General features: G+C 61.6%; 47 protein-coding genes and 1 pseudogene (1 of these 48 only partly in view). 17 read left to right on the top strand and 31 right to left on the bottom strand.

The annotated features are described in order from the left end of the window. Nucleotides 1-3 precede the first annotated feature (3 nt). Entirely contained in the window at nucleotides 4-456 is a 453-nt protein-coding gene (locus tag P3R38_RS24150; RefSeq protein WP_023382972.1) for an EVE domain-containing protein, read from the top strand. A 273-nt stretch (nucleotides 457-729) separates the two neighbouring features. Here the strand turns inward: P3R38_RS24150 and P3R38_RS24155 are convergent, their stop codons facing one another. Then, a complete protein-coding gene (locus P3R38_RS24155; RefSeq protein WP_023382973.1) occupies nucleotides 730-1,134 on the bottom strand; it encodes a flagellar basal body-associated protein FliL in 405 nt (134 codons plus the stop codon). A gap of 157 nt (nucleotides 1,135-1,291) precedes the next feature. On the opposite strand from P3R38_RS24155, the gene P3R38_RS24160 reads away from it, so the two are divergent. Continuing rightward, entirely contained in the window at nucleotides 1,292-2,269 is a 978-nt protein-coding gene (locus P3R38_RS24160) for an NADPH:quinone oxidoreductase family protein (RefSeq protein ID WP_277686673.1), read from the top strand. Between the two features lie 91 nt (nucleotides 2,270-2,360). Here the strand turns inward: P3R38_RS24160 and P3R38_RS24165 are convergent, their stop codons facing one another. From P3R38_RS24165 to trxA, 5 genes are all read right to left on the bottom strand, one after another. Further along, nucleotides 2,361-3,011, bottom strand: coding sequence for a gamma-glutamylcyclotransferase (locus P3R38_RS24165; protein WP_027907207.1), 651 nt, complete (start codon nucleotides 3,009-3,011; stop codon nucleotides 2,361-2,363). 279 nt (nucleotides 3,012-3,290) lie between these two features. Next, on the bottom strand, nucleotides 3,291-4,259 hold the full coding sequence (locus P3R38_RS24170) for a CDP-6-deoxy-delta-3,4-glucoseen reductase (protein ID WP_023382976.1): 969 nt from the start codon (nucleotides 4,257-4,259) through the stop codon (nucleotides 3,291-3,293). Then, complete coding sequence (gene ubiD, locus P3R38_RS24175; RefSeq protein ID WP_023382977.1) at nucleotides 4,259-5,725, bottom strand: 4-hydroxy-3-polyprenylbenzoate decarboxylase; 1,467 nt, start codon at nucleotides 5,723-5,725, stop codon at nucleotides 4,259-4,261. The genes P3R38_RS24170 and ubiD overlap by 1 nt, the downstream gene beginning before the upstream one ends. 204 nt (nucleotides 5,726-5,929) lie before the next feature. Next, a complete protein-coding gene (gene rho / locus P3R38_RS24180; RefSeq protein WP_023382978.1) occupies nucleotides 5,930-7,189 on the bottom strand; it encodes a transcription termination factor Rho in 1,260 nt (419 codons plus the stop codon). A gap of 328 nt (nucleotides 7,190-7,517) precedes the next feature. Continuing rightward, nucleotides 7,518-7,847, bottom strand: coding sequence for a thioredoxin TrxA (gene trxA, locus P3R38_RS24185; protein WP_016392405.1), 330 nt, complete (start codon nucleotides 7,845-7,847; stop codon nucleotides 7,518-7,520). 243 nt (nucleotides 7,848-8,090) lie between these two features. Here trxA and ppx point away from each other — a divergent pair, with 243 nt between their 5' ends. Then, entirely contained in the window at nucleotides 8,091-9,593 is a 1,503-nt protein-coding gene (gene ppx, locus P3R38_RS24190; RefSeq protein WP_023382979.1) for an exopolyphosphatase, read from the top strand. Here the strand turns inward: ppx and ppk1 are convergent. Beyond that, nucleotides 9,580-11,814, bottom strand: a complete 2,235-nt coding sequence (ppk1, locus tag P3R38_RS24195; protein WP_104883128.1) for a polyphosphate kinase 1 — start codon at nucleotides 11,812-11,814, stop codon at nucleotides 9,580-9,582. The genes ppx and ppk1 overlap by 14 nt on opposite strands. A 214-nt stretch (nucleotides 11,815-12,028) precedes the next feature. Between ppk1 and P3R38_RS24200 the strand changes: the two genes are divergently transcribed. Further along, nucleotides 12,029-12,673: a DedA family protein gene (locus tag P3R38_RS24200; protein WP_162144444.1), complete on the top strand. Its 645-nt coding sequence runs from the start codon at nucleotides 12,029-12,031 to the stop codon at nucleotides 12,671-12,673. Between the two features lie 549 nt (nucleotides 12,674-13,222). Here P3R38_RS24200 and P3R38_RS24205 read toward each other — a convergent pair. Further along, a pseudogene (locus P3R38_RS24205) lies at nucleotides 13,223-13,819 on the bottom strand (sterol desaturase family protein); the annotation flags it as partial. A 94-nt stretch (nucleotides 13,820-13,913) separates the two neighbouring features. On the opposite strand from P3R38_RS24205, the gene elbB reads away from it, so the two are divergent. Then, on the top strand, nucleotides 13,914-14,582 hold the full coding sequence (elbB, locus tag P3R38_RS24210) for an isoprenoid biosynthesis glyoxalase ElbB (RefSeq protein ID WP_023382983.1): 669 nt from the start codon (nucleotides 13,914-13,916) through the stop codon (nucleotides 14,580-14,582). Between the two features lie 94 nt (nucleotides 14,583-14,676). On the opposite strand, the gene P3R38_RS24215 is transcribed toward elbB, so the two are convergent. Both P3R38_RS24215 and P3R38_RS24220 read right to left on the bottom strand, forming a co-directional pair. Then, a complete protein-coding gene (locus P3R38_RS24215) occupies nucleotides 14,677-15,129 on the bottom strand; it encodes a YaiI/YqxD family protein (RefSeq protein ID WP_023382984.1) in 453 nt (150 codons plus the stop codon). A gap of 86 nt (nucleotides 15,130-15,215) precedes the next feature. Then, nucleotides 15,216-17,144, bottom strand: coding sequence for a cytochrome c/FTR1 family iron permease (locus P3R38_RS24220; protein WP_104883126.1), 1,929 nt, complete (start codon nucleotides 17,142-17,144; stop codon nucleotides 15,216-15,218). Between the two features lie 686 nt (nucleotides 17,145-17,830). On the opposite strand from P3R38_RS24220, the gene P3R38_RS24225 reads away from it, so the two are divergent. Next, the gene (locus tag P3R38_RS24225) at nucleotides 17,831-18,787 is read left to right on the top strand and encodes an RHS repeat-associated core domain-containing protein (protein ID WP_277686674.1); all 957 of its coding nucleotides are present in this window, start codon (nucleotides 17,831-17,833) and stop codon (nucleotides 18,785-18,787) included. A 350-nt stretch (nucleotides 18,788-19,137) separates the two neighbouring features. Here the strand turns inward: P3R38_RS24225 and P3R38_RS24230 are convergent, their stop codons facing one another. The 6 genes from P3R38_RS24230 to P3R38_RS24255 form a co-directional block, all read right to left on the bottom strand. Further along, the gene (locus P3R38_RS24230) at nucleotides 19,138-20,559 is read right to left on the bottom strand and encodes an efflux transporter outer membrane subunit (protein ID WP_104883124.1); all 1,422 of its coding nucleotides are present in this window, start codon (nucleotides 20,557-20,559) and stop codon (nucleotides 19,138-19,140) included. After that, nucleotides 20,556-21,431 carry an HlyD family secretion protein gene (locus P3R38_RS24235; protein ID WP_023382987.1) on the bottom strand — a complete coding sequence of 292 codons (876 nt, stop codon included), beginning with the start codon at nucleotides 21,429-21,431 and terminating at the stop codon, nucleotides 20,556-20,558. Before P3R38_RS24235 ends, P3R38_RS24230 begins: the two co-directional genes overlap by 4 nt. After that, nucleotides 21,428-21,640 (bottom strand): DUF1656 domain-containing protein, encoded by a 213-nt coding sequence (locus P3R38_RS24240; RefSeq protein ID WP_023382988.1) that lies wholly within the window; start codon nucleotides 21,638-21,640, stop codon nucleotides 21,428-21,430. Before P3R38_RS24240 ends, P3R38_RS24235 begins: the two co-directional genes overlap by 4 nt. Continuing rightward, nucleotides 21,637-23,724 carry an FUSC family protein gene (locus P3R38_RS24245; RefSeq protein ID WP_104883123.1) on the bottom strand — a complete coding sequence of 696 codons (2,088 nt, stop codon included), beginning with the start codon at nucleotides 23,722-23,724 and terminating at the stop codon, nucleotides 21,637-21,639. The genes P3R38_RS24240 and P3R38_RS24245 overlap by 4 nt, the downstream gene beginning before the upstream one ends. Beyond that, on the bottom strand, nucleotides 23,721-24,173 hold the full coding sequence (locus P3R38_RS24250) for a MarR family transcriptional regulator (protein ID WP_023382990.1): 453 nt from the start codon (nucleotides 24,171-24,173) through the stop codon (nucleotides 23,721-23,723). Before P3R38_RS24250 ends, P3R38_RS24245 begins: the two co-directional genes overlap by 4 nt. 155 nt (nucleotides 24,174-24,328) lie before the next feature. After that, nucleotides 24,329-25,123: a tetratricopeptide repeat protein gene (locus P3R38_RS24255; protein WP_041925567.1), complete on the bottom strand. Its 795-nt coding sequence runs from the start codon at nucleotides 25,121-25,123 to the stop codon at nucleotides 24,329-24,331. A gap of 206 nt (nucleotides 25,124-25,329) precedes the next feature. On the opposite strand from P3R38_RS24255, the gene P3R38_RS24260 reads away from it, so the two are divergent. After that, a complete protein-coding gene (locus P3R38_RS24260) occupies nucleotides 25,330-25,887 on the top strand; it encodes a WYL domain-containing protein (protein ID WP_023382992.1) in 558 nt (185 codons plus the stop codon). A gap of 56 nt (nucleotides 25,888-25,943) precedes the next feature. Here P3R38_RS24260 and ycaC (P3R38_RS24265) read toward each other — a convergent pair whose 3' ends face one another. Then, complete coding sequence (gene ycaC / locus P3R38_RS24265; protein WP_023382993.1) at nucleotides 25,944-26,573, bottom strand: isochorismate family cysteine hydrolase YcaC; 630 nt, start codon at nucleotides 26,571-26,573, stop codon at nucleotides 25,944-25,946. Nucleotides 26,574-26,706: 133 nt separating this feature from the next. On the opposite strand from ycaC (P3R38_RS24265), the gene P3R38_RS24270 reads away from it, so the two are divergent. Next, a complete protein-coding gene (locus P3R38_RS24270; RefSeq protein ID WP_023382994.1) occupies nucleotides 26,707-27,618 on the top strand; it encodes a LysR substrate-binding domain-containing protein in 912 nt (303 codons plus the stop codon). Nucleotides 27,619-27,745: 127 nt separating this feature from the next. Next, nucleotides 27,746-29,008, top strand: coding sequence for an OprD family porin (locus P3R38_RS24275; protein ID WP_027907843.1), 1,263 nt, complete (start codon nucleotides 27,746-27,748; stop codon nucleotides 29,006-29,008). Nucleotides 29,009-29,093: 85 nt separating this feature from the next. Here the strand turns inward: P3R38_RS24275 and P3R38_RS24280 are convergent, their stop codons facing one another. The 4 genes from P3R38_RS24280 to ycaC (P3R38_RS24295) form a co-directional block, all read right to left on the bottom strand. Then, entirely contained in the window at nucleotides 29,094-30,932 is a 1,839-nt protein-coding gene (locus tag P3R38_RS24280) for an amidohydrolase (RefSeq protein ID WP_104882325.1), read from the bottom strand. 370 nt (nucleotides 30,933-31,302) lie between these two features. Then, a complete protein-coding gene (locus P3R38_RS24285; RefSeq protein ID WP_023382997.1) occupies nucleotides 31,303-32,121 on the bottom strand; it encodes an alpha/beta hydrolase in 819 nt (272 codons plus the stop codon). 38 nt (nucleotides 32,122-32,159) lie between these two features. Then, nucleotides 32,160-32,726, bottom strand: coding sequence for an antibiotic biosynthesis monooxygenase (locus P3R38_RS24290; protein WP_023382998.1), 567 nt, complete (start codon nucleotides 32,724-32,726; stop codon nucleotides 32,160-32,162). 116 nt (nucleotides 32,727-32,842) lie between these two features. Further along, on the bottom strand, nucleotides 32,843-33,472 hold the full coding sequence (gene ycaC, locus P3R38_RS24295; RefSeq protein WP_023382993.1) for an isochorismate family cysteine hydrolase YcaC: 630 nt from the start codon (nucleotides 33,470-33,472) through the stop codon (nucleotides 32,843-32,845). Between the two features lie 333 nt (nucleotides 33,473-33,805). Here ycaC (P3R38_RS24295) and P3R38_RS24300 point away from each other — a divergent pair, with 333 nt between their 5' ends. From P3R38_RS24300 to P3R38_RS24310, 3 genes are all read left to right on the top strand, one after another. Further along, nucleotides 33,806-35,209 (top strand): PAAR domain-containing protein, encoded by a 1,404-nt coding sequence (locus P3R38_RS24300; RefSeq protein ID WP_277686675.1) that lies wholly within the window; start codon nucleotides 33,806-33,808, stop codon nucleotides 35,207-35,209. Nucleotides 35,210-35,599: 390 nt separating this feature from the next. Further along, complete coding sequence (locus tag P3R38_RS24305) at nucleotides 35,600-36,202, top strand: hypothetical protein (RefSeq protein ID WP_277686676.1); 603 nt, start codon at nucleotides 35,600-35,602, stop codon at nucleotides 36,200-36,202. Between the two features lie 152 nt (nucleotides 36,203-36,354). Beyond that, nucleotides 36,355-37,782, top strand: coding sequence for a mechanosensitive ion channel family protein (locus tag P3R38_RS24310; protein WP_277686677.1), 1,428 nt, complete (start codon nucleotides 36,355-36,357; stop codon nucleotides 37,780-37,782). A gap of 52 nt (nucleotides 37,783-37,834) precedes the next feature. On the opposite strand, the gene P3R38_RS24315 is transcribed toward P3R38_RS24310, so the two are convergent. Continuing rightward, nucleotides 37,835-39,121 carry an FAD-binding oxidoreductase gene (locus P3R38_RS24315; protein ID WP_277686678.1) on the bottom strand — a complete coding sequence of 429 codons (1,287 nt, stop codon included), beginning with the start codon at nucleotides 39,119-39,121 and terminating at the stop codon, nucleotides 37,835-37,837. Between the two features lie 196 nt (nucleotides 39,122-39,317). Next, entirely contained in the window at nucleotides 39,318-40,808 is a 1,491-nt protein-coding gene (locus P3R38_RS24320; protein WP_023383003.1) for an aldehyde dehydrogenase family protein, read from the bottom strand. Between the two features lie 136 nt (nucleotides 40,809-40,944). On the opposite strand from P3R38_RS24320, the gene P3R38_RS24325 reads away from it, so the two are divergent. Then, nucleotides 40,945-41,835 carry a LysR family transcriptional regulator gene (locus P3R38_RS24325; protein ID WP_023383004.1) on the top strand — a complete coding sequence of 297 codons (891 nt, stop codon included), beginning with the start codon at nucleotides 40,945-40,947 and terminating at the stop codon, nucleotides 41,833-41,835. 161 nt (nucleotides 41,836-41,996) lie between these two features. Next, a complete protein-coding gene (locus tag P3R38_RS24330; RefSeq protein ID WP_202675753.1) occupies nucleotides 41,997-43,391 on the top strand; it encodes a VOC family protein in 1,395 nt (464 codons plus the stop codon). A gap of 55 nt (nucleotides 43,392-43,446) precedes the next feature. On the opposite strand, the gene P3R38_RS24335 is transcribed toward P3R38_RS24330, so the two are convergent. Together P3R38_RS24335 and P3R38_RS24340 are read right to left on the bottom strand one after the other, a co-directional pair. Then, nucleotides 43,447-45,354: a methyl-accepting chemotaxis protein gene (locus P3R38_RS24335; RefSeq protein ID WP_104881070.1), complete on the bottom strand. Its 1,908-nt coding sequence runs from the start codon at nucleotides 45,352-45,354 to the stop codon at nucleotides 43,447-43,449. Between the two features lie 212 nt (nucleotides 45,355-45,566). Next, nucleotides 45,567-46,493 (bottom strand): LysR substrate-binding domain-containing protein, encoded by a 927-nt coding sequence (locus tag P3R38_RS24340; protein ID WP_023383007.1) that lies wholly within the window; start codon nucleotides 46,491-46,493, stop codon nucleotides 45,567-45,569. Between the two features lie 155 nt (nucleotides 46,494-46,648). On the opposite strand from P3R38_RS24340, the gene P3R38_RS24345 reads away from it, so the two are divergent. Then, nucleotides 46,649-48,046, top strand: a complete 1,398-nt coding sequence (locus P3R38_RS24345; RefSeq protein ID WP_023383008.1) for a NorM family multidrug efflux MATE transporter — start codon at nucleotides 46,649-46,651, stop codon at nucleotides 48,044-48,046. Between the two features lie 24 nt (nucleotides 48,047-48,070). Here P3R38_RS24345 and P3R38_RS24350 read toward each other — a convergent pair whose 3' ends face one another. After that, the gene (locus P3R38_RS24350; RefSeq protein ID WP_023383009.1) at nucleotides 48,071-49,729 is read right to left on the bottom strand and encodes a bifunctional diguanylate cyclase/phosphodiesterase; all 1,659 of its coding nucleotides are present in this window, start codon (nucleotides 49,727-49,729) and stop codon (nucleotides 48,071-48,073) included. A gap of 298 nt (nucleotides 49,730-50,027) precedes the next feature. Between P3R38_RS24350 and rep the strand changes: the two genes are divergently transcribed. Together rep and P3R38_RS24360 are read left to right on the top strand one after the other, a co-directional pair. Continuing rightward, entirely contained in the window at nucleotides 50,028-52,037 is a 2,010-nt protein-coding gene (gene rep / locus P3R38_RS24355; protein ID WP_027906674.1) for a DNA helicase Rep, read from the top strand. Nucleotides 52,038-52,101: 64 nt separating this feature from the next. Next, complete coding sequence (locus tag P3R38_RS24360) at nucleotides 52,102-52,674, top strand: xanthine phosphoribosyltransferase (RefSeq protein ID WP_023383011.1); 573 nt, start codon at nucleotides 52,102-52,104, stop codon at nucleotides 52,672-52,674. A 111-nt stretch (nucleotides 52,675-52,785) separates the two neighbouring features. Here P3R38_RS24360 and P3R38_RS24365 read toward each other — a convergent pair whose 3' ends face one another. The 5 genes from P3R38_RS24365 to alr all read right to left on the bottom strand — a co-directional run. Continuing rightward, the gene (locus P3R38_RS24365; protein ID WP_104883118.1) at nucleotides 52,786-54,645 is read right to left on the bottom strand and encodes an acetyl-CoA hydrolase/transferase C-terminal domain-containing protein; all 1,860 of its coding nucleotides are present in this window, start codon (nucleotides 54,643-54,645) and stop codon (nucleotides 52,786-52,788) included. Between the two features lie 117 nt (nucleotides 54,646-54,762). Then, a complete protein-coding gene (locus P3R38_RS24370) occupies nucleotides 54,763-55,623 on the bottom strand; it encodes an RHS repeat-associated core domain-containing protein (protein ID WP_256583401.1) in 861 nt (286 codons plus the stop codon). Between the two features lie 231 nt (nucleotides 55,624-55,854). Then, nucleotides 55,855-56,259: a c-type cytochrome gene (locus tag P3R38_RS24375; RefSeq protein ID WP_041925773.1), complete on the bottom strand. Its 405-nt coding sequence runs from the start codon at nucleotides 56,257-56,259 to the stop codon at nucleotides 55,855-55,857. A 153-nt stretch (nucleotides 56,260-56,412) separates the two neighbouring features. After that, on the bottom strand, nucleotides 56,413-56,961 hold the full coding sequence (locus tag P3R38_RS24380; RefSeq protein WP_023383015.1) for a cupin domain-containing protein: 549 nt from the start codon (nucleotides 56,959-56,961) through the stop codon (nucleotides 56,413-56,415). 108 nt (nucleotides 56,962-57,069) lie between these two features. After that, nucleotides 57,070-57,671, bottom strand: the 3' portion of a protein-coding gene (gene alr / locus P3R38_RS24385; RefSeq protein WP_023383016.1) for an alanine racemase. The gene runs 472 nt beyond the window's last position; the window shows 602 of its 1,074 coding nt (coding positions 473-1,074); the start codon falls outside the window, past its right edge; the stop codon is at nucleotides 57,070-57,072.

A 57,671-nucleotide genomic window follows, 5' to 3' on the forward strand; every position in this document is an offset into this window, starting at 1 on the left:
TCCATGGCCTATTGGCTGATGAAATCCGAGCCCGACGAGCTCTCGATCGAAGGCCTGGGCCGGCTGGGGGAAGCGCGCTGGGATGGTGTGCGCAACTACCAGGCACGTAATTTCATGCGCGCCATGAGTGTCGGAGACGAGTTCTTTTTCTACCATTCCAGCTGCCCGCAGCCGGGAATCGCCGGCATTGCCAGAGTCGTCAACGCAGCTTACCCGGACCCGACTGCGCTGGATCCGCTAAGCCACTATTTCGACGCAAAGGCCACTACCGATAAGAACCCCTGGAGCGCAGTGGACGTGGCGCACGTAAAAACGTTCAGCCAGGTGCTGGGGCTGGGCTTGCTCAAGCAGCAGAGTGCATTGGAGGCGTTGCCGTTGGTGCAGAAGGGCACGCGGCTGTCGGTGATGCCCGTGACCGATGAGCAGTGGGCGGCGATTATTGCCTTGGCCCGGTGAATTCGAGTGGTCCGTCTGGCGTTGTTCAGCGCCGTCACCATCGAGCGCCGCCCGCGCGGCGCATCGCGAGCAAGGCTCGCTCCTACGTCTATTCCGGGCCAATTATTCCTGTGGGAAATGCGCGCGAGTGCACACAAGGCGTTCGCGTGCGTTGGCACAGACATGACTGGCCAGAAACAAACGTAGGAGCGAGCCTTGCTCGCGATGCGCCGCGCGGGCGGCGCGCGATCTCAACCGCACCACACAATTACCGGCGAGCCTATCGAGGCAGCATCACTGCACGATCAAATTGTTGAACAGCAGGTCCTCGACGATCGGCTTGCCTTCCTCGGCCTCCATTACCTGCTGCACCTGTTTCAGCGCTTCCTGGCGCAGCTTTTCCTTGGCCTCTACATTGCTCATGTTATCCACACCCTGCTGGGTGAACAGCGCCACCAGCTGATTGCGAATCAACGGCTCATGGTGTTTGACCGCAGCAGCGGCGGCATCGCCCGTCACACGCAGGGCCACATCGGCTTTGTACACGCGCAGCTTAGGGCCACCATCGAGGGCATAGTTGCCGACGAAGGGCGGGCTCAGGCTGATGTAGGAGACCTTGGGCTCTCCTTCCTTGGCTTCTTCGGCCATGGCCGCCGCTGGCAGCATCAGGGCCAGTACCATCAAGATCCACGCTTTCACGAATTAGCTCCTCAATACAGTTGGCGCCAGCTTACCCAGCACGCCGCTCAAACCCAAGCTCCGGCTTATGCCAGCCCATCAGGCCGGGGCATGCTCGTTGACCGGGCAGGCGGCACTCCTACACTTATCGGCCACCACACGCAAAGGAATAGCCCCGATGAAAGCTGTGTTGTGCAAAACCCTGGGCCCTGCCAGCAACCTGGTAGTGGAGGAAGTGGCCAGCCCGGTGCCGAAGAAGAACGAGATCCTGCTCGACGTACACGCTGCCGGGGTCAATTTCCCTGACACCCTGATCATCGAAGGCAAATACCAGTTCCAACCACCACTGCCCTTCTCTCCCGGTGGTGAGGCGGCTGGTGTGGTGGCGGCGGTAGGCGAGAAGGCCGGCGCTTTCAAGGTCGGTGACCGGGTCATGGCGCTGACCGGCTGGGGCGCCTTCGCCGAACACGTGGCGGTGCCCTTCTACAACGTGATGCCGATCCCGCAGGGTATGGATTTCGCCACCGCCGCTGCCTTCGGCATGACCTACGGCACTTCGATGCATGCGCTCAAACAGCGCGGCCAACTGAAGCCTGGCGAAACCCTGCTGGTACTGGGTGCATCCGGGGGCGTCGGCCTGGCGGCTGTGGAAATTGGCAAGGCCATGGGCGCCAAGGTCATCGCTGCAGCCAGCAGCGCGGAAAAACTCGCCGTGGCCAAGGCTGCGGGTGCCGATGAAGTGATCGATTACAGCAAGGCCAGCCTGAAAGATGAGATCAAGCGACTGACCGGCGGCCAGGGCGTGGATGTGATCTACGACCCAGTGGGAGGCGAGCTGTTCGAACAGGCAGTGCGCGGGCTGGCCTGGAATGGTCGGTTACTGGTGGTGGGGTTTGCCAGCGGCACCATCCCTCAGCTGGCGGCGAACCTGGTGCTGCTCAAGGGCGCAGCGGTGCTCGGGGTGTTTTGGGGAGCATTCGCCCAGCGCCAGCCAGAGGACAATGCCGCCAACTTCCAACAGCTGTTCGTCTGGCATGGCCAGGGCAAGCTGAAACCGCTGGTCTCGCAGACTTATCCACTGGCCGAAGCTGGGGTGGCTATCGATCGACTGGGGCAGCGGCAAGCTGTGGGTAAGTTGGTGGTGCTGGCCAAGTAGGGCTGGAAGCGTTCATTGCCTGTACCCGCCCTATCGCTGGCCAGGCGTCTGCTGAAGGGGGATGCTTGGGAAGGTACAGGCAGTGGGGAACTCAAACCTCGCGCAGGTTATGGCAGCGCCTGAAACGCGCCTCGAGGTTGCGATCCGGCATCTGGTGGCTGCGCAAGGCATTCAAGGTCTGCTCGACATAATCGCGCGTAGTGCCATAGCGCCCCTTGGCACTGGCCAGGATCTGGCTGAGCAAGGTATCCGGCAGGTTCCCTGCGTAACAGGGCAAATGCCGCTCCAACACGAACCCCAGGGCCTGGACCTTGCTCCCATCGCTGAGCCGGCAGCTCAGCCAGTGCGGCCGATACGCCGGGTAAGGCATTTCGCGCTGCCACAGGGCCATCAGCGAGTCGTCCAGGTTGCTTTCATCAAGCCGGTAGGCAAAACCGCTGCAAGAGCCACCCCGATCCAGGCCAAACACCAGGCCGGGCGTTTCAGGCGTGCCACGGTGCTCATGCGACCACAAGTACAACCCACGGTGGTAACCATGCACCCGCGCGCGTTGGCGCTCCACGGAGTTGCATTCCGGGCGCCAGATCAAGGAACCATAGGCGAACAGCCAGACCGGGCCGCCCTGGTGCCGTGACATGGTCGTCTGCATGGAGTTGTACAGTTGCTCACGGGTCAGTTGTTGCCCGAAGTCAAGCGAGGGTGGATATGAAACTTTCCAGGATGAACTTTCAAGTGCCGACATAAGCTGCCGCCATGATTCCCTGTGAATAGCGCTTGTAGCGGAAAAGACGATTCAAGGCAGATCTTACTCTGCTGCCCATGCCAGCCAAATCGCCGGCTGGCCGGCTCCCGTGGAGGCGTCATGTCTAACTTAAGACAGCCACCGCCTTAGCTCAAGTATATGTCGAAATTTTCATGGGGCCTTCCGACGATTGGGAATTATTATTCCGAAAAACGCGAAAGTTATTAACCAAGGCGGTAATAGTTACCGCCTTATACCGACGCTTTCAAACTTCGGTTATTAACTGCGGGGGGCGTAGGCAAACACATCGGCACGCATACGGTGCGCGTCCATACCAGCCTCGACCAACGCATCGAGCGTGGCATAGACCATGTTGGGCGAGCCACTGGCGTAAACATGCACTGCATTCAGGTCGTCCATGTCTTCGCAGACCGCTTCATGCAGCATGCCGCAGCGCCCTTCCCAATCGCACAGGTCGCTGACGACCTTGTGCAAGTACAGATTGGGCAGGCGCTCCCACTCGTCCCAATGCTCGATGGCATAGAAATCTTCGGGGCGCCGCACTCCCCAGTACAGGTGGACCGGGTGCTTGAAACCTTGAGCGCGGCAATGTTCGACCAGGCTGTGCATCTGCCCCATACCCGTGCCCGCAGCGATCAATACCAACGGCCCGTCGGGCAGCTCGGCCAGGTGGGCATCGCCAAATGGCATTTCGATGCGCGCCACGCCATCACGCTGCAGTTGCTCGATCAATTGTCGGGCGCTGTCTTCGCGGACCAACACATGCAGCTCCAGGTCCCGCCCGCAATGGGGGGCTGAAGCCAGCGAGAAGGCCGCCTGCTTGCCACCCTTGCGCTCGATCATCAGGTACTGCCCGGCGTGGTAGCGCGGCGGCTTTCCGGCCGGCGCACGCAGACGCACGCGCCAGACATCGCCACCTACCTCGGCGCATTCGCTCACGGTGCAAGCCAGTTTACGCACCGGCAGCTCGCCCAACGCCAGCACACCATCCCACAGCAAGACACAGTCCTCCAGTGGCTCGGCAATGCAGGTGAACAGCTCGCCATGGTCACGGACTTCGCCGTCCTGGCGCACCCGCCCCTCCACCAACAACGCGGCGCAGACATGGCAATTGCCATTGCGGCAGCTGTTCGGGCAGTCATAGCCCAGTCGCCGCGCCCCATCCAGGATCCGTTCCCCGGGTTCGAGCGCCAGCACTGCCCCGGACGGCTGCAACGTTACCTGCATCAATCTATTCCCAACTGATCCCACAGCTCATCGATACGGCGGGTGACCGCCTCGTCCTTGACGATGGCACGGCCCCATTCCCGCGTGGTCTCGCCTGGCCACTTGTGGGTGGCATCCAGGCCCATCTTCGACCCAAGCCCCGATACCGGCGACGCGAAATCCAGGTAGTCAATCGGCGTATTGTCGATCATCACCGTATCACGCTTGGGGTCCATGCGCGTGGTGATCGCCCAGATCACATCGTTCCAGTCGCGGGCGTTGATGTCATCGTCGGTAACGATAACGAACTTGGTGTACATGAACTGTCGCAGGAACGACCACACGCCCAGCATTACGCGCTTGGCGTGCCCTGGATACTGCTTCTTCATGGTCACCACCGCCATGCGGTACGAGCAACCTTCCGGAGGCAGGTAGAAGTCCACGATTTCCGGGAACTGCTTCTGCAGGATCGGCACGAACACTTCATTCAGCGCCACACCGAGGATCGCCGGCTCATCCGGTGGACGGCCGGTGTAGGTGCTGTGGTAGATCGGCTTCTGGCGGTGGGTGATGCGCTCCACGGTGAACACCGGGAAGCTGTCGACCTCGTTGTAGTAGCCGGTGTGGTCGCCATAGGGGCCTTCCGGGGCCATTTCACCCGGATGGATCACACCTTCGAGAATGATCTCGGCGGTTGCCGGGACCTGCAGGTCGCTGCCACGGCATTTGACCAGCTCGGTACGGTTGCCGCGCAGCAGGCCGGCGAAGGCATACTCGGACAAGGTGTCAGGCACAGGCGTGACCGCGCCAAGGATGGTCGCCGGGTCCGCCCCAAGCGCCACTGCGACCGGGAAAGGCTGGCCTGGGTGCTTCTCGCACCACTCACGGTAGTCCAGCGCACCACCACGGTGGCTCAACCAACGCATGATGACCTTGTTGCGACCAATCAGCTGCTGGCGGTAGATGCCCAGGTTCTGGCGGTCCTTGTTGGGGCCGCGGGTGACGGTCAGCCCCCAGGTGATCAGCGGAGCCACGTCGCCCGGCCAGCAATGCTGGATCGGCAGCTGGGTAAGGTCGACATCCTCGCCCTCGACCACCACTTCCTGACAGACCGCGTCCTTGACCACTTTCGGCGCCATGGACACGACTTTCTTGAAGATCGGCAGCTTGGACCAGGCGTCCTTCAAGCCCTTGGGCGGCTCGGGTTCCTTGAGGAAGGCCAACAGCTTGCCGATTTCGCGCAGTTCGTCGACCGACTCGGCGCCCATGCCCATGGCCACCCGCTCCGGGGTGCCGAACAGGTTGCCCAGCACCGGCATATCGAAGCCGGTGGGCTTTTCGAACAGCAAAGCTGGGCCCTTGGCGCGCAGGGTACGGTCACAGACCTCGGTCATTTCCAGGACTGGGGAGATCGGAACCTGGATGCGCTTGAGTTCACCGCGCTGCTCCAGGCCACGGATGAAGTCGCGCAAGTCGCGATACTGCATGCATGAGCCTCGTATTGGCCGTATCGGTCGGGGTGCAGAGTGTAGCGCCGTTCAGGCCTTTATTGGGGGCAAAAATGATGTGGGGCCGCTTCGCGCCCCTTTCGCGAGCAAGCCCGCTCCCACAAGCATCACACTGACCCTGTGGAAGCGGGCTTGCCCGCGAAGAGGCGCGAAGCGGCCCCAATCAATTCCAGCTTGAAGTGCTTACTTGCGCTTCATCGACAGGAAGAACTCATCGTTGGTCTTGGTCTGCTTGAGCTTGTCGACCAGGAACTCGATGGCAGCGACTTCGTCCATCGGGTGCAGCAGCTTGCGCAGAATCCACATGCGCTGCAACTCGTCGTCGGCGGTCAGCAGCTCTTCGCGACGGGTACCGGAGCGGTTGATGTTGATGGCAGGGAACACACGTTTCTCGGCGATACGACGGTCCAGGGGCAGCTCCATGTTGCCGGTACCCTTGAACTCTTCGTAGATCACCTCGTCCATCTTCGAGCCGGTTTCTACCAGCGCGGTGGCGATGATGGTCAGCGAACCACCTTCCTCGATGTTACGGGCGGCACCGAAGAAGCGCTTCGGCTTCTCAAGGGCATGTGCGTCGACACCACCGGTCAGCACCTTGCCGGAGCTCGGGATCACGGTGTTGTAGGCACGGGCCAGACGGGTGATGGAGTCGAGCAGAATGACCACGTCCTTCTTGTGCTCGACCAGGCGCTTGGCCTTCTCGATGACCATCTCGGCCACCTGCACGTGACGGGTTGGCGGCTCGTCGAAGGTCGAGGCGACCACTTCGCCGCGCACGGTGCGCTGCATCTCGGTCACTTCTTCCGGGCGCTCGTCGATCAGCAGGACGATCAGGTGGCACTCGGGGTTGTTACGGGTGATGTTGGCCGCGATGTTCTGCAGCATGATCGTCTTACCCGCTTTCGGCGGAGCGACGATCAGGCCACGCTGGCCTTTACCGATCGGGGCGCACAGGTCGATGACACGGCCGGTGAGGTCTTCGGTGGAACCGTTGCCGGCTTCCATCTTAAGGCGCTCGTTGGGGAACAGCGGCGTCAGGTTCTCGAACAGAATCTTGTTCTTCGCGTTTTCCGGACGGTCGAAGTTGATGGTATCGACCTTCAGCAGCGCGAAGTAACGCTCCCCTTCCTTCGGTGGACGGATCTTGCCGACGATGGTGTCGCCGGTACGCAGGTTGAAACGGCGGATCTGGCTAGGCGAGACGTAGATGTCATCGGGGCCGGCCAGGTAGGACGCATCAGCCGAACGCAGGAAACCGAAACCATCCTGGAGAATCTCCAGCACGCCGTCACCCGAGATCTCTTCGCCGCTTTTCGCGTGCTTTTTCAGCAGGGCGAAAATCACGTCCTGTTTGCGCGAACGGGCCATGTTTTCGATGCCCATCTGTTCGGCCATTTCCAAAAGATCGGTAATCGGCTTTTGCTTGAGTTCAGTCAGGTTCATAAGGGGAGTGACGTAATCATGTAAGAAGGGAGAATTAAGCTTTGGCTTAATGAGGCCGCGCCGCTAGATGGCGACAGGATCGCGTACTGATTCGAATTAGGGATGCTTCGGCGACGGCGTGCAGAGGGCACTGAAGAAGCAGTGCGAGGCCGAATGTAACACTTGCATTTTTCGACGTCTAGTGGTTTTGACGAGGGAAATCGAACCTTTTGGGACCGGATTTAGCTGCGAAGGCATCGACCGGCTGAACCTTGGATTCGCGGGGGATCCCGCTCCCACAGGGTCGTCGAGCAAAAGAAAAGCCCCGCATTCGCGGGGCTTTTTCACATCACAGATGGGCGTCGAGGAACGCAGCCAGCTGGGATTTGGACAGAGCGCCGACCTTGGTAGCTTCGACGTTGCCGTTCTTGAACAGCATCAGGGTCGGGATGCCACGCACGCCATGCTTGGCCGGGGTTTCCTGGTTGTCGTCGATGTTCAGCTTGGCGACGGTCAGTTTACCTTCGTAGGTGGCGGCGATGTCGTCCAGAACCGGAGCGATCATCTTGCATGGACCGCACCATTCAGCCCAGTAGTCGACCAGCACCGGGCCTTGAGCCTGCAGGACTTCGGCTTCGAAGGTGGCGTCGGTGACGTGTTTGATCAGATCGCTGCTCATGGATATCTCCAGGGTCGTAAGCAAAAAACGTGGCCCATCATAGCCGCACAGGCTGCCTACAGGAAGTCACGGACGATTGAGTGTAACTATAGTTGTGCAAGACGCCGCGAATCGAAACCGTCACATAAGTGTCATAGCATCGAATGGCACATTGCCTTGCATCAAACCTTGGCGTGCCCCGCGTTGGCGACAGCCACGTATCGTGGCACGATTGCCAGGTTAACGACCGAGAACACTCAGATCATGCCGCAAACAACCGCGAAGAACCTGTCTCTGATCGCCGCCATCGACCTTGGCTCCAACAGTTTTCACATGGTCGTGGCCAAGGCTCACCACACCGAGATCCGTATTCTTGAACGGCTTGGCGAGAAGGTTCAGCTGGCCGCCGGCATCGGCGAGGATCGTCTGCTGAGCGAAGAAGCCATGCAACGGGGGCTCGAATGCCTCAAGCGCTTCGCTCAACTGATCAACGGTATGCCTTCCGGCGCCGTGCGCATCGTCGGCACCAACGCCCTGCGCGAAGCGCGCAACCGCAATGAGTTCATCCAGCGCGCGGAGGCCATTCTGGGCCACCCAGTGGAGGTGATCTCCGGCCGCGAAGAGGCTCGCCTCATCTACCTCGGTGTCTCCCATACCCTGGCCGACACCCCCGGCAAACGCCTGGTGGCCGACATTGGCGGCGGCAGCACCGAGTTCATCATTGGCCAGCGATTCGAACCGCTACTGCGCGAAAGCCTGCAAATGGGCTGCGTGAGCTTCACCCAGCGCTATTTCCGCGATGGTAAGATCACCCCGGCGCGCTATGCACAGGCCTACACGGCGGCGCGCCTGGAGCTGATGAGCATCGAGAATGCCCTGCACCGACTGACCTGGGATGAAGCCATCGGCTCGTCCGGCACCATTCGCGCCATCGGCGCCGCGATCAAGGCCAGCAACCTGGGCAACGGCGAAGTCAACGCCGAAGGCCTGGCCTGGGTCAAACGCAAACTGTTCAAGCTCGGCGACGTCGACAAGATCGACTTTGAAGGGGTCAAACCGGACCGCCGCGCCATCTTCCCGGCCGGCCTTGCGATTCTCGAAGCCATCTTCGACGCCCTGGAACTGCAACGCATGGACCATTGCGACGGTGCCCTGCGTGAAGGCGTGCTGTTCGACCTGCTCGGCCGCCATCACCACGAAGATGTGCGCGAGCGCACACTCAATTCGTTGATGGAGCGTTACCACGTCGACCAGGGCCAAGCTGCTCGCGTGGAGCGCAAGGCACTGCATGCCTTCGACCAAGTGGCCAAGGCGTGGGACCTGGAAGACGGTAACTGGCGCGATCTACTGGGATGGGCAGCCAAAATCCATGAAATTGGCCTGGATATCGCTCACTACCATTACCACAAGCATGGCGCCTACCTGGTCGAGCACTCCGACCTTGCCGGCTTCTCGCGCGAAGACCAGCAGATGATGGCCCTGCTGGTGCGTGGCCATCGGCGCAACATCCCCAAGGACAAGTTCGCCGAACTGGGCGAGGAAGGTGTGAAGCTGCTGCGTCTGTGCGTGCTGCTGCGTTTCGCCATTCTGTTCCACCACATCCGTGGCACCCAACAGATGCCCACCGTGTCACTGCAGGCTGGCGAGCAATCGCTGGATGTGGCCTTCCCCAATGGTTGGCTGGAGCAAAACCAGCTGACCCAGGCCGACTTCGCCAACGAAGCGGAGTGGCTGGCCCGGGTCGGCTTCGTCCTCAGCGTACGTTGAGGACCGGGTTGCTCAGGCGCTCCAGCAGAGCGGCCTGGGCACTGCGAGGGTTCTGGTTACCGGTCGGGGCGGTGCGCACGTAGCGGCCGTCCGATTGCAGGACCCAGGCATGGGTGTTGTCGGTCAGGTAACCTTCCAGCTCCTTCTTAACCCGCAGCAGCAACTTCTTGCCTTCTACCGGGAAGCAGGTCTCCACACGCTTGTCGAGGTTTCGCTCCATCCAGTCGGCACTGGACAGGTAGATCTGCTCTTCGCCTCCATTGAGGAAGTAGAACACCCGGGTGTGCTCCAGGAAGCGGCCGATGATCGAACGTACCTGGATGTTGTGCGACACCCCGGGAATGCCCGGCCGCAGGCAGCACATGCCACGCACCACCAGGTCGATTTTCACGCCAGACTGGCTGGCCTTGTACAGCGCCTTGATGACCTTCGCATCGGTCAGCGAGTTGAACTTGGCGATGATGTGCGCCGGCTTGCCTTCGAGGGCGAACTGCGTCTCGCGGGCAATCATGTCGAGCATGCCCTTCTTCAACGTGAACGGCGCATGCAGCAGCTTTTTCATGCGCAGTGTCTTGCCCATGCCAATCAGCTGGCTGAACAGCTTGCCCACGTCCTCGGTCAGGGCATCGTCGGAGGTGAGCAGGCTGTAGTCGGTGTACAACCGGGCGTTGCCGGCATGGTAGTTACCAGTACCCAGATGTGCATAACGGACGATCTCTCCCTGCTCGCGGCGCAGGATCAGCATCATCTTGGCGTGGGTCTTGAAGCCCACCACGCCATAGATCACCACCGCGCCAGCTGCCTGCAGACGGCTGGCCATTTGCAGGTTGGACTCTTCATCGAAGCGCGCACGCAACTCGATCACCGCGGTGACCTCCTTGCCGTTGCGCGCTGCGTCCACCAACGCATCGACGATCTCCGAGTTGGCGCCGGAGCGGTACAGCGTCTGGCGCACGGCAAGCACATGCGGGTCCTTGGCAGCCTGGCGCAGCAGGTCGATCACCGGGGTGAACGACTCGAACGGGTGCATCAGCAGTACATCCTGCTTGCCGATCACGCTGAAGATGTTGTCGGCGTTCTGCAGCAGCTTGGGAATCGCCGGGGTGAACGGGGTGTACTGCAGTTCAGGATGGCTATCAAGGCCTGTGATGCTGAACAGGCGGGTCAGGTTGACCGGACCATTGACTTGATACAGCTCGCTCTCGCTGAGGCTGAACTGCTTGAGCAGGTAGTCGGACAGGTGCTTCGGGCAGGTGTCGGCCACTTCCAGACGCACGGCGTCGCCGTAACGACGCGAAAACAGTTCACCGCGCAAAGCACGGGCCAGGTCGTCGACCTCTTCGGAGTCCAGCGCGAGGTCAGCGTTTCGCGTCAGGCGGAACTGGTAGCAGCCCTTGACCTTCATGCCCTGGAACAAGTCGTCGGCGTGAGCGTGGATCATCGACGACAGGAACACATAGTTGTCGCCTGCCCCCCCCACGTCCTCAGGTACGCGAATGACCCGTGGCAGCAACCGCGGGGCCGGGATGATCGCCAGGCCCGAGTCGCGGCCGAAGGCGTCGACACCTTCGAGCTCGACGATGAAGTTGAGGCTCTTGTTCACCAGCAACGGGAACGGGTGCGTCGGGTCGAGGCCAATGGGGGTGATGATCGGCGCGATCTCGTCGCGGAAGTAACGACGCACCCAGGTCTTGAGCTTGGGCGTCCAGTAACGGCGGCGGATGAAGCGGATCTGGTGTTTTTCCAGCTCCGGCAACAGCACATCGTTGAGGATCGCGTATTGACGGTCCACCTCGCCGTGCACCAGCTCGCTGATCCGTGCCAGCGCCTGGTGCGGCTGCAGGCCATCGGCACCGGCTTGTTCCCGGGCAAAGTTGATCTGCTTCTTCAGGCCGGCAACACGGATTTCGAAGAATTCGTCCAGGTTGCTGGAGAAGATCAGCAAGAACTTGAGGCGTTCGAGCAGCGGATAGGACTCATCCAGCGCCTGCTCCAGCACTCGGATATTGAATTGCAGCTGCGAAAGCTCGCGATGAATGTACAGGCTGCTGTCGTCCAGGCTCGGAATGGCGATTGCCGGTGCTGGCGCGGGGGCTGGCGTGGCAGCGGCCTCGACCACAGGTTCCGGTGCCTCTGGCAGGTCCGGCGGGGTCTGCACCATTTCTTCGGGAAGAGCCTGGGCGTCCTTGATCGCGACAGGGGTTAGCACTTCATTATTCATCTGGCGTTCCTGGAGGACGTTAACGCCCTATCATCAATTGAGCGGCACGATAAGCGGCCATTATGACGCCTGTGTTACATACCAAGGCAAGTCGCGACTTATGGCCGCAGGCATTGTCCGCACAGGGATTGTTCACGTCGAGACACATTTGGACACTTTCACGAATGCGCGCGAAGGGGTAGGCTGCGCGTTCATTTCGCCAGCACCTCAGAAAATGCTTCAACAATTCCTGCAGGATTTCGGCTACTTCGCCCTCTTTCTTGGCACCTTCTTCGAAGGCGAGACCATCCTGGTGCTTGCGGGATTCCTTGCGTTCCGCGGTTACATGGACATCAACCTAGTCGTGCTGACCGCGTTCTTCGGCAGCTACGCTGGCGACCAGCTGTGGTACTTCATGGGCCGTCGCCACGGCCGCAAGATTCTGGCGCGCAAGCCCCGCTGGCAGGCCATGGGCGACCGAGCGCTGGACCACATTCGCCGACATCCCGACATCTGGGTGCTGAGCTTCCGCTTCGTGTATGGCCTGCGTACGGTCATGCCTGTAGCGATCGGGCTGTCCGGCTACCCGCCGCGCCGCTACTTGCTGCTCAACGGCATCGGTGCTGCGGTCTGGGCCCTGGCATTGGGCGCGGCCGCCTATCACTTCGGCGCCATCCTCGAAGGCCTGCTGGGCAATGTGAAGAAGTACGAGCTATGGGTGCTTGGCGGCCTGCTGGTGCTGGGCGGCCTGTTGTGGCTGCGCCGACGGTTCCGCACCCTGCGTGCCGAGCGCAAGGCGGCGGCAAATGGCCAGGGCCCAGAGGCAGGCCAAGCTGTAGGCCAGGAGCAGGCCCCAGACCAGCACCGTGACCGGCGCTAAGCCCAGCACGCCAGCCAGGTAAAGCGCCGGTACGTTGCAGACCAGGCGCGCCAGTTCCAGACGCGGCGCCCAGCGGCGGTTTTCCAGCATCGCGCCCAGCACGAACAAACCAAACGCCATTACCAACCAGCCCAGCACCAGGGCGCCAGTCGTCACCTGCTCTGCCACCCCCATCAAGTAACTGCCCAACGCGACGTGCACCGCAAACTGCGCCACCACGTAGCGCTGTTGCGCACGCCCGATGACCACGTCGAACTTGCGAAACGACGCCAGGTCCTGCTTGGCCTGTGGATAACCAGCCGCGACATCGGCCGGCCGCCAGCCAGTGGGCATGAACCAGATGCGCAGCTTGTCCCAAAAGCGATGGGTGCGACATGCATCGTGCCAAAGCTGGGCGTAGAACTGCAGGTTGGCCCACAACGGATTCCAGCTGGCCAGTGGCGTGGTCACGCCGAACACCACGGGCTCGGCCGGGTCTTCCTCCTTGAAGGTACCGAACAAGCGGTCCCAGAGAATGAACACGCCGCCATAGTTACGATCCAAGTAAGCAGGATTCTGCGCATGGTGGACGCGATGGTTGGATGGCGTGATCAGCACCCACTCGAGCCAACCCAGTTTAGGTATGTGCCGGGTGTGCACCCAGAACTGGTACAGCAAATTCAGCGACGCTACGGTGATGAACACCACCGGCGGGACGCCGACCAAGGCCAGAGGCAGGTAGAAGACCCACGAAAAAATGAAACCGCTGCTGGTCTGGCGCAGGGCGGTGGTGAGGTTGTATTCCTCACTCTGGTGATGCACCGAATGGGCCGCCCACAGCACGTTGCGCTCGTGCCCCAGGCGGTGCAGCCAGTAGTAGCACAGGTCATACAGCACGAATGCCAGCAGCCATACCCACCCGGCCTGCTCTGGCAAACGCAGCAACGCCAGGTGCTCCCAGGCCACGGCGTAGGTCACCAGCCCAACCCCTTTGGTCAGCAGCCCGGTGCTGGTCGACAGCACCCCCGTGCTCAGGCTGTTGATCGAGTCGGCCACGGTGAAATTGCGTTGGCCACGCACCAGGTCAGCCACCAGTTCGACAGCGATCAGCACAAAGAAGAACGGCACGGCCAGCAGAATCAGGTCCATGGGCAACGGCTCCGGCATGATCTGAAGAGATTAGGCCGCGGCCACAGGAAACCCTATGGCGACATCTGCCAAACTAGAGGACATTTAGCGCCTCGACACTGGAGTAATGAGCATGACGAAAAAAGTAGCGGTGATTCTTTCCGGCTGTGGCGTTTACGACGGCGCCGAAATCCATGAAAGCGTGATCACCCTGCTGCGCCTCGACCAGCGCGGAGCGCAGGTGCAGTGCTTCGCGCCGAACATTGCGCAGATGCATGTGATCAACCACCTGACTGGCGAGGCAATGCCCGAGTCACGCAATGTGCTGGTTGAGTCGGCGCGCATCGCACGTGGTGAGGTGAAGGACATCCGCGAAGCCAAGGTCGAAGACTTCGACGCGCTGATCGTACCGGGCGGTTTCGGCGCGGCGAAGAACCTCTCGAACTTTGCCGTCGAGGGCGCCAACTGCTCCGTCAATCCGGACGTGCTGGCCCTGGCCGAAGCCTTTGCCGACGCCTGCAAACCGGTTGGCCTGATCTGCATTTCGCCCGCCCTGGCGGCCAAGATCTATGGCCCTGGCGTGGTCTGCACCATTGGCAACGATGCCGGCACCGCTGCGGCGGTGGCGAAGATGGGCGGGACCCATGAAGAGTGCGATGTGCACGACATCGTCGAAGACACCCAGCGCAAGCTGGTGACCACCCCGGCCTACATGCTGGCCCAATCGATCAGCGAAGCGGCGGGCGGTATCTACAAGCTGGTGGACCGGGTGCTGGAGCTGACCCACGAAGGCGAGCAGTAAGCGCCTTGCGCCTGCTTCAAAGGCGATCGCCAGTGCGCCGGCCCCTCCACCGTTGCGGTGACTGCAGGGGCCGGCTCGCCGGCCATTGGCCCCACTACCCTTTCGACAAACGCGTCAAAATCCGGTCCAGCGCATTGGCGAATGCCTGCTTTTCCTTCTCGCCGTAGGGCGCTTGCCCGCCCCCTACCTGTCCTTGCTCACGCAATTCGGTAAACAGGTTGCGCACTGCCAGCCGCTCGCCCATGTTGCGCTCATCGAACTCGCGCCCCCTGGGGTCGAGCGCGGCCACGCCCTTCTTGATCAAGCGGTCGGCCAACGGCACATCACTGCAGATGACCAGTTCGCCGGGCACGGCATTCTCGACCAGATAGTCGTCCGCCGCATCCATACCGCTTGGCACCACGATCAGCCGCACCAGGGCGAAGGCCGGCTTGGCCACGGCCTGGCCAGCCACCATCACCACCTCGATCTTGCGCTTGAGGGCGAATTTGACGATCAGGTCCTTGGCTGCCTTGGGGCAGGCGTCGGCATCGATCCATACACGCATGCAACTTGTCCCATCTTCTGTGAGGTCGGCATTGTGTCAGGTCCGGCCCTTTCCTGGGTAAACCCGCGAAGCGGCCCACACTGTAGTCAGCTCGCCGCGGCCCGGCGCTTCTCGGCCAGGCGACTGCGCCCATACAACACAACGATAGCCATCAACGCCACCACCTGCGCCGCCAGCGAATAGGCATCGGCATGAATCCCCAGCCAATCGAACTCGAAGAACGACACTGGCCGTGTGCCCAGCACGCCAGCCTCTTGCAGCGCCTTCACGCCATGCCCGGCGAACACCACCGACAGCGCGCACAACAGCGCGGCGTTGATACTGAAGAACAGCGACAGCGGCAGCTTCGCCGAACCTCGCAGAATCACCCAGGCCAACCCCATCAGCAACACCAGTGCCGTGGCGCCACCGGCCAGCACTGCCTGGTGACCCGCCGGGCCTGCCTGCAACCACAGGGTTTCATAGAACAGGATCACTTCGAACAGCTCGCGGTACACCGAGAAGAACGCCAGCACCGCGAAACCAAACCGCCCACCGCCACTGACCAGCGAGCTCTTGATGTAGTTCTGCCATGCGGCGGCGTGGCGGCGGTCATGCATCCACACACCAAGCCACAACACCATGACACTGGCGAACAGCGCCGTACTGCCTTCGAGCAGCTCGCGCTGTGCGCCGCCTACGTCGATCACATACGCTGCCAACGCCCAGGTCGCGAAGCCCGCGGCCAACGCCAGGCCCCAACCGACGTTGACGCTGCGCACCGCCGACTGCTGGCCGGTGTTGCGCAGGAAAGCGAGGATCGCCGCCAGCACCAGAATCGCCTCGATGCCCTCACGCAGCAGAATCAGCAACCCGGAGATATAGCTCAACGACCAGCTCAGGCCATCGCTGCCCAGCAGCTTGGCGGCCTGGTCGAGCTTGGTCTTGGCCTCGACCAGACGCTGTTCGGCCTGGGCCACCGATACGCCATCCTGCAACGACTGACGGTAGGCCATCAGGGCTTTTTCGGTGTCCTTGCGCGCTTGGCTATCGATGTTGTCCAGCGAGCTTTCCACCAGCTCGAAGCCTTCCAGGTAGGCAGCGACCGACAGGTCATAGGCCTGATCGTGATCACCTTCGCGGTAAGCCGCCAGGCTCTTGTCCAGCGTGCTGGCGGTGTACTCGAGCAACTGCGCCGGGCCACGCTTGACCTGTGGTGGTTGGGCACGCTGGGCACGGAACGCCGCGACGGCGTCGCTACCCTGGCTGGCCGCGACTTCCGCTGGCGTCTGGCGGGCCAGATCGGCCAGGTTCCAGGTCTTCCCGCCCTTGGCAGCCTGCGGGTCGGCGGTGAAGCTGGCGACGTACGCAGCCACATCCCAGCGCTGACGGTCATCGAGCTGGTCGGCGAAGGAGGGCATCTCGGTGCCGTCGATACCCAGTGCTAGCGTGTTGTAAAGGTCGAACAGGCTCAACCGATCCAGGCGCTCGGCGCTGCGCAGGTTGGCGGGAGGTGGCTCCAGTCCCACCCCGGCCGGACCATCGCCCGCGCCGGTGTCACCGTGGCAGATCGAGCAGTTCTGCGCGTACAGCGATGCGCCACGTGCAGGGTCCGGGGTAATCACCGGAGCTTGGCTGACCTCATAGGCAACAGCCAGGCGAGCGCCCAGCTGACGCGCTTGCTTGGCGACCACCGCCCCATCCTGGCGCTGGTCGATGGCCTGGCGCAGGGTCTGTACACCCTGCGCCAATGCGGCCTGCTCGGCATTGGCCGGCAAACCTTTGACCAGCTCCGCCAGCACCGCGCTGAACTCCTGTTGCTCGCGGTATTCGCTCTCGTCGACCACGTTGCCGTCGCGCACGGTCGGCGGGTAGTCAGCGCTCAGGTAGTCGAGCAGATGCATGGCCTTGCTCGCCTCGGCGGGCGCACCGGCCAATACCAAGGTGCTGCACAGCGCCAGCACCGGCCACGAGAGCCAGGCAAGCAGACGGGAATGTTTCATGGGCAGTCTCGAAGGGAATGCGAAAGAGAACATTGTTCACTTCCACTCTATTTCCCTCAAGGTTTCTCGGCGGATTTCATGAAAAATCTTGTGACAACTCTGCGAGACCGAGATGCCGCAATAGCTCATTGCGCGATCAATTCGTCGCATTCCTCGAGAGGCGGTGGGGTTTGGAGCGATAGGATGGGTGGATCAAGCAGAAGTAGGTACGAGGGGGGGTGGATTGGGGACGAGCTTTCCATGGGGCTCCCGTACGGGGAGTGCTCTGCCCCCTGCTCGTCTCACGGATTTGGGTGGCAGTCGTGCAGGGGGAGACCTGTGGTACAAGGACCCGGCCAGACCGAAGCCTGCCCGCGCACGAGCACGAGCACGAGCACGAGCACCATGCAGCAGCGCAACCTGTGACCAGCGGATGTCTCACGCCCGATCGCCTTACGAGGCGACCAAAGGACGCTATTCCTGGTGTACTTCCAAGCCAAGACAGCACCTTCCGACAGGCGCCTTAGGATAATTCAAGAGAGAATCAGAACTGAAGCATTTGGTTTCAGACACGGAAATGACTCACGTCTCTTCGACCCCAACACCAGCGCAAATGATACGAGCGCTAATTCACCTCGCAGCCGCTCGATTGTGCATTACCTGTCATTTTTAACAGTTGACGACGGTATGAACCCCAATCAATCTGGTTAAACGTCAGCAGATTGTCGTTGGGATTCATCATGGAACGTAAAAAAACCTTATCACAACTCTTCTATCAGCACGAACAGCTCAGCCTTGTGTTGTCCGACAGCACATCCAATTCTATTTTTCGAAATGAAAACTTACCATTGGCTGAGCTGCACCAACAAGAACATGCTCACAAGCTATCAATGCTAGCGAGCGATCAAAAATATTCTATCCTGCAAACTCACCACACTAGAGCACAGAACCTTAACTATACTCCTTACGGACATAGTGCTCTTGCTAAAAACCCGCTTTCATCTCTCGGCTTCAACGGCCAGCCATGGCAGCCGAGCGGAACTTATGCGCTCGGAAATGGGCAACGCAATTATAACCCAAAATTAGGAGTATTCTGCTCGCCCGACAATTTATCCCCATTTAGCTCAGGCGGCATCAACTCATATTGTTATTGCGGGGGCGACCCGATAAATTATACCGACCCTAGTGGACGCACGCGGACTAAAAATCCGACACTAAAACCTCGCTCCCCTTTAGAGCAGACTTCGAAGAAATCCAATATTGCCACCTCTTCACTACAACAAAAAAGTCAAACACAAGGCGTTCAAAGGACAAGAAAAATACAATCAGAAGTCTTCAAAGGAGAACTTCAGGCCATCATAAAAAAAATACCAGAACACAAAACCATTTCGACAGACCTACGCCTTGCGAAAAGCCAATCTGCGACTGCCTTTGCAAACCTTCCTAATAAGGTTGCAAAAACAGAAAAACAAGAAATTGAAGCCGCAAAAAAAATAAGGGATTTCATAAAATATGAAGCCATCATACACCGCATCTCCACCAACCGTGGATTACCTCCCGAAGAACATCTACATCCGTACACGTTAGGGAATGGATTTCAGCATAGTGTAAGTGACATAGCTAATAGACTGTTCGGAACACCGCAGGCCAATGCTTCGATTCGCGCTTCTCTGCTCAAACCGGCACATGCGGTCTGACCTGTGCTGGAATAGCCCTCCGTTCGCCCCTCAACAAGTCCTCCGCACCATGACTCAGATAAGTGCTTACGATCTCGTGTACACCAGCAAACTCACCGGGCTGGGCATGCAAATTTGTTCGGGATGTGCATTAGCGCGATTGGCCTAAAGTCGAAAACAGTTCAGTATTAAGGGAGTCATACCCGTTTAGCGAACCACCCGGCACAGCAGGCGAATATTCTTGCTCACGGCAACGCGTATCAAGCCCGGTGCAGCAAAATCCGCGAAGGCCACCATCCCCGCCGGCCTCCCCTGTCGTTGAAAAGTGGAGGGATATCACCAGATACCGACTTGTACTGCTAAACCCAAGATTACTGGTCCACAGCGGCTCCTTTCCATCCACCACCCAACGCCAGGAACACCCCAATCTGCCCCAACACCACCTGGCTGTTGGCTGCCGCCAACTGCGCCCGCATGTCGGTGTAGGTCCGTGTCGCCTGCAAATCCGCCAGGAACGACTCACGTCCAGCCAGGTAATACCGGTGCGTCTGTTCAGCCGCTTCCTTGGCCGACTTTTCAGCCTCGGCCAGGGCATCTCGACGATCAAGCAGCGCGCTGTACTGGGCCAACCGCGTCTGGGTCTCGCGGATAGCGTTCAACACCACGCCATCGAAGTGCGCCAGTGCCGCCTGGGTCGAGGCTTCGGCCATGCGGATGCGGGCGCGGGTGCCGTTGGTGGGAATGGTCCAGCTGACCTGTGGCCCGAAGCCCCAGCGGTTGGTTGCAGGTTCGCCAAGATTCTCAAGAATGCCGATGGTGCCGACCTGGGCGCCGATGCTGATGTCCGGGTACAACGCGCCGGTGGCCACGCCGATGTTGGCCGTTGCAGCAGCCAGCTGACGTTCCGCCTGACGCACGTCGGGGCGGCGTTTGAGCAGTGCGGCGCCGTCACCCACCGGCACCCGCTGGGCAAGGTGCGGCAATTCCGCGCAATCGGCCGTCCCGGCCGGCAGTTGGTCGACCGGCTTGGCCAGCAGCGCCGCCAAGGTGTACAAGCCCGTCTCCCGCTCGGCCGTGAAGCGCGGCAACTCGGCGCGCAACGACTTGAACTGGGTTTGCGAACGGGTCACCTGGGTTTCGTCACCCCGGCCAGCATCGCGCAGGCGCTGGTTCAGCTCGACGCTCTGCTGCTGCAAATCCAGCGACTCACGGGCAATGTGGTACTCCTCGTTAGCCGAGCACACCTGGGTATAGGCCTTGACCACATCGGCCACCAGCGTGATACGGGCGGTATCGGCAGCGGCCTGCACGGCGTCGGCATTGGCCTTGGCCGCTTCGGTACCTCGCTTGAAGGTACCCCACAGGTCGAACTGGTAGGACGCGCTGATGATCGCTTCGCCGATGTTGGCCACCGGCACTTTTTCACTCAGCAGGAACGCCTCGCCGGACTCCTGCAAGCGCTGCGCGCCGAGCTTCACCCCCCCATTGAAACCACCCTGCGATTCAGCCACTTCAACCTGGGCACGGGCCTTGGCGATGTTGGCCGCCGCCACGCGCAGCTCGGTGTTGGCACTCAACGCCTGGCGCACCAACGCATTGAGCCGCTGATCCTGATACAGCTGCCACCAGTCCTCGGGCACCGGCGCCGATACCACGCTGTCGGCATCCTGGCGCAACGGGCCGTTGAGGTCGCGGCGCTGCAGTGCCGCGTCCTTCGGCACGTCATAGTCCGGGCCAACCATCATGCAGGCACCCAGAGACAGGCACAAACCGGCCAGGATCAACTGTTTCATGGGCGCTGGCCCTCGATGATCGAGACGGTCGCGGTGCGACCGGCGATCATGCGGAAGTCTTCCGGCACTTCGTCGAAGGCGATACGCACCGGAATCCGTTGGGCCAGGCGTACCCAGCTGAACGCAGGGTTGACGTTAGGCAGCAGGTTGGCACCGCTGCTGCGGTCGCGGTCTTCGATGGCGGCGGCGAAGCTCTGCACATGGCCGCGAAGACGGGTGTTGTCGCCCATCACGCGAATGTCCACGGCATCGCCGATGTGGATGCCACCGAGCTTGGTTTCCTCGAAGTAACCATCGACGTGGTACGAGGCACTGTCGACCACCGACAGCACTGGGCGGCCAGCAGTGACGAACTCATGATTTCGCGGCGCACGGTCGTTGAGGTACCCGTCCACAGGGCTGCGAACCACGGAGCGATCGAGGTTGAGCTGGGCGCTGTCGACCGCCACCTGGGCCTCGTTCACCGCCGAGCGGGCACGGGCCTCGCGGGACTGGCTTTCTTCCAACTGCTCGGCCGCCACCAGGTTGCCCAACTTGCGGTTACGCTGCGCCTCGCGGGAGGCCTGGGCCAGGGTTTCCGAACGCTCGGCCAGGGTCGCCTTGGCCTGGCGCAAGGCCAGGGTAAAGCGGTCCTGATCGATGGTGAACAGCACGTCGCCGCGCTTGACCACCTGGTTGTCGCGCACCTCGACCTTCTGGATCAACCCCGATACATCTGGGGCGATCTGGATCACGTCGGCGCGGATATGGCCGTCGCGAGTCCAGGGGGCGAACAGGTAGTACACCACCATCTGCCACACGAGCACGGCGGCGAAGCTCACTACCAGCAAGGTCAGGACCACGCGGCCCAGGGTCAGCAAAGGTTTTTTCATGGCAGCATCAGGTTTCGGCAAAAGTGGTCGACCGCGCCCAGCAGCACGGCATACAGGGCAACGTTGAACAACGCCCGGTGCCAGACCAGGCGGTAGAAATGCAGGCGCACCAGCACGGCGTGCACGCCCAGGAACAGCAAGTAGGTGAACACCATCATCACCAGCAGCGTGGGCAGGAATACCCCGCTGATATCCAGATCACCGATCACAGGGGCGCTCCATCGATGCCTTCGGGCAGTTGCGGTTGTTCGGTTGGTTCGAGCATGACCTCCACACCCGGCAACAAGGCCAGGCGCAGGCCGCTCAGGGCGTGCAGCAGATGCACGCGGGCATCGCCACGGTCGTTGTGCTCGTCCAGCGCCAGGCCCTGGCGGGCGTACTCCATGCTGCGCAGCAGTTCTGCTGGCGCATGCAGGCGGCGGTTGGCGCGCAGGCAGGCGGCGTAATGGGCACCGACTTCGTGGATCACCGTCTCAAGCCGCTCGCGGGCCTGTGGGCCGACACGGGGCATGTAGGCCAGCAGGTCGAGCAGGTTCAGGCCCACGCGCAGGTCACGCAGCGCCACGCCGCTGTCCTGTCCGGTCTGCGACAGGCGCGGCAGGTGCTGCATCAGGCGGTCGAGCATCTGCACGCCGACCTGGCGGTGTTCGGCCAAGGTCGCCGACTGGGTCATCTCGACAATGTCGCGCCAGGCGAACCGGGTCATGCGCTTGGCGGCCAGTTCCACGCCGAACGGACGCAGCAGCAGGGTCCAGATGAAGGCGAACAGCAAGCCAACGGGGCCGGCCAGGTTGGCGTTGATGAAGGTCAGGAAGTCCGCGTCGTAGGCGCCCTGGATGCTGATGAAGGTCGCGGTGTTGACGATGGTCAGTAAGGTGCCGAGATAGAAGCGCGGCTGCACCGTCAGCGTGCCGACGCAGATGAACGGAACGGCAAAGGCCAGTACCAACATCGGGAAGTCGTGCAGATTGGGCAGCACCAGGAACAGGTAGACACTGGAGAAAATCACCGACATCAGCGTCCAGAAGAAGAACCGGTAGATCTGCGGCGCGGGGTCGTCCATGGCGGCGAAGAAGCTGCAGGCAACGGCAGCAAGGATCACCGCGCTGCCACCATCGTTCCAGCCCAGCAGAATCCACAGGCCGCTGGCGACGATGATCGCGGTCACGGTGGAGAACACCGAATAGAGCATCAGGCCACGGTCGAAGAACGGGGTCAGGCGACCCAGGCGCCAATGACGGTAGGTGGCACGCCAAGGCGTGGCGTCATCCAGACGCAGGGCATGCTGCAGGGCGCAGCAATCCTGCCAGAGGTCGACCCACTCGGTCAGGCGATACAGCGCGTTGGACAGCAGCAACTCGGCGCGCTGATCCAGCGCCGCTGCGCTGGGTTGCAGGCGATCTATCTGTTCATGCAAGACGGTCCAGCGGGCCAGCGAGGCGTCCTTGGCGGTCCCTTCGAGCCACTGGCGGGCCGCGCCGAGCACCGGCTGCAATTGAGCGAACTGTGCCGGGGCCCGACCTTCGAGGGCGACCAGGGCATCGTCCAGGGCATCGATCACAGGCAGCAGGTGGATCATCCGCCCACGCAATTCACGCGCGTTCTTCAGGGTGTGAGGCCCGGCGCCTTCGTGGCCGAGCTGGCCGATCATCATTTCCAGGGTGTTGAAAGTCGCCACCATGGAAGCCCGCATGCCGCCTACCTTGTCGGCGGCGGCTTCGCGCGCCAGGTAAGTATCGCTGTAGCGGATCGCTTCGTTGAACCAATTGCCGGTCGAGCCGACCACCACCGGTGCCAGGCGGCGAGGCCAGAAGATTGCGCCCACCACCGCTGCACAGACGATACCCAGGCAGATTTCCTGTGCCCGTGAAGAGGCCACGTCGAACACCGCCGTAGGGTTGTCGACCACCGCCAGGGCGATCATCGGCAAGGTGTAGCCGGCCAGCATCAGCACATAGTTGTTGGCGGTGCGCAGGTTCAGCGAGAGGAACAGCAGGGTGCCGGTCCACAGCGCGATAGCGGTGCTCAACAGCAAGGGCGACTGGACCAGCGGCGGCACCAGAAAGATTGCCCCGCCCGCCCCAAGCAGGGTACCCAAGGCACGGTACAGCGCCTTGGAACTGGTCGGACCGACGAAGGGACTGGAGACGATGTAGACCGTGGCCATGGCCCAGTAGGGGCGTGGCAGCTCCATGTAGAGAGCGATGTACAGTGCGATCATCGACGCGGCAAAGGTACGCACGCCGTAGAACCAGTCGCGGGCCGGGGGCACTGAGCTGAAGAAACCGTTCATGCCACCCCGCCGACCGTGCCCAGACCAGCAGCCTCGAACGCGCCCAGCACCCGCAGGGTGGCTTCAAGATCTGCCTGGTCGATGCCGTGCAGTACGTCGCGACGCAGACGCACCAGCTCGGTTTCGATGGCCTCGGCCAGTGCGCGACCTTCAGCCGTGAGGCTCAAGGCCTTGGCGCGACGGTCCAGAGGGTCTTCGCTGCGGCACACCAGGCCGGCCTTGCACAGCTGGTCGAGCAGGCGCACCAGCGACGGGCTTTCCAGGCCCGCAGCCTGAGCCACCGCCACCTGGTGCACCCCATCGCCCAGGCGCACGATCATCAGCAAAGGCGCGGCACAGGCCTCGGAAATGCCGTAGCTGGTCAGCGCGGCATGGCAGATCCGCCGCCAATGGCGGGCGGCCACGACCATACCGCTACTGACTTTCAGGTGCAGTGCATCGAGCGTCATGAGAGAAACCGAACATATTCATAGTTTGCTAACTATCAATATACGCTTCGCCCTCCCCCTGTCGTCAACCGTGGGCGACGGACAGCCTGGATGAATTGTTTTTTATTCGACAGTTCCCCGGGCCTGCTCGGGATATCGCCGCCAAGCCGGGCGGATCAGGTCTGTACCTGGTCCTCCAGCTTCATCGCCAGCGCCAGGCTACTGCCCAATCGCACCGCTCGGTCGCGCCAGTCGAGGTAACGCGCACTGTCGCTGCGGCTGAAATGTACGGCCAGCTCCTCGGCCGCTTGCATCACCCCCGCCGCCGCCGCCAGCTCCAGCCAGTACAAGGCCGCCTTCACATCGCGCGCCACCGTCAAGCCATGCAGCAGCCGGTACCCCACCTCGAACCGACAGCGCGCCTCACCCTGCTCGGCCCCCCGAAGAAACCACTGGTAGGCCTGGGGAAAGTCGACCTGCCAGGCCAACTGCTCATCGCAGACCTCTTCCTCGTACAGATCGGCCAGCGCAGCGGCAGCCTGCAAAACGCCGCGCTCGAACGCCTGTCGATAGCACTCGGCTGCTTGCACGTAGGAGGTCGCGACGCCCTTGCCGAAATAATGCTGCTGCCCGAGGTTGAACCAGGCCACCGGATGACCCTGCAATGCCGCCATGCGCAGCAGGTGTCCGGCCAGATCGGTATCGGCGTGCCAGTACTTGCCGTTGAGCCAGATCCAGCCCAGGTCATTGAGTGCGGCAACATTCCCTTGCAATGCCTGACGCCGGAGATCGTCGTACACCACTTGCACGTCGACCGCTTCGTCCAGACGGCGGACCAGTAACGCCCGTTGGCTGGGCATCCCAACGCCTGCGAACTGACGGAGCCGCCTCTGGGCGGGGATTGGAGACGAGAAGACCCGCTCAGGCAGAAGACGGGCGAGCAGCGAATGGATATTGCTGGCAGCAGACATGTTCATCCTCATTGAACGACCCACAGTCCCGACCTCGGCTGTGATGAGGCGTGATTCTGCGCGACACCACGACAGAACCTGTCGCGAACGATTCAAGCACAGGCAACCAAATGCACGATCGTTGATCTGATCAATCAATGGCCAATTGCCATGCCGCGCCCGTGCCGCCATCCTAGTGCGGCAAGCCTAGACAAGGACGTTATCTTTTGCCGTTCGCCACCACCCGCGCCACCCTTAGCCGTCAGTGGGCGCTGCTGCGCCAGCTACCCAGCCGCTCCCCCGGAACCACCAGCGCCGAACTGGTCTGGCGCCTGCGTGATGTAGGCTTCAATGTCAGCAAGCGCACGGTCGAGCGCGACCTTAACGAGCTGTCGCTGATCTTCCCGCTTGAGCGCAATGACAAGAGCATTCCGTTCGGTTGGCATTGGTCGGCCAATCCCGTGGGCGACCTGCGCGGCAACTTCGATCTGCAAGGGTACCTGCGTGGCGATGCCTTGCAGCCGCCACAGGGCGATGGCCTGGAAGTGCAACTATGGATCAGCGACACGCTGGCACGCCAACTGCGTGAGTCCCCGCTGTGTGCCGACATGCGACTGACAGCCCTCGACCAGGGGCACCGGCTGCAGGCCACCTTAAGTGATGGCTGGCCGCTGCGATGGTGGCTGTTGAGCCAGGGCGACCAGATCGAAGTGGAGCTGCCGATCGAATTGCGGCAGGAAGTTGCCAACACCTTGAACAAGGCAGCAGCGCGCTACCAGGGCTGAACGAAAAAGCCGGCCCCTGCGACAGGGGCCGGCCTCATCCTTCAAGCGCTTTGGCGTTATTTGCCGGCGGTGAGGGCGTTGTAGGTGGTGATCAGGTTGCGGTAGTCCGGGATGTGGTTCGAGCACAGTGCCGCCAAGCCTTCGATATCGTTGCGCCAGTCGCGGTGCAGCTCACAGGCCACGCCGAACCAGGTCATCATTTGCGCACCCGCCTGGCTCATGCGGTTGTGGGCAGCATCGCGGGTCATCTCGTTGAAGGTGCCCGAAGCGTCGGTCACCACGAACACATCGAATTCTTCCTCCAGGGCCGACAGCGCCGGGAACGCCACGCACACTTCGGTCACCACGCCAGCGATGATCAGCTGCTTCTTGCCGGTGGCCTTCACCGCCTTGACGAAGTCTTCGTTGTCCCAGGCGTTGATCTGACCAGGGCGGGCAATGTACGGGGCATCCGGGAACAGCGCCTTGAGTTCCGGTACCAGTGGGCCGTTGGGGCCTTGCTCGAAGCTGGTGGTGAGAATGGTCGGCAGGTTGAAGAACTTGGCCAGGTCCGCCAGGGCCAGCACGTTGTTCTTGAACGTGTCCGGCTCGATGTCGCGCACCAGGGACAGCAGGCCAGCCTGGTGGTCGACCAGCAGCACGGCAGCGTCGTCTTTGTTCAGGCGGTTGTATTTGAACTGGGTCATGGTCGTCGCTCCTAAGGGGTTCTGATCTTCAGTAAGTGGGGTGTTTCGCGTTGATGGGAGAAGATTAGATTCATCACCTTTGGCGCGGTAGACTGCGAAAATTGCCCTTAGCGTTCCATTTGGAGAACGATCATTGGAAGACCTCAACTCCCTCTACTACTTCACCCAAGTGGTCGAGCACGGTGGATTCGCTCCCGCAGGGCGAGCGCTGGACATGCCCAAATCCAAGCTCAGCCGGCGCATCGCCGACCTTGAGGACCGCCTGGGTGTGCGCTTGTTGCACCGCACCAGCCGGCACTGTTCGCTGACCGAGATCGGCCAGGCCTACTACAACCGATGCCTGGCCATGCGGGTCGAGGCCGAAGGCGCAGCGGAGATCATCGAACGCAACCGCAGCGAACCACGCGGTCTGGTGCGCATCAGCTGCCCGACCACGCTGCTCAACTCCTGGGTCGGCCCCATGCTGACCCGCTACATGCTCAAGTACCCGCAAGTGGAGCTGTTCATCGAGAGCACCAACCGCCGCGTCGACCTGCTTCATGAAGGTTTCGACGTCGCCCTGCGCGTGCGTTTTCCACCGCTGGAGAACACCGACATGGTGATGAAGGTGCTGAGCAACAGCACCCAGTGCCTGGTCGGGCACCCAGCCTTTCTGGAACAACTGCCAGAGGGCTTCGACCCGCGAAAACTCGGCGAACTTCCCAGCCTGCATTGGGGCAGCGCCCAGCGCGAGTATCAGTGGGAACTGTTCCAGGGCGAGGACATGACGCACAGCCTGGTGATCCCGCATACACCGCGCATGGTCACTGACGACTTGTTCGCGCTACGCCACTTCGTCGTGGCTGGCGTGGGTATCGCCCACTTGCCACGGGTAGCGGTGCGCGAGGACCTGGCCGAGGGGCGGCTGGTGGAGTTGCTGCCGCAGTGGCACCCGCGCTGCGGTATCGTGCACGCGATCTTCCCGTCGCGGCGGGGCTTGCTGCCTTCGGTGCGGTCGTTGATCGATCATCTGGCGGAAGAGTTCGCGGCCAGCGACATGGCTTGATTCGGGTCCCCTGGCCTTATCGCCGGCAAGCAGGCTCCCACGGGAGCGGCCCAATGCCTCTTGCCCGTGATGAGGCCAGCACACCCATACAAGAACCTCACACGTCGCTGGTGCACAGTCCCGGCTCATGCATAACGGAACCTTACCCCCTCGCGCCCTGCTGATCGCCTTCGCCGCCCTCGGCCCTGCTTTTGCACTGGCCGACGAGCCAGGCTGGTCACTGCTCAGCCGCAACTATTTCTTGCACAGTGACTTCCGCTCGCCGTCACCCAGCGGCCAAAGCTATCGCCAGGAATGGGCCCAGGGTTTCATCGGTGAAATTCGCTCGGGCTTCACCGAGGGCACGGTCGGCCTCGGTGTGGATGCCCACGGTTTCCTGGGGCTCAAGCTCGACGGTGGACGCGGTCACGCCGGCACGGGTCTGTTGCCCCGAGACAGCGACGGGCGCGCTGAGTCTGACTACTCCAGCGCAGGCGCTGCGCTGAAAATGCGCCTGGGCAACACCGTGCTGCGCTATGGCGAAATGACAGTGGAAACGCCAGTGTTCGATACCGGCGATAAGCGCCTGCACCCGGAGTACGCCACAGGCTGGCTACTGGAAAACACCGACTTAACCGACTGGCGCGTGCAAGCCGGGCGATTCACCGCGTTCAATAATCAAGACAACAGTTCGACGCACGACGACTTCGCCGGCTACGGCGCCAGCACCCATGGGCGCGCGATCAGCCTGGCGGGTGTCACTTTCGCCCCCAACGGTCCGTTTGGCGGAGCACTGTTCGCCTCGCAGCTGCAGGACACCTGGAACCAGGCCTACCTCAACCTGAACCTGGCGGAAGGCCGCTGGCGGCTGGACGGCAACCTCTATCACACCCGCGATACCGGTGCAGCCAGTGCAGGCAACATCGACACCCTGGCTTACAGTCTGGCGGCCAAGTACAGAGCCGGCGCCCAGGCCGTGACCCTTGCCTATCAGAAGGTCGAGGGCGACACCCCGTTCGACTTCGTCGGCGGCGACTCCATCTACCTCGCCAACTCGATCAAGTATGCAGACTTCAACGGACCCGGCGAACGCTCGTGGCAACTGCGCTACGACCTGGATTTCGCCACCCTCGGTGTGCCCGGCCTGAGCGTGATGGGGCGCTACGTCAGCGGGCGCGGCATCGATGGCAGCCATGCTCCGGCGGCGGGTGCCTATGTGTCGCAACAGGGCAAAGGAGGGCGCCACTGGGAGCGTGACCTGGACCTCAAGTACGTGGTGCAGTCCGGCGCTGCCAAGGACCTCGGCGTGTCGCTGTCCCACGTCAGCCATCGCGCCAACGAGGCCCAGGCGGGCGACGATATCGACCGCCTGTACCTCATCATCGAATACCCGCTCAAAGGGGTTTTCTGAACTGAATCGCTGGCAAGCCGGCACCTACAAGATCGTATAGGCGCCAGGTTGCCAACGGTGGGGGCCCTGATGGCCCCCGCTTACCTCAGAACGCGAAGCACGAACAACCCAACGCTCCCCAGAAGCCCTGGAAGTCACTGACCGGCACACTGGAATGGCGAGCCTTCTCATGACTGTGGGCATGCACCCCACATGGGCCAACGCACTGGTGCAAGGCCGCCGCCATTGGCGCGCCCGCACGCCAGTGCCCTGGCACCTTGGCCACTGGCGACCACTCTGGCAGCACGGGCACCTGCGCCGGGCCGAGCTTGTCGAACTCTGCCGCGCCGTACACCACCTTGCCATCGACGATGGTCAGCACCGACTCGATCCCTTTGATGGCTTCTTCCTCGACGCTGAAGAAGTCCAGCGACAGTGCGGCCAGGTCTGCCAGCTGGCCGACCTTGATCTGACCTTTCTTGCCCTGCTCGCTGGAGAACCAGGCGCTGCCATGGGTGAACAACTGCAGTGCGGTCTCGCGGCTCAGGCCTTCGGGGTACAACTCCAGGCCTCCAACGGTCTTGCCGCTGACCAGCCAGTACAGTGAGGTCCATGGGTTGTAACTGGACACGCGGGTCGCATCGGTACCGGCCCCGACGGGGATACCTTCGGCCAGCATGCGCTGGATCGGCGGGGTCTTCTCGGCGGCCTTGGCGCCATAGCGGTCGACGAAATACTCGCCCTGGAAGGCCATGCGGTCTTGAATCGCGATGCCACCGCCCAGGGCGCGCACGCGCTCGATGTTCTTCGGCGAGATGGTTTCGGCATGGTCGAAGAACCACGGCAGGCCGTTGAACGGGATGTCGCGGTTGACCTTCTCGAACACATCGAGCATGCGCGAGATCGACTCATCATAGGTGGCGTGCAGGCGGAACGGCCAACGCTGCTCAACCAGGTGACGCACCACCGGTTCGAGCTCTTGCTCCATGGTCTGCGGCAGGTCAGGGCGCGGTTCGAGGAAGTCTTCGAAGTCGGCGGCGGAGAACACCAGCATTTCGCCGGCACCGTTGTGGCGGAAGAAGTCCGTGCCGTCGCCCGGCTTGACCTTGGTGGTCCAGTTCTTGAAGTCCGCCAGCTCTTCCTTGGGCTTTTGGGTGAACAGGTTGTAGGCAATCCGCACGGTCAACTGGTCATTGTCGGCCAGCTCTTGGATGACCTGGTAGTCGTCCGGGTAGTTCTGGTAACCACCGCCGGCATCGATGGCGCTGGTCAAGCCCAGGCGGTTGAGCTCACGCATGAACTGACGGGTCGAGTTGACCTGGTATTCCAGCGGCAGCTTCGGCCCCTTGGCCAGGGTGGCATACAGGATAGTGGCGTTGGGACGAGCGATCAGCATGCCGGTCGGGTTGCCGAACTTGTCGCGCTGGATCTCGCCACCTGGCGGGTTCGGCGTATCCTTGGTGTAGCCCACGGCCCTGAGCGCTGCGCGATTGAGCAGCGCACGGTCGTAGAGGTGCAACAGGAACACCGGGGTGTCGGGTGCGGCCTGGTTGATTTCCTCCAGGGTCGGCATGCGTTTTTCAGCGAACTGGAATTCGTTCCAGCCGCCCACCACCCTCACCCACTGCGGGCTTGGCGTACGCTCGGCCTGATCCTTGAGCATGCGCAGGGCATCGGCCAGCGATGGCACGCCTTCCCAACGCAGTTCGAGGTTGTAGTTCAGGCCACCACGGATCAGGTGCAGGTGCGAGTCATTGAGGCCGGGGATCACGGTGCGTTGCTTGAGGTCGATGATCTGCGTGGCGGAGCCCTTGTGGGCCATGGCCTCGGCGTCGTTGCCCACGGCGATGAAGCGGCCATCCTTGATGGCGACGGCAGTCGCGGTGGGCTTTTCGCGGTCAACGGTGTGCAGTTTGCCGTTGAACAGAATCAGGTCGGCGATCATGGAACCTCCTTGGGTCGATGCGTGAGCGGAACCGGCTTGGCCGGTAAAGGGCAATGCGGACCAGAGCGCGCCAGCGGCACCGAGCAGGGTGCTGGTGGCGATGAACTGGCGACGGGTCTTGTCGTTGGGGTCCTGGGACATGGTCTTCTCCGTCTGGCTGGGGCGGCAGGCGACTGCCGAGCATGCCGGTTCGCGCCGGGCTAAGGATTGGATGGATGTGCGGTGAAGTGGTTGAAGACTAGCAACCACTCGGATTCGTGCCGCCTGCCCCAGCCCTTTGGCCGGCAAGCCGACTCCCGCGGATCCCAGTGACGACACGATCGATGCGGGAGCCGACTCGCTGGCGATGGGCCGCACAGCGGCCCCGCCTTCAGCGCTGCAGGAACGCCAGCAGGTCTTCGTTCAGCTGTTGGGCATGGGTCACCGCAAAGCCGTGCGGTGCACCGCTGTACACCTTCAACTCGGCCCCACGGATCAGTTCCGCGGCACGCTTGCCGGTGGTCTCGAACGGCACGATCTGGTCGTCATCCCCGTGGATTACCAGGGTTGGCACATCGATCTTGGCCATATCCGGACGGAAGTCGGTCTCGGAGAATGCCGTCACGCAATCGAGGGTGCCCTTGATCGACGCCATCAGGGCGATATTCAGGGTCTGGGTCTGCACGCCCTGAGATACCTGCTGCCCATGGTTCAGGCCATAGAATGGCGTGGCGAAGTCGGCGATGAACTGTGCGCGATCGGCGCGCAGGCCAGCCTTGATGCCTTCGAACACCGAAAGGTCGACACCCTCCTGGTTGCTTTCGATCTTGCCAAACACTGGCGTCACCGCCCCCAGCAGCACCAGGCCGGCAACGCGCGCGCTTCCGTGACGGGCGATGTAGCGGCTGACATCGCCACCGCCCATCGAGAAGCCCACCAGGGTTACCTCGCGCAGGTCGAGGTGTTCGATCAGTTGTGCGATGTCATCGGCGAAGGTGTCGTAGTCATAACCGGTCCACGGCTGATCGGAGCGGCCAAACCCTCGACGGTCGAAGGCGATGGCACGGTAGCCACGGCTGGCCAGGTACTCCATCTGCGAATCCCACATGTCGGCGTCCAGCGGCCAACCGTGGCTGAACAGTACAGGCTTGCCGCTGCCCCAGTCCTTGTAATAGATCGAAGTGCCATCGCGGGTGACGAGTGTGCTCATGTCGGTATCTCCTTGAAAGTCTGCAGGTGAGGTGTGAATCAGCCGCGCAGCCACTTGGCGCAGCGGCGGGTTACCCAAGGCATGATGTAGAACACCACGGGCAGGATGACGAACAGGTTGACGATCAGGTTGCTGGTAACCCGGCCGCCCAACAGCGGGAAGTGCGCGAACAAGGGTGCCAGCAGTTGAGGAATGACCAGAGTCATCGGACAGATCACCAGGTAGGTCAGCAGCGCCTGCTTCCAACGCGGCGGCGGTGCAACGCTGGTGCTGGGCGGGGTGAACCAGAACTCGGGATCTTCGTGGACCTGGGTGTGGTCACCGTCTTCGAGCAGCGGCAGCACCTCTTCGACCAGCGCCTGGCGTTCGGCCGAGTTGACCCAGGCCTGCAACAGACTGGCATCGGCAAAGCGAACCACGGTGGTGAAGTGGCGCCCACCGTCGTCGGGGCGAATGACATTGACATCCAGGTGCCCCGGCTGACGGCGCGCGGTGCTGACCGTGCGCTTTAGCCACGCCTCGTAGCCCGCCAGCGACTCGGCGCGGACCTTGTGTTGGATGACCAGGGTCACCACGTTGCGGTTGTCTTGGAATGCGGTGTTCATCGGCGTTCCTTGGGATGAGCTTGCCCGCATCCACTGTGCAACGGCGGACGGGCTGAGGATTGGATGGGTGTGCTGCCTTGCCCGGGCACCGATGCTTGGTGCCCGGGCGGCGGGGCTTACTTGCCGGCGGTGAGGGCGTTGTAGGTGGTAATCAGGTTGCGGTAGTCCGGGATGTGGTTCGAGCACAGTGCCGCCAAGCCTTCGATATCGTTGCGCCAGTCGCGGTGCAGCTCACAGGCCACGCCGAACCAGGTCATCATTTGCGCACCCGCCTGGCTCATGCGGTTGTGGGCAGCATCGCGGGTCATCTCGTTGAAGGTGCCCGAAGCGTCGGTCACCACGAACACATCGAATTCTTCCTCCAGGGCCGACAGCGCCGGGAACGCCACGCACACTTCGGTCACCACGCCAGCGATGATCAGCTGCTTCTTGCCGGTGGCCTTCACCGCCTTGACGAAGTCTTCGTTGTCCCAGGCGTTGATCTGACCAGGGCGGGCAATGTACGGGGCATCCGGGAACAGCGCCTTGAGTTCCGGTACCAGTGGGCCATTGGGGCCTTGCTCGAAGCTGGTGGTGAGAATGGTCGGCAGGTTGAAGAACTTGGCCAGGTCCGCCAGGGCCAGCACGTTGTTCTTGAACGTGTCCGGCTCGATGTCGCGCACCAGGGACAGCAGGCCAGCCTGGTGGTCGACCAGCAGCACGGCAGCGTCGTCTTTGTTCAGGCGGTTGTATTTGAACTGGGTCATGGTCGTCGCTCCTAAGGGGTTCTGATCTTCAGTAAGTGGGGTGTTTCGCGTTGATGGGAGAAGATTAAAACCAGACCCTTTGGCGCGGAAGATAGTGAATTTTGGCTTTAGCGTTCCATTATGTGAACGATCTGAGCACACCGTTACAAGCGTTGCCTACCCGCTCGGCTCCACGCACACGACATACTTTTGGATACCTTCACCCTAAAAGCAGGACCTTTCCTACAGGTCAATCTGCATCTTGCGTAAGGCATGTCTTAAGCGCTGCCCCTCCCGAAAATAGGGGCCTTCAGAGTGATAGCTTGCCGGATTCACATCTCAGGGAATCGAGACATGAATCAGCGCACCAACATTTTCGGTAACGGCCAAGGCCTCGACGGCGACGTCACCACCACAGGTGCCACGTGCATCGCCAGCCATTCCCGGGGCACGTTCAATGGCCGCCGGTGGTTGATCGAAGGCGACCGAACTACCGCCTGCCCACGCTGCGGTGAGGAAGGCGTCATCATCGAAGGCGAGCAACGTTGGATGCAGGACGGTCGGCCCACCGCCGTGGACGGCTCGCTGGTCAAGTGCGGCTGCCCGTTGGGCAGCAACCGCGTGTTGGCGCCGTTGAATCAGGGCCCTGCACCGCGTCGCATGACGGCGGCTGGAACCGTTGTCGAGGCACAAGTCCCAGCCCAGGCAACCCCGCACGTGAACAGGTACCGGCCTTCGGCATTTCAATCATCGACCGCGCCTCAAGGCATGGAGCCTGGCTTCTATATCGTGCCGCGGTGCATGACCTACCAGGAGGTTCTGATTGAGCTCGGCGCGCCGCAGGCGAACCTGCCGAGCTCGATTCTGCAGCGCCTGAACCCGACTTATCAGCAAGGGTTCAAGGCAGGAGAGATCTTCGTCATCGGCGACGGCCTGAGCCGACCGGTTTGCACCCGTGAAGAGCTGTATTCGATGAGCGCGGCAAAACAGGCGCGGGAGGCATTGGCAAGCCTGACGCCGGAAGAGGCCGAGTTCATGATGCAACATCAGGCCGACATTGCCGGATTGCTTGGTGAGGTGAGCCTGGCGATGGGGGTGAGCGAGGCGATGCTGGCAAAAGCCCTCGACGAATTGACTGCCACGCTGAAAAATATTGAAAGCCTTCATCAGCAGCAATTTGCCAAGTATGGGCATTTGCGCAGCTCGGAGTTTTTCGCCGAACGCAAAAAGCTGCTCAAGCAGTTGGATGCAAATCTGAAAGCCACCTTCCTTAATAAGCACCTGAACCTTGGCAATTATGAAAGGCTGCGCCGCGACCTGGGCATTTCATCAAGAAATTTAGTTCATCACTGGCGCAGTGCTGGTGCACCAGGACAAATACCCGGTTATTCTACGCACCTGGACAAACTGGCGAGAATGTCCACCTACCTGAAAGCGGGCGGCTACATAGGGATTGCCGTCGGCGGTCTTGGCTCCGCAACAAAAGTTTCTGCAGTGTGCCGCGAGGGGAATACCAAGTCTTGCAAAAAAGTAAAAGTTGCAGAGGCAGGCAGCTTCTCTGTCGGTCTGGCGGGGGGCTGGGCGGGAGCGAAAATTGGAGGTTTAGTGGCGACACAAGTCTGCGGGGCAACCGGACCGGGCGCCCTGATATGTGGAGTCGCGCTCACCGGCGTTGGTGCCTTGGCAGGAAGTGTTGTAGGAATGGAGGCGGGCGAAACATTTGGTGAGATCATATTCGAGGCCATTCAGGATGATTAATCAACTCGAGTTGAAGACCCAACTAATTTTGGTGGGCTCGCCTATCTGCCTTTGCCTTAGCGGACTTGCATCTGATCTTCATATTGCCTGCTCTCGTCACTATCACGTGATGACTTCGTCACTCCAACGGAGCTCGTGTCTTTCATTCGCCGTGAGCATGTGGGGAGAGCGTAGCATAAGCTCAAGAATGCTAGTTATATTCATCGTGGCCGGCGCCATCACATTTCCGAACTTTAACATGCGCAACGGAAACCTGGATGTTCAGGATTACAAAGGCATTCCTCTTTACCTGAGGAGAAAGATTCGCCTTGCATCTTGGCTGAACACAATTGGATTCACTTGGTTAACCATAAACTACTTAATCACATAAATAACCACAGAGAAAACACAATGGAAACAGCCATAACACACAAGCTCGAGTCACGCACACACCTGCCAGTCGAGCACAGCCGACTTCATGTAATCTCACTTTCAAAGTTAGCTATTATGGGGATCTTTTCCATCGGTCTTTATATAGCATACTGGAATTATCGCCATTGGCTGCTCATTCGGGGCGAGCGAGGATTCAAGGTCATTCCGCTGCTATGCACAATTTTCGGCGCCATTACGATGTACTTCTTGATGAAAAAGATCGTCATGCGCAGCCGCGAAGCCAACCAACCTGTCGAAGGTAGTGCACTTGGCGTCACCTTGATGTATTGGATTCCCTGCTTGATGGTGTTTACATGGGACATCGCACTCGCCGAGCATGCTCTGGAGTCCCTGCCTCTCTTGATCGTGATCTTGGCATCGCTGATCCTACCGATCATACGGACAACCTTTCTCGCGCTGTCAATATTACAAATCCAGCAGACCGCCAATGTTTGCGAGGGCGATCCATTGGGGCTGCAAAACTCGCAGATCACATGGGCAAACGTTCTGTGGATAGTGATCGTCTGGATATCCGCCGGTGCCATATTAAGCTACCTGCTAATCCACGGTTCACTTATGTGAGCACCACATCTGGCTGACCTGGAATCCAATGTGGCCGTTTCAGTGGCAGGGCAACGGCCCCCGCCACTGGAGAAACCTCACCCCTCCCCCATTGCCTGCCACCTCAACCTACTCTATTACTACCCGCAGCCCTCCCTCATCCCGAGACCACCATGCTGGCGTTCATCCAGTCGTCCCCGTTGTTGCTCGGCACCGCCTTGATCCTGCTTGACCTCGTGCTCTGGCAACTGATCCCCCTCCAGCGCCACGCCTGGCGCATCGGCACGCGGTTGGTGATCTTCCTGCTGTTCAGTTCGGTGCTGGTGGCCGCTGGCATGAGCCCGCTGCAACCGCCACCCTGGCCAGACGATGTTTCGCGTAACCTGTTGGCCACGGTGCTGGCGATTGGCTGGTGGCTGTTCGGCGCACGAACGGTGACCGTAGTGTTCGGGCTGCTATTGGTGGCACGGGGCAGCCACGGCGGTCGGCTGTTGCAGGATGTGCTAGGGGCGTTGATCTTCCTGGCGGCGGTGGTAGCTGCCGCGGCTTACGTAATGCAACTGCCCGTGAAGGGCCTGCTGGCCACCTCTGGTGTCATGGCCATCGTCATTGGTCTTGCGCTGCAAAGCACTCTGGCCGACGTGTTTTCCGGCATCGTGCTGAATACCACCCGGCCTTACCAGATCGGCGATGCGATCTCCATCGACGGCACCGAGGGTAAGGTGGTGGATATCGACTGGCGCGCCACGCGCATGATCACCGGCAGCGGTAGTCTGGCGGTCATCCCCAACTCCGTGGCGGCCAAGGCCAAACTGCTCAACCACAGCCGTCCCATCGACCGCCATGGGGTGTCAATCAGCGTGGTGGTGCCTGCCAAGGTGCGGCCGAGGCGGGTTTTCGATGCCCTGGAGAAGGCACTGCAAGGCACCAGCGCCCTGCTCGCGAACCCCGCGCCAAAGGTTACTGTCAAGGCCTCGACACTGGAGTCGGTCGAGTACGAGGCCAGTGGTTTCATCGCCGACATGGCGCGCAAGACCGAAGTGCGCAACCAGCTGTTCGATCTGGCACATCGGCATCTGGAAGCCAGCGGTGTGATGTGGAACGTCGACTTGGCCATGCCTGCGCGCAGTCGCCAGCGTGAAGTGCTGGACGAGGTGCGCGTGTTCCGCTCGCTCACCGACGAAGAGCGCGACACCCTGAGCCAGCGCATGACCGCTGTGGAGTACCTGGCCGATCAGGTGATCCTGGGGGTGGGCGAGCAGTCCGATCACCTGCTGGTAATTGGCAGCGGCGTGGTCTCGGCGTCGGTACGCGACGGTGACAGGCTGCTGGAGGCTGGGCGTATGGGACCGGGAGAAGTGCTGGGGATCGAGGGTCTGATCGACGAGGACGATTCGTTCGCCGAATTCCGCACGCTGACCAGCTGTGTGCTGTTCCGCATCGACAAGGAGCAGGTGCGCAGCTGCCTGGCCCAGCGGGGCGAGGTGCAGACCGCGCTGACCAAACTACAGCGCTTCCGGCGCCAGAGCCGGGAGTCGCTTTTGCTGCAAAAGCCGGCCTTGATCAAGAAGGGCGGTTTCCTAAGCTGGCTGCACAAGTAGGCCGTTGTTGGAACGGGCCCCATCGCCGGCTTGCCGCCGATGAGGCCATCAGCTAGAGCACGACTCTCAAGCACTGCCCGGCATGGTACAGCGAGAACCCAGACTCGTAGAACGCGGTGCGCAGCGACGGCGCACTGACCCCCGTCATCGGCGAGAAGGGAATCGGCAGGCTGTCCGGATCATCTTTGAGCAGGAACTCAGCGAACGCCCGGCCAATCACCGTTCCGGTGGTATTGCCACGCCCGTTGTAACCCGTCACCGCCACCAATCCGGGCGCAGGCTCGAACAGGCGCATCAGGTGATCTGGAGTGAAGTCGATGCAACCGGTCCAGTGCATCTCCCACTCGACCTTGCCCAGTTCGGGGTAGTAGTGGCTCTGGATGCGGTCGGCCCAGCTGCGCACGAACCAGGTTGGCTTGTTGTCGACCCGGCCCAGGCTGCCAAGCAACAAGCGGCCCTGATCGTCACGGCGAATACTGCTGAGCACGGTGCGGGTATCCCACGAACCCTGGCCATAGGGCAGCACCTTGTCGGCGGCAGCACCCTGCAGCGGCTTGGAGGCCACCTGGTAGTAGTAGCCGCGGAAGAACTGCTTCTGCAGGTTGCTCCAATCGCCTTCGGTGTACGCGCCAGTGGATATCACCACCTTGTCGGCGCATACCGAACCGCGCGCGGTTCTTACCTGCCAGCCATCGCCGTCACGCGCCAGGCCTTCGACCGATGATTGCTGGAACACCTTGCCACCCAGGCGGGTGACAGCGGCGGCCAGGCCCTGGGTGTAACCCATGGGGTTGATGGTACCGGCGCGGCGGTCTAGCAGCGCGGCGGAGATCTTGTCGGTGCCGCAGTATTCCTGGCATTGCACGCCAGTGAGCAACTCCACATCGGCACCACGACGGCGCCATTGCTCGTGACGCGCTTGCAGGTCGGCAATACCGGTGGCGTTGTGCGCCATGTGTAGGGTGCCTTTGTGCTGCGCCTGGCAGTCGATGCCGAGGCGCTCGATCATGGCGAACACTTCGGCTGGGGCTTCACCCAGTACCTTGTTCAGGCGGCTGCCTTGCTTCTGGCCAAGCGTTGCCTCGACATCGTCGGGACGAATCCAGGTGCCAGCGTTCACCAGGCCTACGTTGCGCCCTGAGCCACCGTGGCCGATCTTCCAGGCCTCCAGCAGAATCACCGACTTGCCCTGTTCCAGCAGGTGGATGGCCGCAGACAGGCCAGTGATACCGCCACCGATCACGCAGACGTCAGCCCTGTGCTCACCGGCCAGGGCCTGGGCGGCGACGGTCGGTTTGGTGACGTGTTCCCACAGACATTCTTGACGCAGTTCGGACATGGCCCGGCTCCAGCGATTTGTTCTTGTTGGGGCCGCCAAGCGGCCCATTCGCGGCGGTACGACGAACCGATAAACCCGCTCCCACAGGGGCCACACAGGCCTCGAGGGCAGTGGAGAACCTGTGGGAACGGGTATATTGGGTCGCCGCACCACTGCGAACCGGGGGCAACGCCCCCGGCCATGCAGCATCAATCCATCAGTCGAACACGATACCCTGCGCCAACGGCAGCTCACGGGAGTAGTTCACGGTGTTGGTCTGGCGCCGCATGTAGCCCTTCCAGGCATCCGAACCCGACTCACGACCACCGCCAGTCTCCTTCTCGCCACCGAATGCACCGCCGATTTCCGCGCCGCTGGTACCGATGTTGACGTTGGCGATACCGCAGTCGCTACCCGAAGCACTCTGGAAGCGCTCGGCTTCACGAATGTCGGTGGTGAAGATGCACGAGGACAGACCTTGTGGCACTTCGTTGTTCAGGCGCAAGGCCTCTTCGAAGTCGTCATAGGCCAGCACGTACAGGATCGGCGCGAAGGTCTCGTGGCGCACTACATCGCTCTGCGCCGGCATCTCGGCGATGGCGGGCGACACGTAGTAGGCGTTGGGGTACTGATCGGCCAGCTGACGCTCGCCACCGAATACCTGGCCACCCTCATCACGGGCCTTGGCCAAGGCACCCTGCATCGCATCGAACGACTGCTTGTCGATCAGCGGGCCAACCAGGTTGTCTTTGCGCGGGTCGCCGATGCGCACCTTGCCGTATGCCGCTTTGACGCGAGCAACCACTTCGTCCTTGATGGAGCGGTGCACGATCAGGCGACGCAGGGTGGTGCAGCGCTGGCCCGCGGTGCCGACTGCGGAGAACAGAATGCCGCGCACGGCCAGGTCCAGGTCGGCGCTCGGGGCCAGGATCATGGCGTTGTTGCCACCCAGCTCCAGGATGCTGCGGCCGAAGCGTGCGGCCACACGCGGGCCGACTTCGCGCCCCATACGGGTGCTGCCGGTGGCGCTGACCAGCGGAACGCGTGGGTCGTCGACCAGGGCTTCACCCGCTTCGCGGCCGCCGATCACCAGTTGCGACAGACCAGCCGGAGCATCGCCGAAGGCTTTCAGGGCTTTCTCGAACAGCGCCTGGCAAGCCAGGGCGGTCAGCGGGGTCTTCTCGGACGGTTTCCATACCACCGAGTTACCGGCCACCAGGGCCAGGGCGGTATTCCAGGCCCAGACGGCGACTGGGAAGTTGAAAGCGCTGATGACGCCGACCACGCCCAGCGGATGCCAGGTTTCACGCATGTGGTGGCCAGGACGTTCGGACGCGATGGTCAGGCCGTACAGCTGACGCGACAGGCCAACGGCGAAGTCGCAAATGTCGATCATTTCCTGTACTTCGCCCAGGCCTTCCTGGGTGATCTTGCCCGCTTCGATGGATACCAGCTCGCCGAGGTCGGCCTTGTGCTCGCGCAGCACTTCGCCGAACAGGCGCACCAGCTCGCCACGGCGTGGGGCCGGGACGCTGCGCCAGGCTTCGAAGGCGTTCTGCGCCCTGTCGATGCAGGCGATGGTCTCGGCTTTGCCGAGCAGTTTCACCGAGGCGATCTGGCTGCCGTCGATCGGCGTGTGAACAGGGTAGTCGCCCTGGGTGTGAGCCTCGGCGGCAACGCCAAGGCGCTCGAGCAATCCAGCAACCATTTGTGCTTCTCCTACATCGGGTGAAGGGATGGAAAAATGATGTGGATCAGTATTAATCCGATCACACCAGTGCAACAAACGACCTTTATTCCGCATATCATTCCGTCAGGTAATGATTTCTGCCGCAGAGACCGCTATGTCAAAACGCCTGGTTCCCTCCATGACCGCCCTGCAGTGCTTCGAAGCCGCAGCCCGTCACTTGAGTTTTACCCGTGCCGCCGAAGAGCTGCACCTGACCCAGAGCGCGGTCAGTAAACAGGTGGCACAGCTTGAGGACATGCTGCGTCACCACCTGTTCCTGCGTATTCGCCGGCGTCTGCAACTCACGCCTGCCGGCAGCCTGTACCTGGCCGAGGTGAACAAGATCCTGACCCAGGTCGACATGTCCAGCCGCTATGTCCTGACCTATGGCGAGCAGACCGAGATATTGAAGGTAGCCACTCAACCGAGTTTTGGCGTGCGCTGGCTGATCCCGCACCTCAAGGGCTTCGGCAAACGCCACCCGAATATCCACTTGGATATCCGCAACGAAATGGAGCCTTTTGCCCTGCTGCAAGGCTCGGCCGATGTGGTGTTCTTCTACGGCCAGGGCACCTGGCCGGGCGCTACCTGCCTTGAACTGTTCCGTGAGGACGTGGTGCCGGTATGCGCGCCGGAACTGCTGGCCGGCCGAACCCTGGCCGATGCCGCTGAACTGGCGGAACTGGTGCTGTTGCAAAGCACATCTCGCCCAGAGGCCTGGCATGAATGGTTCCTGGAGCTTGGACTGCACAGTGTCAGCGCCTACCACGGACCACGCTTCGATACATTCTACATGGCATTAAGCGCGGCGCAGGCGGGGTGTGGAGTGGCGCTGGTGCCCAAATACCTGGCTGCCAAGGAGTTGGCCGAGGGAAGCCTGGTCATCCCCTGGGATCATGCGATGCGTAGCGCGGGGGCGCATTACCTGGCGTATGCCGAACATGCGGCCGAGGTGCCGAAGGTGCGAGCGCTGATGGCGTGGATCAACGAGCAGTTGTCGGTTTGACGTTGTCAGGCGCGTGGCGCGGCCTGCCACATTCTGCAGCGGCGGTCGCAACGACTCAGGGTCGATCAAAAAAGGAATGACACACTCACTTTTTTTCGCTTGTGGCCAACGTGCATTCCCAGTTTTCATGTAAGTGTCCGAACCCAACCAGGAAGCTTGCGATGCCCGCCCACGATTTCGTCAGCCCCGACAGCATCCGTGCGCAGTTCTCTGCCGCCATGTCACTCATGTACAAACAGGAAGTGCCGCTGTACGGCACGCTGCTGGAGCTGGTGAGCGAAGTCAACCAGCAGGTCATGACCCAACAGCCAGCAGTGGCCGAGGCCCTGCGCTGGACCGGCGAAATCGAGCGCCTGGACCAGGAGCGCCACGGCGCGATCCGCGTGGGCACCGCAGAGGAACTGGCGACCATCGCCAAATTGTTCGCCGTCATGGGCATGGAACCTGTCGGCTACTACGATCTCAGCTCGGCCGGTGTACCGGTCCATTCCACCGCGTTCCGCGCGGTGCACGAGCAGTCCCTGCATGTCAGCCCCTTCCGGGTATTCACCTCGCTGTTACGACTGGAGCTGATCGACAACCCGCCACTGCGTGAACTGGCCCAGACCATTCTGGCCAAGCGCAAGATCTTCACCCCACGGGTACTGGAACTGATCGCCCAAAGCGAGCGTGACGGCGGCCTGAATGCAGTCGATGCCCACACCTTCGTCCAAGAGGCGCTGCACACCTTCCGCTGGCACCAGGATGCCACGGTGACCGCCGAGCAGTATCAGCAGCTGCATGACCAGCACCGCCTGATCGCCGATGTGGTGGCCTTCAAAGGCCCACACATCAACCACCTGACGCCGCGCACGCTGGATATCGACGCGATCCAGGCCGGCATGCCTGCCAAGGGCATCCCGCCAAAAGCCGTGGTCGAAGGCCCTCCTACTCGCCGTCACCCGATCCTGTTGCGCCAGACCAGCTTCAAGGCGCTGCAAGAGACGGTCGCGTTCAGCGGTCAGCAGGGCAGCGAAGGCAGCCACACCGCGCGCTTCGGCGAAATCGAGCAACGCGGCGCGGCACTGACGCCCAAAGGCCGCCAGCTCTACGACACGCTGCTGGATGCGACCCGCGCGGCCCTGGGCGGCGCCCCGGCCGAGGCCAACGCCGAACGCTACATGGTGTTGCTCAAGGAGCAATTCGCCGCATTTCCGGATGACCTGGCCCAAATGCGCGAACAGGGTCTGGCCTACTTCCGCTACTTCCCCACCGAGAAGGGCTTGGCCGTACGGGATCAGGATGATCGCCCGACCACGCTGGAAGGGCTGATCGAAGCTGGCCATGTGCACTTCGAGGCGCTGGTGTACGAAGACTTCCTGCCGGTCAGTGCCGCGGGCATTTTCCAATCCAACCTCGGTGACGATGCCCAGGCCGAGTACGGTAGCAATGCCAACCGGGATGCTTTCGAGGCGGCACTTGGGCTGAAGGTACAGGATGAATTGACGCTGTATGCACAGAGTGAACAGCGTTCGCTGCAGGCATGTGCGCAGGCGTTGAACCTCGGCTCGATCTAAGCCTCGGTCATAAAGTCGCCGGCAAGCCCGCTTGCCGGCGACAGGTCCGTAGCAGTCAGCGGCCTACCCGAAATCGATCCACTTCCTGCCTCAACTGCGCTGCCAGCCCTTCTAGCTCCCGGGCAGTGAACGCCAGCTCGTTGGCCACGTCGCGTTGCTCGCTGTTGGCTTGCGCGATGCTCTGCAGGTTGCGGCTAAGCACCGTTGCCGTGCTGCTCTGCTCCTGTGTCGCGGTGCTGATGACGGCGAACTGTTCACCGGCAACGCGGCTTTGCTCATCGATGCGCGCCAGTGCCTCGGCCACTTTGTCGTTGCGCTCCAGGCCCTCCTGCATCAACTGGTTGCCCTGCTCCAGGGTGCTGATCGCATGCCCGGTCTGTTGCTGGATACTGGCGATCATGCCGGAAATTTCGTCCGTCGCCTGGCGCGTGCGGGCAGCCAGTCCTCGCACCTCATCAGCCACGACGGCGAAGCCTCGTCCCTGCTCGCCGGCCCGGGCCGCTTCAATGGCGGCGTTGAGCGCCAGCAAGTTGGTCTGCTCGGCAATCGCGGTGATCACCCCAACGATCCCACCGATTTCCTGGGAGCGAGCGCCCAGGGTGTCCATCACCGTAGCCGTGCCACCCAGCGCCTCGGCGATCTGGCGTAGCGAGCTCGATGCCTGATCCATGGCGTTACGGCCGATGCGGGTCTGCTGGGCATTATCGCGGGCCATGCGCTCGGTGCCCGCCATGTTGTCGGCGATGTTCATCGAGGTGGCGCTGAACTCCTCCACCGCGCCTGCCATGCTGGTGATCTCGCCGGACTGTTGGTCCATGCCTTCGCAAGCCCCGGCCGACAACCCGGCCAACGAGCGTGCCCGCCCGCTGACTTGCTCGGATGCATTGCGAATGTGCTCGACCATGGTCGACAGGGCCTCGCCCATCTTGTTGAAACTGCGTGCCAGCTGGCCGATTTCGTCATGGCTGGTGACATTCAGACGTGCATTGAGGTCGCCTGCTCCGAGGGCTTCGGCCTGCAGCACCAGGTCATCGAGGGGCCGAAGCTTGCGCCGCAACAACCACAGGGTCGCCGCCACCGCCAGCAGCATGGCCAGCAGGCTGCCGATGGCCAGGCGCCAGCCGACGCTCCAGGTCACCTCACGAATCTCCGCTTCCGGCATGCTCGCCACCACCGTCCATGGGCCTTCGGCGAAGGGCGCGGTGACGCTGAACAGTGGCTGCTCGGCATTGGCCGGCGGAACCAGCCATTGACCTCGTTCATCACGCAGGGCCAGCGAGCCGGTTTCACCAATGCGGAACCGCTTGAGGTTGGCGAACTGGGCATTCTGCGCGTCGGTGTAGTCGAAGCCGACGAACAACACAGCTATCACCCGCCCACTGCCATCGCTGACCGGCACGTAGCGAGTCATGTAGTTGCGCTCGAACAGCACGGCACGCCCGACATAGGTCTGGCCCGCCATCAGCTTTGCATAAGCCGGGTGCTGACGGTCGAGCTGGGTACCGATGGCGCGGCTACCATCCTGCTTGGTCAGCGAGGTGCTGATGCGCACGAAGTCGTCACCGCTGCGCACGAACAGCGTCGCGACACCCGCGGTCATCTGCTGGAATTCGTCCACCTGCTGGAAGTCGTTGTTCAGCAGCCGCTCGCCCAAGTACAACGCAGGCGTAGCCTGGCCTGCGACATTGACGGTTTCACCGGCATGCACTGTCAGGCCCGAGGCGAAACGCCGCTCGAACAAGCCGCTCAGGCGCTGGGTGTTGTCCTTGAGCGAGCTGTGGAAGGTTTCGAGCTGGTCGGCCAACAGCCGGGCCTCGCTGGCCAGGTGCTGCTGGCGGGTGGCGAGGTTGGCCTGGTCCAACGAGCGCAGGGCGAACAAGGTACTGCCGGTGATCACCAACGCCAGCACGATGGCGAGGGCGATTCCGAGCTGCGAGGCGATGCGTGCACGCGGTTGCGACATGGGGAAGCTCCTGACAAGTGGCCGGGATCATCCTGATCACCCAGGCCACCTGCGGGTTATCGACGAAAATCGCATCCTCTTCCGGGACGCTGGTGCCAGAGAATCGGCGTCGCAAGCCAATACTTGAGTGTCGGGCCGGGATATTCGCAAACGTTTTCGTTGTTGCAGCAAGCCCAGGATCCCACCCAGCCCTGAAGAAGGCGGCTTGCCGGCTAGAGGGGAGGCAGCATCTGCACATCCGGCAAACTCACCGCAGCCGCCTCCTCCTGCAGAAACACGCTCAGCCGTCGCAACCGCTCGCCACCCGGTCGGGTGCGCGGCCACACCAGATAGTAGTCCATGCCACTGGGCACCGCCGTGGGCCACGGCAGGCTCAGGCGTCCTTGCGCAACGTCCTCCGCCACCATCAGCAGGTCACCCATGGAAATCCCATAACCCCTGGCAGCCGCAATCATGCCCAGCTCCAGCGTGTCGAATACCTGGCCGCCCTTGAGCGAAACCTTTTCGGCAAGCCCCATGCGCTCTAGCCAAGCCCGCCAGTCACGCTTGTCCGGCGTTGGGTGCAGCAACTCGATACCCGCCAACCGGCGCTCGTCCCAGGGGCCATCCTTGAGCAAATCCGGCGCCCCCACCGGGATCAGTAACTCGCTGAATAACCGGCGCACTTCCCAGTCTGGTGGGAACACACCGTCACTGAGCAACACTGCACAGTCGAACGGCTCCTGATTGAAGTCCACATGGTCGACGTCCATCCAGGCGCTGGTCAGCTGCACCTCGTTACCCGGCTGCAAATGGCGAAAGCGGCTCAGGCGTGCCAGCAACCAGCGCATGGTCAAGGTCGAGGGCGCCTTCATGCGCAGGATGTCATCTTCACCGCGCAGGGTATCGCAAGCCCGCTCCAGCGCGGCGAAGCCCTCGCGCACACCCGGCAGCAGCACCCGCGCGGCCTCGGTCAATTGCAGGCTGCGCCCGCTGCGTACGAATAGGCGACAGGCGAAATGATCCTCCAAGGTGCGAATGTGTCGACTGACCGCACTCTGGGTAATCGAGAGCTCTTCGCCAGCGCGGGTGAAAGAGCTCAGCCGAGCGGCGGCTTCGAATGCGCGCAGTGCATAGAGCGCAGGCAACTGACGGGACATGGGGCACCTGAAAGAGGGCGTGGAAAGGAATGCAGATAATCATATATGCATGAGTTCAACTCATGCCAAGCATCGCTATTATCCTTTTGTGGAAAGTTGACCAAAGCCTCAGAATCGTCGCCTCGCCTACAGGATAAGCATCAAGGACCTCAACCATGCATGTCGCGCCCGCTACTGAACTCAAGGCTTTGCTGCGCCTGGCGGGGCCGCTGATCGCCTCGCAGTTGGCGCACATGCTGATGGTGTTGACCGACACCTTGATGATGGCCCGTATCAGCCCACAGGCCCTGGCAGGTGGCGGCCTGGGTGCGGCGAGCTATTCGTTCGTGTCGATTTTCTGCCTGGGTGTGATCGCTGCAGTCGGCACTCTGGTGGCGATTCGCAAAGGGGCGAATGACATCGAGGGCGCTACCCGCCTGGCACAGAACGGCCTGTGGTTGGCCTGGGGTCTGGCGCTGGTCGCGGCCCTGGTGCTGTGGAACCTCGAGCCTGTGTTACTGCTGTTCGGCCAGAAGCCCGAGAACGTGGCCTCGGCGGCCGAATTCCTTACCCTGCTGCCCTTGGCCCTGCCTGGCTACCTGACGTTCATGGCCTTGCGCGGATTCACCAGCGCATTGGGTCGCTCGACGCCAGTGATGGTCATCAGCCTGGTGGGCACGGTGCTCAACTATCTGTTCAACGTCGCGCTGATCGAAGGCATGTTCGGCCTGCCCAAGCTTGGCCTGATGGGCATCGGCCTGGTCACCGCCGTGGTGTCGATGGGCATGGCCATTGCCCTGGCGCTGTACATCCACTGGCACCCGGCCTATACACCCTACCCGCTACGCCGGGGCCTGTCGCGCCCTTCCCTGCCTGCCCTGCGGGAACTGTGGCGGCTAGGTCTGCCGATTGGCGGTACCTACATGGTGGAGGTGGGGCTGTTCGCCTTCGCCGCGCTGTGCATGGGTGTGCTCGGTAGCACGGAACTGGCGGCGCACCAGATCGCCCTGCAAATCGTGTCCACCGCATTCATGGTACCAACCGGGCTGTCGTACGCGGTGACCATGCGAGTGGGGCTTTACTACGGCGCCGACAACCTGTTGGCGGCACGCAGCGCTGGGCGTGTGGGAATCGGCTTCGGCGCGATGATCATGTTCGCCTTTGCCGCGCTGTTCTGGCTGCGTCCGGAGATGCTGGTAGGCCTGTTCATCGACGGCGATGACCCAGCCTTCGCGGCGATCTACCAGCTGGCGGTAAGCCTGCTGATGGTCGCGGCCTGGTTCGAGCTGTTCGATGGCGTGCAGACCATCGCCATGGGCTCGATACGTGGGCTGAAGGATGCCAAGACCACCTTCCTGATCGGGCTGTGCTGCTACTGGCTGGTAGGCGCACCGGCAGCGTGGCTGCTCACCTTCACCCTGGGCGGCGGTGCGGTCGGCGTGTGGTGGGGGCTGGCCTTGGGGCTGGCGTGCGCTTCGGTGGCACTGACGATCGGCTTCGAGTGGCGGATGAAGCGGTTGCTGAAGTCCAGGGCACCTACGCTGGCTGGGCAGCTCGTGCATGGACCGCGATGAGCCCTGCGGGACCGGCGGTGCGCCTCAGGCCGACCGCCGCCCCGGAACCTGCAACAGGTAATCGATCAACGCCTCGACCGGCAACGGCTTGCTGACCAGGAACCCCTGTACCTGGTCGCAACCGAACTCGCGCAGTAACTGCATCTGCTCTTCGCTCTCCACCCCCTCGGCGACCACTTCGAGGTTGAGGTTGTGCGCCAGGTTGATCATGGCGTGCACCAACTTGCGGTTCTCTTCGCGCATCTCCATTTCAGCGACGAAGCTGCGGTCGACCTTGAGTAACGTGATCGGCAAGCTGTTGAGGTGGACGAACGAAGAGAAGCCGGTACCGAAGTCATCCAGCGAAAACCGCACGCCAAGGCGCGCCAGGGCATCCATGGTCTGGCGGACCAGTTCGTTGCGACGCATGACGGCGGTCTCGGTAAGCTCGAACTCCAGCCAGCGGGCATCGACACCGTGCTCGATGATCAAGCGGCTCAGGGTAGCCAGCAACTGGCTGTCCTGGAACTGACGGAAGCTCAGGTTCACCGCCATGTGCAAGGGGGCCAGGCCCTCTTCACGCAAGGCTTGCATGTCACGCAGGGCGCGGGAAATCACCCAGTATCCCAACGGCACGATCAGCCCGCTCTGCTCTGCCAGCGGCACGAACTCACTGGGCGGCAGCAGGCCACGTTCGGCATGGCGCCAACGGACCAGGGCCTCCAGGCCAACGATACGACCGTCTTCCAGGTTCAATCGTGGCTGGTAATGCAGCTCCAACTCATCGCGGCGCAGCGCACGGCGCAACTCGCTTTCCAGGTCGGCCAGGCTGCGTGCGTTGCGGTTGATGCGCTCATTGAATACATGGAAGGTGCAGCCCTGGCTGCCCTTGGCCTGGCGCATGGCGATGTGGGCATGCCACATCAATGGGTCTGGCCCAGCCTGAGCGCGGGCATGGGCCAGGCCCAGGCTGCAGCCCAGCAGCAGGCTCTCGCCGTCTATCCAGAAGGGTTCGGCCAGCGCTTCGACGATCCGTTCGGCCATCCATTCGGCGCGGTTGGCATCGCGTCGGGTGTCGATCAGCAGGGCGAATTCGTCACTGCCCAGACGTGCCAGCTGGTCCCCCGCTTCCAGTTGCTGCTTCAGCCGGGCCACCACCTGCAAGATCAACCGGTCGCCGCTCTGGTGGCCAAGGGCATCGTTGACGTGGCGGAAATTGTCGAGGTCCAGGTGGCCAAGCGCCAGACCGCGCCCGTCATTCTCGGCCAGGCGCGCGGTCAGTAAGGCCTGGAAGCCCTGACGATTGGCGATGCCGGTAAGCGGGTCTTGTTCGGCCAGGCGCTGCAGGGTGGCCACCAGTACGCCGCGCTCACGCACATGGCGCAAGGATCGGCGGATGGCGTCGGCGCTGAGTTGATCGCGCACCAACCAATCGCTGACAGCCGTCGGTGGTGAGTCAGGCTCATGCTCAAGCAGCAAGATGGTGGGGAGTTCGCAACGCCCCGGCGCGGGTTGCAAGGCCGGGGTAGCCAGCACCACCGCTTGGCGGTCTTGGTTGAACAGGGTGTCGACAGCCTCCCAACTGGGTGCGGTCAGCAATACGGCGCTGCCGCCCAAGGGCAGCAGGCAGTCGCGCAACAGGGCAGCCCATTCCGGCTCATCAGCCAACAACAGCAAACGCAAAGGTTCGACAGGCGTGGACAAGCGGGCTCCTTAAAGGCTTGGACAGTGAAGCGTATGAGGCCGGATATGCTACTGCATAAATGAAAACGATTTTCACTTTTAGACATATCCTTGCCTGCAGTGCTCCCCGACGCATTTTGACGTGCATCCTGCGCGAAACTCGCTAAACCAGCAAATCCGATTTTTTTCTTGGATATCATGAGTCTGACTAATAGTAGCGAGAGACAAAAGTCTGACTCAGACGTCAGACGGTCGCGCCACAACTGCCCCATGCCTGTTAGAATGCGCGGCTATTTTCTGGCGACCCCCGGTTTCTAGCATGTCCCGACTCAATCCCCGGCAACAAGAAGCCCGAGACTACGTCGGCGGCCCTCTTTTGGTGCTCGCCGGTGCTGGCTCCGGCAAGACCAGCGTGATCACGCGCAAGATTGCCCACCTCATCCAGAACTGCGGCATCCGCGCCCAGTACATCGTGGCGATGACCTTCACCAACAAGGCCGCCCGCGAGATGAAGGAGCGGGTCGCTACCCTGCTGCGTCCGGGCGAAGGCCGTGGCCTGACGGTGTGCACCTTCCACAACCTGGGCCTGAACATCATCCGCAAGGAACACGAGCGCCTGGGCTACAAGCCTGGTTTCTCGATCTTCGACGAGTCCGACATCAAGGCATTGCTGTCGGACATCATGCAGAAGGAATACTCCGGCGACGATGGCATCGACGAGATCAAGAACATGATCGGTGCCTGGAAGAACGACCTGGTCCTGCCTGCCGAGGCGCTGGAGAAAGCGCGCAACCCGCGCGAACAGACCGCCGCAATCGTCTATACCCACTACCAGCGCACGCTCAAGGCGTTCAACGCCGTGGACTTCGACGACTTGATCCTGCTGCCGGTCAAGCTGTTCCAGGAACACCCCGACGTGCTCGAACGCTGGCAGAACCGTGTGCGCTACCTGCTGGTGGACGAGTATCAGGACACCAACGCCAGCCAGTACCTGCTGGTGAAGATGCTGATCGGCATGCGCAACCAGTTCACCGTGGTCGGCGACGATGACCAGTCGATCTATGCCTGGCGTGGCGCCCGCCCGGAGAACCTCATGCTGCTCAAGGAGGACTATCCCTCCCTGAAAGTGGTGATGCTGGAGCAGAACTACCGCTCCACCAGCCGCATCCTGCGCTGCGCCAACGTGCTGATCGCCAACAACCCCCACGCGTTCGAAAAGCAGCTGTGGAGCGAGATGGGCGTGGGCGACGAGATCCGCGTGATCCGCTGCAAGAACGAGGAAGCCGAAGCCGAGCGGGTGGCCATGGAGATCCTCACCCTGCACCTGCGCACCAATCGCCCCTACAGCGATTTCGCCATCCTCTACCGTGGCAACTACCAGGCCAAGCTGATCGAGTTGAAGCTGCAACACCACCAGGTGCCATATCGCCTGTCCGGCGGCAACAGCTTCTTCGGCCGCCAGGAGGTCAAGGACCTGATGGCCTACCTGCGCTTGCTGGTGAACCCGGACGACGACAACGCCTACCTGCGGGTGATCAACGTACCGCGCCGGGAGATCGGCTCGACCACTTTGGAAAAGCTCGGCAACTACGCCACCGAGCGCGGCATCTCGATGTACGCCGCCAGCGAAGAGCTGGGCCTGGGTGAGCACCTGGATGCCCGCTACACAGAGCGCCTGCAGCGCTTCAAGCACTGGCTCGATGGCGTGCGTCACAAGGTCGCCCTGGAAGACCCGATTGCCGCGTTGCACGAGATGATCCGCGACATCGACTACGAGAACTGGATCCGCCAGCAGACCGCCAGCGACAAGGCGGCGGAGTTCCGCATCAGCAACGTCTGGTTCCTGGTCGAAGCGCTGAAGAACACCCTCGAGAAAGACGAAGAGGGTGACATGACCATCGAGGACGCCATCGGCAAACTGGTGCTGCGCGACATGCTCGAGCGCCAGCAGGAAGAGGAAGAAAACGCCGAAGGCGTGCAGATGATGACTCTGCATGCGTCCAAGGGCCTGGAATTCCCCTACGTGTTCATCATGGGCATGGAAGAGGAAATCCTCCCGCACCGTTCCAGCATCGAAGCCGACACCATCGAAGAGGAACGCCGCCTGGCCTATGTGGGCATCACCCGCGCCCGCCAGACCCTGGCCTTCACCTTCGCCGCCAAGCGCAAGCAGTATGGCGAAATCATCGACTGCACGCCCAGCCGCTTCCTTGACGAGCTGCCGCCGGAGGACCTGGCCTGGGAAGGCCTGGACGATGCGCCGGTAGAAGTCAAAGCCGCTCGCGGCAATAACGCCCTGGCCGACATCCGGGCAATGCTCAAACGCTGATCAACCATTACTCTTTAACACTGCCGCTTCATGCGGCCACCTTTGCTACATCGAGGAATACACAGTGGAAGCACTGCAGCAGAAGATTCGCGAAGAAGGCATCGTGCTTTCCGATCAGGTTCTCAAAGTCGACGCGTTTCTCAACCACCAGATCGACCCTGCGCTGATGCAGCTGATCGGTGACGAATTCGCCCGCCTGTTCGCCGACGCCGGCGTGACCAAGATCGTCACCATCGAAGCCTCGGGCATTGCCCCGGCCGTGATGACTGGCCTGAAGCTGGGCGTACCGGTGATCTTCGCGCGCAAGCACCAGTCGCTGACCCTGACCGAGAACCTGCTGACCGCCTCGGTGTACTCCTTCACCAAGCAGACCGAGAACACCGTGGCCATCTCGCCGCGCCACCTCAACAGCAGCGACCGCGTGCTGGTGATCGACGATTTCCTGGCCAACGGCAAGGCTTCGCAGGCACTGATCTCGATCATCAAGCAAGCCGGTGCTACCGTGGCGGGCCTGGGTATCGTCATCGAGAAATCGTTCCAGGGCGGCCGTGCCGAGCTGGACAGCCAGGGTTACCGCGTCGAATCGCTGGCCCGGGTAAAGTCGCTGGAAGGTGGTGTGGTCAGCTTCATCGACTAAAGCCTGAGCACCTCTCCTGTAGGAGCGGGTTTACCCGCGAAGACAACGGTGACGTCACCCTCTCATTCGTAGGTGAACCCGCTCCCACAGGGTAAGGCGCTGAACCTTGGTTTAGCGGGTTGCCTCTAGCCCCGCCAGCAACAACCGCTGATACAACTCTTCCTTCAGCCCCTGCGGTTGATCCAGCTGCATCCGCGCCAGGTGCGCCTCATACCCCTCCGGCCCCGGTGCCTCCAGTGCCGCCTTGCCCAGCTCCAGCACCTCTCTGAGCTTGAACTTGCTCTTCAACCAGTTGAGCGCGCGCAGCAAATCCTGCTCTTGTGCCGTGAAATCCGTGCCCAGCGGATACTCTGGGAACAACCGTGCGTGCCGTGCCCGCACCGCCTCAAGACGCTCGGGCGTGTTGTCGGTGAAGCGCGGATCCAGCTGAAAGTCCCTGGCCAATTTACCGGCACGCTTGGCTTGCTCCATCAACGTGTCCTGGAACCGCGAGTCACTCACCGCCAGCAACCGCGCAATCACTTCGCTGTCGGTCTGCCCGCGCAAGTCGGCGATGCCGTACTCGGTCACCACGATATCGCGTAGGTGTCGGGGGATGGTGCAGTGGCCATAGGTCCAGAACAGGTTCGAGCTGATCTCACCACCCGCCTCGCGCCAGCTGCGCAGCAGCAAAATCGAGCGCCCGCCTTCCAGTGCGTGGGCCTGGGCAACGAAATTGTACTGCCCACCTACGCCGCTGAGTACACGGCCGTCTTCCAGCTGATCGGCCACCCCGGCACCGAGCAACGTCATGCCGAACGCCGTGTTGATGAAACGCGCATCGCGCCGCTGGTGGCGCTTGAGTTCTTCCTGCCCGTACAGCTCGTTGATGAAGCTGATACGAGTCATCGCAAACCGTGCGCGCTGCTCAAGCGGCATCTCCCTCAGCCGCTGGTAGAACGCCTGAGGCCCGAGGAAAAAGCCGCCATGCAACACCGGCCCCTGCCCATCGGCCGAGCGCCGTAGCAAGCCCGCTTCGGCCAGCACCAACAGGCCGTTAACGAACATTTCGCTGCAACCGTACAGGCCTTCAGCGAAAGTCTCCAGCCCCCCTTCCCGCCCAATCAGCGCCTGCCACGGGCCGATATCCAGTTCGTCGAGCAAGGCCCGGTAGCCCGCGTTGTCGCCCTGGCGCGCCAGCAACGCCGCAGCGACTGCATCCCCCATGGCACCGATGCCGATCTGCAAGGTGCCGCCGTCACGCACCAGCGTGCTGGCGTGCAAACCAATGCAGTGGTCCTGGGTGTTGACCGGCATGTTCGGCGTGGAGAACAACCGGCGCTGCTCGGCTTCATCGATCAGCAGGTCGAACGCATCGATGGGCAATTCCCCATCGCCAGGCATGTACGGCAGTTCGGTATGTACTTGGCCAAGCATCAGAATGGTTTCGCCGGCCGCACGGCGCTTGGCGATCATCGGCAGCAGGTCGAGGGTGATGTCGGGGTTGCAGGCCAGGCTGAGGTGGACGGACTTCTCGGGAGTGGCAGCGACCAGTTGCGCGATCAGGTTCAGGCCCTTGGCGTTGATGTCACGGGCGGCGTGGCTGTAGTTGCTGCTGATGTAGTCCTGCTGGGCCGATTCGCTGTTTAGCAAGCTGCCGGGCTGCATGAAAAACTGCTCCACGCGAATGTTCGGCGGCAGGTTGTCGTTGCGCAGGTCGGCGAGGTAGATGAGCTCTTCGTAGTCGGCGAAGATACGCTCGATGAAGGGTTCGAGAAAACGCCGTTGCAGGCCATCGCCCAGCGGCGGGCGGCCTAGCGACAGTGCCGTGTAGATGGTCAGCCGACGCTCGGGCAAGTCGCGCACCCTGGCATACAGGGCGTTCACGAAAGTGTTGGGTTTGCCCAGGCCCAAAGGCAGACCCATGTGGATATGGGTTGGCAGCCGGGACAAGACCTGTTCGACAGCCTGGTCGATGGAGCAGAGGTGCATCGGGGCCTCCTGAGACATCCAAGGGTTCAGGGGGTTGGACATGACTCTTGCGGGTTGGTTGCCTGTTCCGAATTTCTCACAAGCAAGTGATCACTCAGGTAGCAAAATCCAAATCTCTCATGACAATTGAAAGAGGTCTAGAGAGGCCGGCAAATTCGGATTCAACCAATCAGAATTTGGGGGAGTAACCATATATTCCTTGAACGTATCACTAAGCACTAGCGGCCCAATTATTTCACGTCGCACAATGACATTTTTATATGCCACTGCCTTAATTAATAGCTCGCCTTGATCAACATGAACAAAGTCTACCCCATGAACCCATTTTTTAAAATTACTTGCATAGACTGCATATATCCCACCATTGGAGCCAGCGAACCCTCTGGCAACCTCCTTGTACGGCGACGTATAAAATCCAACCCCGTGCACGTTTCCATGTCTTACATATCGCTCATTAAGCCCTGACTTGAGCTTGTGCGCATCAGGATGACTGGTACCATGAAATCCAATCAACACATAATCATTCGCAATATTTGATTTTCCATTGGCTTTATTATGGGACGCACGGGTATCTGCGATAGTTTTTTCTACAGATCCAATTCCCTGCGGCAGTTTCCGCCTCTGCCCATTTACCCGCTTTGTAAACAAGTTGCTGATAAATCGCACGCCGCGTTGTAGGCCGCTCTTAATCGTTGGGGTGTGCCCATCTGGATCCTGGAGGTTTATTGGATCGTTAAAGCAGTATGCATATGAATTCAACCCGCCCGCGCCGAATGGGCTCATGTCATCTGGTTTGACGAACCGCATCAACGCTGACGCATATGCTCGGTAACCACGACCCAAAAAGTAATATCCGGTTACTGGATCTGGCCGTTCAGCATTGAATCCAAGCATAGACACCAGCGCTGGGTGATTGCCGTATGGCGAATAGTTAACACCGAGCAGCAAGCCGCCGGGATATATTTTTTTAGTACTCACTACAATTCACCCAGTCATGGCCTGATAACTTATTGTCACACCATAACCTGACATAGCATACTGGCAAAAATGCTAGTTTTCATATGTTGTGAAGCCGGATCACCGTGAGTTGGGGTATGTTCTGCTGTCCTTGAGCACAAGGTTTTACCCATGGGGGGGTGGCCTACGGCACAGGCATCACAAAAACAAAGCCCGCCATCAACGGCGGGCCTCATTCAATTCAGCTGCAGTTTACAGCCCGGACATTTTCTTGATCGCCCCTTTCAGGTCGTCATCCGAGCAATCCGCACAGGTGCCCTTCGGCGGCATGGCATTGATGCCGGTAATGGCTTTGGCCAGAATGCCATCCAGGCCGCCCTGGTGGTCGGCGCGCTCTTTCCACGCGGCGGTATCGCCAATCTTCGGCGCACCGAGCAAGCCGCTGCCATGGCAGGCGTTGCAGTGCTTGGCGATGATCTCGTCCGGCGTCTTGGCCCCGCCACCGCCCGCTGCGGCAGCCACTTCCATGCCTTTGCACTCCTGACCCTGAATGCACACCTGCCCTACAGGCTCCAGGCGCTTGGCAATGTCGTCGTTGGTTGCAGCAGTTGCATTGATTGCCCAGAGGGCGAGTACGGCGGCTGGTAAGGCCAGCATCTTCTTGATTTGGTTCACGCGAACACCCTCATGGTGGCTAATCATGCCCGCACCACGAAATTGCGAGCGTTGAAAAGTATAGCGGGAACCCGGAACCCGTGAAACGACCCCACAGGTGAAAGGGGTATTAGCGAAACAATACGCTGCGCTGGATCAAAAGTTCGAAGGCGTCGCCGCACTGATCAGCCGTGCTGGCTCTGCGAAGGGGTTGCGGAATCGATGCGGCCGGGTGCTTTCGAAGTAGTAGCTGTCGCCTGCTTCGAGGATGAAGGTCTCATTCCCGACCACCAGCTCCAGGCGCCCTTCCAGCAGGATGCCGGTCTCTTCGCCATCGTGGGTGAGCATTTCTTCTCCGGTGTCGGCACCCGGCGGGTAGACCTCGTTGAGGAAAGCGATGGCGCGGTTGGGGTGCGACTTGCCCACCAGCTTCATGGTTACCGCACCGTCCGAGATGTCGATCAGCTCGTGAGCTTTGTAGACGATCTGGGAAGGGCTTTCGGGTTCCAGCTCGACGGAGAAGAACTCGACCATGGACATGGGAATGCCACTGAGCACCTTGCGCAGCGAGCTGATCGAAGGGCTCACGCTGTTCTTCTCGATCATCGAGATGGTGCTGTTGGTCACACCCGCACGCTTGGCGAGTTCACGCTGGGACAGGCCCTTGAGCTTGCGGATGGCTTGCAGTCGTTCGCCGACGTCCAAAGCTGGAGCCTCCTGAAACGGTAGAAATGGGGGGTGATGTGAACGATATCATGGCAATGCCGTTCAGTATTTACAACACACCCCCTCCATCCTGTCCGCTTCGGCGCCTTATTCGCCGTAATAGTCCAGCGGTACACGCTTGAGATTGCAGAAGATCTGGTACGGAATGGTGCCAGCGCGCATGGCCACGTCGCTGGCCAGTACCTGTTTGCCCCACAACTCGACCGGGCTGCCGATGGTGGCTTCAGGCACGTCGGTGAGGTCGACGCAGAGCATGTCCATCGAAACCCTGCCAATCAGTTGGGTGAGCTTGCCAGCGACCATCACCGGCGTGCCAGTGGGTGCCTGGCGAGGGTAGCCGTCGGCATAGCCCATGGCGACCACACCTACACGGGTCGGCCGAGAGCTGATGAACTTGGCGCCGTAACCCACCGGTTCGCCAGCCGGCAGCTCCCGCACACTGATGATGCGCGATTGCAGGGTCATCACCGGCTGCAGGCGCGCAGCCTGGGCCTGATCCACTTCGAAGGGCGTGGCGCCGTACAGCATGATGCCAGGTCGCACCCAGTCGCTTGGCGCCTGCGGCCAGGCCAGCACACCGGGCGAATTGCGTAGGCTGCACTCGGCAGCCAGGCCTTGGCGGGCAGCCTCGAACACGGCGATTTGTTGGGCGGTGGCATCGGCATCCAACTCGTCCGCACGGGCGAAGT

The organism is Pseudomonas sp. NyZ480 (assembly GCF_029537255.1).
Taxonomy (GTDB): Bacteria; Pseudomonadota; Gammaproteobacteria; order Pseudomonadales; family Pseudomonadaceae; genus Aquipseudomonas; species Aquipseudomonas taiwanensis.

Coding starts and splice junctions, on each gene's coding strand:
- P3R38_RS24150 (WP_023382972.1), top strand. CDS start 4: ATGGCCTATTGGCTGATGAAATCCGAGCCCGACGAGCTCTCGATCGAA.
- P3R38_RS24160 (WP_277686673.1), top strand. CDS start 1,292: ATGAAAGCTGTGTTGTGCAAAACCCTGGGCCCTGCCAGCAACCTGGTA.
- P3R38_RS24165 (WP_027907207.1), bottom strand. CDS start 3,011: ATGTCGGCACTTGAAAGTTCATCCTGGAAAGTTTCATATCCACCCTCG.
- P3R38_RS24170 (WP_023382976.1), bottom strand. CDS start 4,259: ATGCAGGTAACGTTGCAGCCGTCCGGGGCAGTGCTGGCGCTCGAACCC.
- ubiD (WP_023382977.1), bottom strand. CDS start 5,725: ATGCAGTATCGCGACTTGCGCGACTTCATCCGTGGCCTGGAGCAGCGC.
- rho (WP_023382978.1), bottom strand. CDS start 7,189: ATGAACCTGACTGAACTCAAGCAAAAGCCGATTACCGATCTTTTGGAA.
- trxA (WP_016392405.1), bottom strand. CDS start 7,847: ATGAGCAGCGATCTGATCAAACACGTCACCGACGCCACCTTCGAAGCC.
- ppx (WP_023382979.1), top strand. CDS start 8,091: ATGCCGCAAACAACCGCGAAGAACCTGTCTCTGATCGCCGCCATCGAC.
- ppk1 (WP_104883128.1), bottom strand. CDS start 11,814: ATGAATAATGAAGTGCTAACCCCTGTCGCGATCAAGGACGCCCAGGCT.
- P3R38_RS24200 (WP_162144444.1), top strand. CDS start 12,029: ATGCTTCAACAATTCCTGCAGGATTTCGGCTACTTCGCCCTCTTTCTT.
- elbB (WP_023382983.1), top strand. CDS start 13,914: ATGACGAAAAAAGTAGCGGTGATTCTTTCCGGCTGTGGCGTTTACGAC.
- P3R38_RS24215 (WP_023382984.1), bottom strand. CDS start 15,129: ATGCGTGTATGGATCGATGCCGACGCCTGCCCCAAGGCAGCCAAGGAC.
- P3R38_RS24220 (WP_104883126.1), bottom strand. CDS start 17,144: ATGTTCTCTTTCGCATTCCCTTCGAGACTGCCCATGAAACATTCCCGT.
- P3R38_RS24225 (WP_277686674.1), top strand. CDS start 17,831: ATGGAACGTAAAAAAACCTTATCACAACTCTTCTATCAGCACGAACAG.
- P3R38_RS24230 (WP_104883124.1), bottom strand. CDS start 20,559: ATGAAACAGTTGATCCTGGCCGGTTTGTGCCTGTCTCTGGGTGCCTGC.
- P3R38_RS24235 (WP_023382987.1), bottom strand. CDS start 21,431: ATGAAAAAACCTTTGCTGACCCTGGGCCGCGTGGTCCTGACCTTGCTG.
- P3R38_RS24245 (WP_104883123.1), bottom strand. CDS start 23,724: ATGAACGGTTTCTTCAGCTCAGTGCCCCCGGCCCGCGACTGGTTCTAC.
- P3R38_RS24250 (WP_023382990.1), bottom strand. CDS start 24,173: ATGACGCTCGATGCACTGCACCTGAAAGTCAGTAGCGGTATGGTCGTG.
- P3R38_RS24255 (WP_041925567.1), bottom strand. CDS start 25,123: ATGTCTGCTGCCAGCAATATCCATTCGCTGCTCGCCCGTCTTCTGCCT.
- ycaC (WP_023382993.1), bottom strand. CDS start 26,573: ATGACCCAGTTCAAATACAACCGCCTGAACAAAGACGACGCTGCCGTG.
- P3R38_RS24275 (WP_027907843.1), top strand. CDS start 27,746: ATGCATAACGGAACCTTACCCCCTCGCGCCCTGCTGATCGCCTTCGCC.
- P3R38_RS24280 (WP_104882325.1), bottom strand. CDS start 30,932: ATGATCGCCGACCTGATTCTGTTCAACGGCAAACTGCACACCGTTGAC.
- P3R38_RS24285 (WP_023382997.1), bottom strand. CDS start 32,121: ATGAGCACACTCGTCACCCGCGATGGCACTTCGATCTATTACAAGGAC.
- P3R38_RS24290 (WP_023382998.1), bottom strand. CDS start 32,726: ATGAACACCGCATTCCAAGACAACCGCAACGTGGTGACCCTGGTCATC.
- ycaC (WP_023382993.1), bottom strand. CDS start 33,472: ATGACCCAGTTCAAATACAACCGCCTGAACAAAGACGACGCTGCCGTG.
- P3R38_RS24300 (WP_277686675.1), top strand. CDS start 33,806: ATGAATCAGCGCACCAACATTTTCGGTAACGGCCAAGGCCTCGACGGC.
- P3R38_RS24305 (WP_277686676.1), top strand. CDS start 35,600: ATGGAAACAGCCATAACACACAAGCTCGAGTCACGCACACACCTGCCA.
- P3R38_RS24310 (WP_277686677.1), top strand. CDS start 36,355: ATGCTGGCGTTCATCCAGTCGTCCCCGTTGTTGCTCGGCACCGCCTTG.
- P3R38_RS24315 (WP_277686678.1), bottom strand. CDS start 39,121: ATGTCCGAACTGCGTCAAGAATGTCTGTGGGAACACGTCACCAAACCG.
- P3R38_RS24320 (WP_023383003.1), bottom strand. CDS start 40,808: ATGGTTGCTGGATTGCTCGAGCGCCTTGGCGTTGCCGCCGAGGCTCAC.
- P3R38_RS24325 (WP_023383004.1), top strand. CDS start 40,945: ATGTCAAAACGCCTGGTTCCCTCCATGACCGCCCTGCAGTGCTTCGAA.
- P3R38_RS24330 (WP_202675753.1), top strand. CDS start 41,997: ATGCCCGCCCACGATTTCGTCAGCCCCGACAGCATCCGTGCGCAGTTC.
- P3R38_RS24335 (WP_104881070.1), bottom strand. CDS start 45,354: ATGTCGCAACCGCGTGCACGCATCGCCTCGCAGCTCGGAATCGCCCTC.
- P3R38_RS24340 (WP_023383007.1), bottom strand. CDS start 46,493: ATGTCCCGTCAGTTGCCTGCGCTCTATGCACTGCGCGCATTCGAAGCC.
- P3R38_RS24345 (WP_023383008.1), top strand. CDS start 46,649: ATGCATGTCGCGCCCGCTACTGAACTCAAGGCTTTGCTGCGCCTGGCG.
- rep (WP_027906674.1), top strand. CDS start 50,028: ATGTCCCGACTCAATCCCCGGCAACAAGAAGCCCGAGACTACGTCGGC.
- P3R38_RS24365 (WP_104883118.1), bottom strand. CDS start 54,645: ATGCACCTCTGCTCCATCGACCAGGCTGTCGAACAGGTCTTGTCCCGG.
- P3R38_RS24375 (WP_041925773.1), bottom strand. CDS start 56,259: ATGCTGGCCTTACCAGCCGCCGTACTCGCCCTCTGGGCAATCAATGCA.